Below are 43,540 nucleotides of genomic sequence, written 5' to 3'. Positions count from 1 at the left end.
ACTTCTCGCCACTCTCCAACAAGCCTTCAAAAAGCGATGGCCTGCGACACGGGCGCGTCATAAAAAAACAACGCAATCGTTCTGCCTGAAGGCAAAGTACAGCGGTAGGGCCGCTTTGGGTCTATCTTGGCGCCCGTGGCATTGTGCCAGTCTTTCTCGTCTATCTTGCGGTAGCGTTTGGCCTGGTAGGGGGAGAGGATCGTGAACTTGATACCATGCTCAGCCAGCACTTCCAGCGTGGTCGTGTTTGCAGCGGTTTCCCCCAGCCACATGCCTTCCGGGTCGCGACCAAATCGCTTCCTGAAATCATAGATTCCCCAGATCACCTGTGTATGCTGGTCCCGCTCGTTGGCCAGCGGCATGATCATGTGGTTGTATACCTGCCCCAGCGCTGCCCCGTGCCCAGAAAAGCGCTTCTGACTTTCCTTGTCGGCCTCGAGTATGGACTGGTAAATATCCGGCGCTTTTTTCTCCATCCACTCCAGAAGGGTCGGACCGAAGTTAAAGCTCATGCGGGCGTAGTTGTTCATGATGTCCACGATCTGCCCCTTACCGTTCTGGATACGCGAAGCCGAGTTGCGGGCATAGCATTCGGCGGTGATGCGCTCGTTCCAGTCGTGAAATGGGTGCGCCGACTCCTGTAACTCCACCTCGTTAAGCCAGGGTTCTCGCGCGGCGGCTGATAGAAGTGTCCGTGAATGCAGATATACTTATTCATAACTTATAGGACAAAGGACTGTTGAATAAAGAAAAATAGACCGGCAGGTATAGAGGGCACTGTGCAGGGACAGATTCGATCTGTTTGAAGGCTATACCTGAAATGAGCCAGTTCCTTTTCATAGAATGATGTTGCTTTGGAATACGGTGACGGAAGCTGCTGGCAGTTCTATTTCCTGTCCTGCGCTGAGTTCACGTAACAAGTCTTTACCTGCTCCCCCATACCTGCCTTCATCAGAGCCCAGCACCAGTTTCCACGAAGCCCCCACTTCTTTTACTATGCTAGTTTTTTGTGGTTGATTACTTATGTTAAATAAAGCATACAGGTATGGACTCTCTCCGGAGTGGATAAGGTGTAGCACCTGGGTATGGCTGTCGGCTGAAACATGCAGTCTGGTTTTGTCAGGGCGGGCAAGGGCAGGGGCAGACTTACGGAGCTGAATAAGCGCCTTGTAGAAGTCTCGCAGCTGCCGGTGCTTTTCGCTGTACTCGTAGCTACGCTGCAGTTTCGATTGATTAAAGGTTTCTTCTGACTGCGGATCCGGTGCTTCGCCTTGCCAGGCAAAAGAAGAGAATTCCTCTTTACGGCCTTTGCGCACGGCCTCTACCAGGTCTTTATCGGAGTGACTCACAAAGTACAGGAAAGGATTTTCCTCACCATATTCTTCACCCATGAATAGCATGGGGGTGAAAGGGGAGAGCAGCACCAAGCCTGCTGCCACCTTAAGCATGTCGTAGGAGATCAGCTTCGTCAGACGCTCACCGAGCATGCGGTTGCCTACCTGGTCGTGGTTCTGAGAGCAGACCACGAACTGAGAGGCGGGGTTTGCTGTGGCGTCGCTGCCAAAAGTCCGCTTGCGGTGTTCAGAGTAGAGTCCGTCATACACGAAACCATGTTGCAAAACTTTCTGCAACTGCTCCAGCTTTCCGAAATCGCTGTAGTAACCAGAGTCTTCTCCCGTGAGCAAAGCATGCACGGCATGGTGAAAATCATCGCTCCACTGCGCCGCTAGTCCAAAGCCGCCTTTTTCTCTCGGGTTGATGAGGCGCACGTCGTTCAGGTCGCTTTCCGCAATCAGGATGAAGTGCCGGTTAAGTTGCTTTTCCAGGTGCTCTACCTGCTCCTGCAAATCCTGCAATAAGTGCTTCGCGCCTGTATCCAGGATGGCGTGCACGGCATCGAGGCGCAGGGCATCGATATGATAATCACGCAGCCACAGCAGGGCGTTCTGCATAAAGAAGTTGCGCACATGGTCGCTGTGCGCATCATCGAAATTGAGCGCCTTGCCCCAGGGCGTGTTATACTTGTCAGTGAAGTATGGGCCGAACTCATTGAGGTAATTACCTTCCGGACCAAGGTGATTGTACACCACATCCAACACCACAGCTATACCTGCAGCATGGCAGGCGTCTACCAGTTTTTTCAGGCCTTCCGGTCCGCCATAGCTCTCCTGCACCGCCGAAGGGTATACACCATCGTAGCCCCAGTTCCGACCTCCCGGAAAAGCCGCCACAGGCATGATTTCAATCGCCGTTATACCTAAGTCCACCAACTCAGGCAGCTTGTCGATCACCCCCTGAAAAGTCCCTTCTTCGGAGAAGGTACCGACGTGCAGTTCGTACACAATGTACTGCTCCAGCGGCAGCGGTTTCCAGTTCTTGTCAGTCCACGCAAAGGAAGTGTGGTCCACCACGGCTGAGGTTCGTGCACGCCGTCAGGCTGAAAATGTGAGGCAGGGTCGGTCGCTCCACCTCTTCGTCAAGCTGGAAGGTATAGCGTGCGCCGGGACCGGTCTCTTCGCTCAGGGCGGTCCAGTAACCGAAGGCTTCGCGCTGCAGTGGTATTATGTTATCGTTATCTTTTAACACCACATCCACCTGCGCGGCGGCCGGGGCCCAAACTGTAAACAAGGTACCCTTGCCTGGGGTATAATGTGCTCCAATCTCTCGTGTTATGCTCATATATTATCCTTTTACGCCTGATTTCTAACTGGCATATACGGCATTAGGTTGTTCTTTTTTGGGCAATTGAATCTTTTATGATTCCAAAGTTGTCCTCTGCACCGCTTAACATAGGCTACAGGTGCTCTGCTGCAGACTCACCCGAAACCTATTGCGCGCGCATGCAGTACCTATTAGCTATTCTACATCAAATCAGGAAAAAAGCATACATGGAAGCATTGGAAGGAACCAAAAGGGTTGTCATCGAGAACGTGAAACCGCAGGTAAACTGTGGGCAGTATCCAATCAAGCGCACTGTGGGAGAAGAGGTCGAAGTGACGGCAGATGTGTTTGGAGACGGCCATGACGAGGTAAAAGCTGTATTGCTCTACCGGCATTCCAAAAAGAAAAAGTGGAACGAGGTGCCGATGCAGTTCCTGGGCAACGACCGCTGGCAAGTGACTTTCACCCCCGACAGCATGGGCACTTTTGAGTATACGCTACAGGCTGGGTGGACCACTTCTATACCTGGCAGAAGGGCTCAAAAAGAAATTTGAAGCGAACCAGGATATCACGGTGGAGTTGCAGATCGGGGCGCAATTGCTCCAGGAATCTGCCGCTACCGCCAAGCCCGGTCAGCAGAAGCGACTCTACAAATGGGCCGAGCAACTCAACAAACCTGGCTCCATAGCCGATGCCGTGACACTAGCCACCGGCGAAGACGTGTCGGACCTGATGCACGCCTGCTGCGATCGCCAGAATGTAACGACTTACCACAAAATACTGACCGTGGAAGTAGAGCGGCAGAAGGCGCTTTTCAGCACCTGGTACGAATTCTTCCCCCGTTCCGCAGCACAAGAGGCAGGCCGCCACGGCACCTTCCAGGACTGCGAGCGCCTGCTGCCCCGCATCGCCGAAATGGGCTTCGACACGATCTATCTTCCGCCGATCCACCCGATCGGCAATGCTTTCCGCAAGGGCAAAAACAACTCAGTGACCTCTGAGCCTGGAGAGCCTGGTTCTCCCTGGGCGATAGGTGCTGAGTCAGGTGGGCACAAGTCCATCCTGCCGGAGCTGGGCAGCCTGGATGAGTTCAGAAGTTTTGTGCAAGCTGCACGGGAGCACGGCATTGAAGTGGCGCTGGACTTTGCTATTCAGTGCTCACCGGATCATCCTTATGTAAAGGAGCATCCGCAATGGTTTAAATGGCGACCGGATGGCACGGTGCAGTACGCCGAGAACCCACCAAAAAAATACCAGGACGTGCTGCCCGTTAATTTCGAAACCGAAGACTGGCAGAACCTGTGGCGCGAACTCAAAAGTATCGTCATCCATTGGATAGAGCAGGGAGTTTACGTTTTCCGCGTAGACAACCCGCACACCAAACCTTTCGCGTTTTGGGAATGGATGATCCGGGAAGTGCGCCAGCAGTACCCGCAGGTGATCTTCCTGGCCGAGGCCTTCACCCGTCCGCGGGTGATGGAGCGTCTCGGTAAGATCGGTTTCACGCAGTCCTATACCTACTTCACTTGGCGCAACACAGCTGCCGAGATAAAAGAGTACATGCGCGAGCTCACCCAAACCGAGATGCGCGACTTCTACCGTCCAAACTTCTGGCCCAACACCCCGGACATCCTGCCACATGAACTGCAGTCGGGCGGTGAGCCTGCGCACATTACCCGTGTGGTGCTGGCGGCTACCCTGTCCTCAAACTATGGAATGTACGGACCAGTTTATGAGTTCGGCATCAACACGCCGGTGCAGGGCAAGGAAGAGTACTGGGACTCCGAGAAGTACGAGATCATGCACTGGGACTGGGGCCGCCTGACCAAGATCAGGGAGGTCATCACCAAAATAAACAAGATACGCCAGGTCAACCCGGCACTGCAAACCACCTGGAACATTGCCTTCGGCGATACCGACAATCCGCAGATCCTTTGCTATGCCAAGTGGGACAGCAGCTACCGCAACAAAATGCTGATGGTCGTGAACCTGGACCCGCACCATACGCAGGCCGGTTGGGTGCAGGTGCCGCTGCACGTACTAAAAATGGACAGCAACCAGCAATACATGGTGCACGACCTGATGACCGAACACAAATATACCTGGAACAGCGAGTGGAATTATGTGGAGCTCCGTCCGCACGAAATGCCTGTGCACGTCTTCCGCATCGAATCCGCTACCCCGGGCATGGGCCACGACAGTCTGGATGATACCTGGCTGCCCGACGACCACAGCAAACACGAATAAAACCGAAAAAACTATATGGCAGAAGACAACACCCTTCTCGACGACAACATTCACTGGTACAAAGACGCCATCATCTACGAGCTGCACATCAAGGCCTTCATGGATGGGAACGGCGACGGCATTGGCGACTTTAAGGGGCTCATGCAGAAGCTCGACTATTTGGAAGAGCTGGGCGTAACCGCTATCTGGCTATTGCCTTTCTACCCATCGCCGCTCAAAGACGACGGCTACGACATTGCCGACTACTTCAGCATCAATCCGAGCTACGGCACCATGCAGGATTTCAAGCTGTTTGTGAAGGAAGCGCACCGTCGGGGGCTCAAGGTCATCACCGAGCTGGTCATCAACCACACTTCCGACCAGCACCCCTGGTTCCAGCGGGCACGCCGCGCCAAGAAGGGCTCCAAACACCGCGACTTCTATGTGTGGACCGATGACCCGACCCAGTACAAGGATGTGCGCATCATCTTCACCGACTACGAACCGAGCAACTGGACCTGGGACCCGGTGGCGGGCCAATACTACTGGCACCGCTTTTTCCATCACCAGCCCGACCTGAACTACGACAATCCGGAGGTGCAGAAAGAGGTGTTCAAGACCCTGGACTACTGGTTCGACATGGGTGTGGATGGCTTCCGTCTGGATGCCGTACCCTACCTGTTTGAGCGCGACGGCACCAACTGCGAAAACCTGCCAGAGACACATGAGTTTCTGAAAAAGCTCCGGGCGCATGTCGACAAAAAATACGAAGGCAAGCTCTTGCTGGCCGAGGCGAACATGTGGCCCGAGGATTCGGCCTCTTACTTCGGCGACGGCGACGAATGCCACATGAACTACCACTTCCCGATCATGCCGCGCCTGTTCATGTCCGTGAAGATGGAAGACCGTTACCCGATCATCGACATTTTTGACCAGACGCCGGCTATACCGGAGACCTGCCAGTGGGCCATGTTCCTGCGCAACCACGACGAACTCACGCTCGAGATGGTGACCGATGAGGAACGGGACTACATGTACAAGGTATACACCCGCGATCCGCTCGCCAAGATCAACCTGGGTATACGCCACCGCCTGGCTCCTCTGCTAGGCAACGACCGCGCCAAGATAGAGCTGATGAATGTGCTGCTCTTCTCCATGAAGGGAACGCCAGTAGTATACTATGGCGACGAGATCGGTATGGGCGATAACTACTACCTGGGTGACCGCGACGGCGTTCGCACCCCGATGCAGTGGAACGATAACCGCAATGCCGGCTTCTCAACGGCTAATCCGCAGAAGCTATACCTGCCTGTGATCATTGACCCGGAGTATAAGTACGAATCCGTGAACGTGGACACGCAGCAGCACAACGCTAACTCACTGCTCTGGTGGATGCGCCGCATCATCAACATGCGCAAGCGTTACAAAGCTTTCGGCCGTGGGGAGATTCGCTTTCTGAATCCGTCCAACGCCAAAGTACTGGCTTTTGTGCGCTCTTACCAGGACGAGAACATCCTGGTGATTGCCAATCTGTCGCGCTTCCCGGAGGCGGTGGAACTGGACCTGCCGGAGTTCAGAGGCTACGTGCCAGTGGAGGTGTTCAGCAAAAACAAATTCCCGCAGATAAAAGAGGATAGCTATGTGCTCACGATGGGCGCGCATGGCTATTACTGGTTCGAGCTGCAGCCACAGGAAGTGAGCGGTCGCGAAGGCCTCGACATGAAGAAGCCTGCCATGCAGCTGCCAACACTCAGCCAGCCTATACCTGCGCGGGCGCTTAAAACACTTGAGAACAAAGTACTGCCGCCTTATGTGATGAACCGCCGCTGGTTCGGTGGCAAGGCCCGCACGATACAGCGCATGCAGGTGGTGAACAACATGCCGATGACGGCAGGTCGCTTTGCAGCGTCACTGCTGTTTATAGAAGTGAGCTACAACGAAGGTTTGCCGGAACTGTACCAGCTACCGATCGCCTTTACAAGCGGTGAGCAGGAAGAAGAACTCATTGCCAGTCAGCCGAACAGTGTGATTGCCCGCGTGACCATGGATGGAAAAGAAGGCATCCTCTACGACGCTGTTTACTCCGAGGACTACCGCCAACTCTTGCTCAACCTGATGGCCAAACGCAAGAGCATCAAAGTGGACAGTGCTGAGTTAGTGGGTACGGGTAGCCGTTCTATCGCCGCCAAGATCAAAGAAATCGGGCATCCGCTTTCTTCCAAGATACTTGGGGCCGAGCAAAGCAATACTTCGGTGCTGTATGACAACCAGTTCTTTCTGAAAGTATACCGCAAACTCGACCGCACCCTGAATCCGGATGTGGAGATCGTGCAGGCGCTCACGGACAAGAATTTCCCGAACGTGCCGATGTACCTGGGCTCAGTGGAGCATGAAGAGGACGGCAAACCGCCGATGGTGCTCGTGATGCTGCAGGAGCTGGTGCCGAACCAGGGCGATGCCTGGGTATACATGGAGGATTCGCTCAAGCGATTCTTTGAGAGACTGCAGACGCACAAGGAGCATATTGAGCAGATTGACACCACGGGCACATTGGCACGTCCGGTGCCGTTCTCGGAAGCGCCGGAGCACATGCAGTTGCAACTTGGCGGTGCCTCAGTAGAGCGCATCGAGTTGCTCGGTCAGCGCACAGCCGAGATGCACCTGGCGTTGGCCGACATGGTTACCTCGAAGGACTTTGCACCTGAGGACTTCTCCCTGCACTATCAGCGATCGCTTTACTCGTCGCTTACCTCACTGGTGCGCAGCAATTTTGACAGCTTGCGCAAGCACCTGCCTAACCTGCCGGACGCTGTGCGGGCTGAAGCCGAAGAAGTGCTGCAAATGCGTCAGGAGGTGCTCGAGCGACTCAAAATGATCTTCCGCCGCAAGATCGACACGATGAAGATCCGCACCCATGGCGACTACCACCTCGGACAGGTGCTGTTCACAGGCCGCGACTTCATCATCATCGACTTCGAAGGGGAGCCAGCCCGTTCGTTCAGCGAACGCAGGCTGAAGCGCTCTCCGCTGCGTGATGTGGCCGGTATGATCCGCTCTTTCCACTATGCCGCTTACAATGCGTTGTTCCAGCAGGACAGCTTCCGCAAAGAAGATGGCGACTACCTCGAGACTTGGGCTGAGCAATGGTACCACTATGCCAGCGGCTTCTTCATGCATACCTACCTGGGTATAACCCAAGGGACAGGCGTGGTGCCGCAAAACGAGGAAGACGTAGAAGTGCTGATGGAGACCTTCCTGTTGGAGAAGGCGATTTATGAATTGGGATATGAACTGAACAACCGTCCGGATTGGGTGCTCATCCCAATCAGGGGCATAAAGTACATCATGAGGAAATATCAGAATGGCTAAGAAAAAGGAACAGGAGAACACACAGCAGAACCCGCTGGCGGGAACAGGTATGGAAACCGGAACCAGCGCAGCCATGAGCGATGGCACGGCCACAAAAAAATCCGGAGGCAGGAAGAAAAGCAAGCAGGAGGAAGGGATAGCCACTGTGGAAGTGCAGTCAGGAGCGGCTGCGGCTCCTGCCAAAAGGGGAAGACCGCGTAAATCGGATACCGCTGAGATGGGAGAGGCGGCGCAGGAGGTAATGGTGAAGCCAAAGCGGGGACGTGCAGCTGCAGCCAAGGCTACCACAACAGAGGCGACGGCTGCAACTACTGAAACAAAACCAAAACGAGGCAGGTCCGCCAAATCGGTGACGCAGCAACAGGAGGCGGAGGCACAGGAGACAGGCTTGTCTACTACGCCTGCACCTGTGATGGAGCAGCCACAGCAGGAACAGACCGGGCCGGTATATTACGACATCAGCCGCCTGTCAGAGTTTGATATCTACCTGTTCCGCGAAGGCCGTCACTTCAACCTATACGAGAAGCTGGGCTCGCACCTGATGGAGCGACAGGGTACCAAGGGCGCTTACTTTGCGGTATGGGCCCCGAATGCTGAGCAGGTTTCGGTGATGGGCGACTTCAACTCATGGAACCGCGAAAGCCACCAGCTACAGGCAAGGGCTGATGGCTCGGGCATATGGGAAGGCTTTGTGCCGGATGTGCAGGCAGGGATGCTGTACAAGTACCATATCCGGTCGCGCTATCACATGTACCATGTTGAGAAGAGCGACCCCTTTGCGCTGCGCCGTGAAAAACCGCCGCAAACGGCTTCGGTCGTGCACGAGTTGCACCACAGCTGGCAGGACGACAGTTGGCTGGAGCAGCGCATGTCGCGCCATGGCCAGCCGCAGCCGTATTCGGTTTACGAACTGCACGTGGGTTCCTGGCGTCGCAAGCCCGAAGACAACAACCGTCCGCTGACCTACCGCGAGCTGGCTGAGGAACTGCCGGCTTATGTCAAGAATCTGGGTTTTACGCATGTAGAGTTCATGCCCGTGATGTACCATCCGTTCAGTGGATCCTGGGGTTACCAGATTACAGGTTACTTTGCAGCGGCCAGTATCTACGGTTCACCGGAAGACCTCATGTGCCTGATCGATGCGCTACACCGCGAAGGCATTGGCGTGATTATGGACTGGGTGCCCTCGCACTTCCCGTCTGACGAGCACGGCCTGGCCTATTTCGACGGTACGCACCTGTTTGAGCACGCCGATCCACGCAAAGGCTATCATCCGGACTGGAACAGCTACATTTTCAACTACGGTCGCAACGAGGTGCGTTCTTTCCTGATCAGCAACGCGCTATTCTGGCTCGACAAGTACCATGTGGATGGTTTACGAGTAGATGCCGTGGCATCGATGCTATACCTGGACTACAGCCGCAAGCATGATGAATGGATCCCGAACGAATTTGGCGGGCGTGAAAACCTGGAAGCGATTTCTTTCCTGAAAGACTTTAACCATGCCGTGCATGAGCAGTTCCCGGATACCTTGACCATTGCCGAAGAATCCACGGCCTGGCCGCAGGTGACAGGCAAAGTAGAGGATGGCGGACTGGGCTTCGATATGAAGTGGATGATGGGTTGGATGCACGACACGCTCACGTATTTTTCCAAGGATCCGATCTACCGCAGACACCACCAGGGGGATATCACCTTCAGTATCATCTACGCTTTCAGCGAACGATTCATGCTGCCACTATCCCACGATGAGGTGGTACACGGCAAAGGCTCCCTGATCCGGAAGATGCCGGGCGATGAATGGCAGGCATTCGCTAACCTGCGGGCGCTCTATACCTACATGTACGCGCATCCGGGTGCCAAACTGCTGTTTATGGGTGGTGAAATCGCCCAGAGCAGTGAGTGGAATCACGACAGCAGTCTGGACTGGCACTTGCTGGAGTATAAATACCATGCAGGTATACAGGAGCTTATCCGCGCCCTGAACCATACCTACCGTGAGCAGCCAGCCCTCTATAGCAAAGCCTTTGATCCGTCAGGTTTTGAGTGGATCGACTTTAACGATGCGCATAACAGTGTGATGAGTTTCCTGCGAAAAGGGGAGCGACCTGAAGACCAGCTGCTGGTGGTTTGTAACTTAACACCGGGTGTGCACGAGCATTACCGTTTAGGGGTACCGACCGGAGGCAACTGGGTGGAGGTGTTCAATAGCGACGACGGCCATTTTGGTGGCAGTAATTTCCACAACCATGGTACACTGCAGGCTATACCTGATTCTTTCCATGGGCATGATTACTCTGTCGTGCTGAAGTTGCCGCCGATGGCCGTGGTGTATTTTAAGTATCAGCCAGGGGCGTAATTTAAAAGTATATTTTGTAGAAGAGAGCATCTGTTCAGATTGGACAGATGCTCTCTTTTTGTAGCTAGTGCTTCCGTTGCAACTGGATGTTGCAGGTATAGCAACTATTGCTGTTCTGGGGCAGGGGAGCCAACCGGGCACTCAAACGCTAACTAATCCTGCAAACTCTGACTCTACTTCCCCTTCCGCAGCGGCAAAAACTTCTTGTAGTTTCTTTTGCGCTCGCCTTCTTCCTCCGGCATACCCGTTTCGGACACCGAGCGCACGTCTTCAATTGAGTAGAAGGCATTCGGGTTATAATCCCGGATAATGTCGATGACCTCCTGAAGCTTCTTGCGCTTGACGATCATGAAGAGCAGATTCACTTTACCGCGGGTGCTTTGGCGTCGAGGGCGGTGAGGCGGTAGCCACGGCCGGCCAGGCGGTCGATCAGCTGATCGCCTGAGTCGACGGTGATGACGCGCACCACCACTTGGCCCAAAGCCAGTTTCTGCTCAATACGGAGACCCAGGAAGTTGCCGGTGGCAAAGCCTGCGGCCCAGGCAAAGTAGGATGCGAAGTTGCTCAGGTTTTGCATCACCTGTGTAATGGCTACCAGCCAGATGAGCACTTCAACGAACCCCAGCAAAGGGGCAATCACTTTGTCGCCTTTCGAGATGAAAACGATGCGCAGGGTGCCCAGCGTCACGTCCATAATACGGGCTAGAAATATAAGTACAGGTATAATGACCCAATTGACAAGATCAGGGTCAATTCCTTTAAAGTAATCCATGTTTTGGTTTATCCTTTGGCAAATGTGTAAGCTGTTACTGTGTTCGGTCAGAAATGGTTTCCTGATCAAGGGAGGCCCGGATTTTAGGCAGTGCTTCCGGGTGGTGCTCCTGTATAAAGGTAATAAGTTTTTCGCGGATATGGCACCTTAAATCCCAGGCCGCCCCCGAACTTGGGGCGCTCACCATCACCCGCAGCTCCAGGGTACGTTCTTTGGCATCGGTTACCTGCAGGTTCTGCACCTGGCGGTCCCACAGCGGCGTATTTTCGAGAATGTGAGCCAGCTCGGCCCGTATCTTCTCGATCGGAGCCCGGTAGTCCAGGTATAGGTGTACCGTGGCCAGGATGTCGGAGCTGCTGCGGGTCCAGTTCTGGAAGGGCTTCTCGATAAAGTAGTTAAGCGGCAGCACCATGCGGCGGTTGTCCCAGATGCGCAGGACCACATAGGTCAGCGTGATTTCCTCCACCCGGCCAAACTCACCCTCCAGCACTAGCACATCGTCAATGCGGATAGGCTGCGAAAAGGCGATCTGCAAACCGGCAAGCAGGTTAGACAAGGAGCGCTGGGCCGCAAAACCCACGATGATGCCTGCTATACCTGCCGAAGTCAGCATACCGGTGCCCAGCTTGCGAACCGGCTCAAAGGAGAGCAGCATGAGCGAAATCGTAATGAAGCTGATCAGCACCATGGACAGCTTTTTGATAAACTGCAGCTGTGTGATCAGGCGCCGCTCCCGTATGTTGTCTTCTTTGGTGATATTGTACCTGAGCCGCACCATATCCTGCACTACAAACACCAAATGCAGCAGAATCCAGCCAAAACCGGCAATGTTCAGCAGTTCGATCAGGCGTCTGAAAAAATAGTACTGATCAGGCGTGAAAGGTGTGGAGCTGAGCACAAAAGCGGCAAAGAGCAGCGGTATAAAAAAGGTGAGAGGCCGGTCAAGATGGCGCGTAACCGAGGCCATTAGCTGTGGGCTGGTCTTGCGGTTGTAGAGGTTCAGCAGCCAGAAGAGCAGCACTTTCACCAGCAGTCCTACCAATATGGCAACACCCATGATCAGCAGTCCGAGTGCAAGATGATCCAGTTCAGCCAGAAATTGAGATAATCGTTGCATAAGCTATAAACAGTCAGGTTTAACGTCCTGTGAACGCCTCTCACATACGCTTATTCAGCAAGATGGGTATTTCCTGCCAGGTAAATGCTTCTGTGTCAGGAGGGGATTTTATTTAATAGAAAAATGACTATATAGTTAAAACGTGCATGCAACTATATCCGTATGATATAAAGACTGCCTGTACCACAAATAGGCAGAGAATTTTTTTGAATCCGGACACTGAATGCTGTTGGACCACACCCTAGGCCAGCAGCTGCAGAAGCCTGACATAAGGTATAATCACATGGCAAAATTGATTATTGTATCAAACCGACTCCCTGTAAAGCTACAGGAAAGCGAAGGTCGGCTTGATTTTAAACCGAGTGAGGGAGGCCTCGCAACGGGGTTAGGCTCTATCTACAAAAAGAAGAACAACCTTTGGATTGGCTGGCCTGGCATGGTAGTCGAAGATGAATCGCAACAGCAGCAAATTATCGACAACCTGAACGGGCAGAACATGCACCCGGTCTTTCTTTCAGACAAAGAGATAAAAGAGTTTTACGAGGGCTTCAGCAACGAAACGCTGTGGCCTACTTTCCACTACTTCAGTCAGTACGCCATCTACGAGCAGCAGCTTTGGGAAACCTATGTAGAGGTAAACCAGAAGTACTGCGACGAGCTGGTGAAAGTGGCCGAGCCAGACGACACCATCTGGGTACATGACTATCAGTTGCTGTTGCTGCCTTCTATGCTGCGCGAGAAACTACCGGGTAGCACCATTGGCTTCTTTCAGCACATTCCTTTTCCATCGTATGAGGTATTCCGCCTCCTGCCCTGGCGCAAAGAACTGCTGGAAGGCATGCTGGGCTCCGACCTGATCGGCTTCCATACCTACGACGACATGCGCCACTTCCTGAGCTCCGTCAACCGACTGGTAGGCCACGGCAGTACGCATGGCTGGATCAACACCGGCAATCGATCCCTGCTTGTCGACTCTTTCCCAATGGGGATAGACTATGAAAAGTATGAGCAGACGGCTGAAAGTGATGAGGTTAAAAAGCGGGAAAAGATTTACCGTAATAACCTGCACTCTAAAAAGATAATACTTTCCATCGACCGCCTGGACTACTCCAAAGGTATACCGCAGCGCCTACTAGCATTTGAGCTGTTTTTGGAGCGCTACCCGGAATTTCACGAGAAGGTGACGCTGGTGATGCTGGTGGTGCCATCACGCGATGCCGTGGAGAAGTATAAAGAGCTGAAAGAGGAGGTGGATGAACTGGTAGGCCGTATAAATGGCAATTACAGCCACATGAACTGGAACCCGATCCAGTATTTCTACCGCTCTTACCCACTGGAGACGCTTTCTGCCTTCTATCGCATGGCCGATGTGGCGCTGGTAACACCCATGCGCGACGGTATGAACCTGGTGTGCAAGGAGTATGTGGCCAGTAAGCTCGACCAGAAAGGAGTGCTGATCCTGAGTGAAATGGCGGGTGCTTCGAAGGAGCTTTCAGAGGCCTTACTCATTAACCCGAACGATATCAACCAGATGGTAGAGACGCTGCATACGGCCCTGACCATGCCGGAAGATGTGCAGCAGCAGCACATGCGACACATGCAGGAGTCGCTGCGCAGGTATAATATCCACCATTGGGTGAGCATGTTCATGGACCGCCTGTCTTATGTGAAGATCAAGCAGCTGTCCATGGCTACGACCTACCTCGACGAGGCGACTTACCAGGAGCTCAGCAATTCCTACGAAGAGGCAAGCTCCCGCCTGTTCTTCCTGGAGTACGACGGGGCCCTGGTAGACTACCATAACCGTCCGCTCATGGCCGCCCCTGACGAAGACCTGCTGGAGCTGTTGCAGGTGCTGAGCAGCAACTCTAAAAACAGGGTAGTGGTAATCAGCAGTCGCGAGAAAGACAACATGCAGCGCTGGTTGGGTCATCTCAACATCGACCTGATAGCCGAGCATGGCGTCTGGATAAAACAGCGCGGCACCGGCTGGCAAACCATGACCAGCCTGATCGATGACTGGAAGAGTGATATCCGCCTGATCCTGGACCTGTACGTGGACCGCACGCCTGGCTCGTTTATCGAAGAGAAGGAATACTCGCTGGTATGGCACTACCGCCGCGTAGAGACTGGTCTGGGAGAGTTGCGTGCCCGTGAACTCGTGAGTCACCTCAACTTCCTGGCCACCAACAGCAACCTGCAGGTGCTCGACGGACAAATGGCCGTGGAAATCAAGGCGCAGGAGGTCAGCAAAGGCAAAGCGACCAGTTACTGGCTCAATATGTACCCCCACGACTTCGTGCTGGCCATTGGCGACGACTGGGGTGATGAGGATATCTTTAAGGCTATGCCGCGAGAGGCCTATACCGTCAAGATCGGGAATACGCACTCCGTTGCAAAGTATCACCTCGACAGCTGCGAAGAAGCCCGCAAACTCCTGTCACGGCTGATCGGGCTGAAGCAGAAAAAGCTTCCGAAAGAATTGTTGTAAATTGGTTATAGTGAAACAAGTAAGCCCCGGCTGTTTTAGAACAGTCCGGGGCTTTTTGTATCTGATAGAGGTATAGGCTACTTCTGCGACTGGTTATCCGTTTTTCGACTATACCTGCGATAGCTGATAACCAGTGAAATCAGTACCAGTATATTGGCCACCAATCGCATATATACATGCTGGTTGGGTACAGAGCTCAGCGAATCCGTAAAGTCAATGTTCGTCACATTGTAAACGATCAAGCCTATCAGCAGGATGATCAGCACGAGGGCAAATTTCTTCATGGGCTGGTTGGCTATACCTACTGAAACAAAGTACCACTGCCTGCACTTCCTTTCTCAGACTTCGAAGCCGGCTCTTCGCAGTTCTCCTCATTGAACACCTGGTTAATTGCGTTTTCGGCATTGCGCAGCTTGTCTTTGCAGAATTTGATCAGTAGGGAAGAGCGCTGCACCTTTTGGGTAAGTTCGTCCACATCCACAGAGTCGCTTTCAATGGCCCGCAGAATCTCCTCCAGTTCCTGGGTGGCCTCGCGGTAAGTCATTTTGTTTATGTCCTTGTTATTCATTTTCGTCTTTGTTTACAACCAAACTATGCACCTTGCCGTCCTGCAGGCGGGTCTCGATCACATCTCCCTCTTTCACCTGCCCCATGTACTTAATGATCTTGCCGTTGATCAGCGTCAGGGTATAGCCACGCAACAGCAGTTTTTCCGGATCATTGGCCTGAATGCGCATCTCCAGCATATCTAGCCGGTGGCTGTCGGAGCTGAGTTTTTTCTGGGCGCTGTACTGCAGGCGGTCGCTGCATTTTACAAAGCTGAGCTGACTCCGCTTATGCTTGTCCTTGGCCTCCGTTTCGATGCAGTGCACGAGCTTGTTCAGGTCCTGTTCCTTCATATGCAGCCAGCGCTGACCTATGCCTTCCACACAAACCGTGAGGTCGCTTAGTTCCTTTCCGCGCAGGTGCAGCAGGTCTTTCGTATAAGCCTGCAGCAACCTCTCCGAGTTCAGCAGCTGGTGCTTTTGGTTTTCAAGGAAGCTCTTTGGCTTGAGCAGCAGACTCTTAGAGAAATGCTCCAGCTGCTCCCGGTTTTCCTGCAGAAAGCCATTGGTAAGGTTCGATATCTTTAGGCTCTGCCGTTCCAATTTGTCAGCAGTGAGGCGTATTTGCTGGCTGGCGAACATATAAATGCTGTCAAACAGCCCTCCATTTCCGATTCGAAAGAATGTGCTTTGTCTATCAGGTAATTGGCCACAGCCGTCGGTGTTTTCTGGCGGGTATGGGCTACTAAGTCTGCAATGCTCTCGTCGCGCTCGTGGCCTATACCTGTTATCACGGGCAGGGGGGAATTGCCAATGGCAGCGGCTACCTTATAATCATCAAAACAGCCCAGGTCAGTCTGCGAGCCGCCCCACGAATGATCACGATAGCATCGAACAAGTGGCTATATCTGGCGATCAGGTCCATGGCCTTGGTGATGGAGGCCGGAGCCTCGTTGCCTTGGACTGTCGCCGGAAAAAGCCGCGTGTCGAAGGTATAGCCGTAGCTGTTGTTTTCGAGTTGATGGATAAAATCCTGATAGCCGGCCGCAGTCGCCGACGACACAATGGCCAGTCGCTGTGGCACCAATGGCATTTCCAGCTCCTTGTTAGCCGTGAGTAGTCCCTCAGCCTCCAGTCGCTTCAGGGTTTCCTGCCGCTGCCTGGCTAAGTCGCCGATGGTATAGTTGGCGTCGATGTTGATGATGTCGAGGCTCAGCCCGTAGAGCTCGTGAAAGCGTACCTGTGCCTGAAAAAGAATTTTAAGTCCGGCTTTAAGCGGCTGCCCCGTTTTCTCCTCAAAATACCGCCCCAGCATCTGAAAACGGCTGCTCCAGATCGTAGCCCTGGCCTGCGCTTGTATGGCGCCACGCGGGTTATCGCCTTTATCGACGAGGTTGAGGTAGCAGTGCCCCTTGCGCCGGTCCGGCGTTACCTGCGAGATCTCCGCCACTACCCAGTAACTGTCCGGAAATGCCAGCTCCAGTTCCTCCCGTATCTGCTGGTGCAGTTCAAAGAGCGAAAGCGGAGCGTTGAACTCCTGTGTAACCGAAGTCTGGCTGAAATAAAACTGGGCCATGGGTAGGGTGTAGGATCTAAACCCGAAGATAGGAGTTTTACCTGAAAGCCGGTAGGTCTGCTTGTGATTTCTTCAGAAGGATAAAGCCAGAATGTCTGCTTACCCTTTCAACTTGTCCAGCGTCTCCATCACCTTCTCCTGCCACAGCTGCTTCTCAAGTATCACAGGTGGCGCGGCGCGTTCCAGGCAGTCGGTCGCAGGACAACGTTCACAGGTTTCGTTTACGTAGCGGTGCAGAATGGCCGGGTCGTCCAGGAAGCGGACTTTGCGGCGCAGGTTTTCGTTGAGCAGCAGTCCAATGCTGATCGTGCCGGTCAGGCTTTCAGTTGGTTGAGCAAGTGCCAGTACCAGGTATTCGTTTGTAGAATTGATGTAAGAGGAGCGCTGTATACCTACCAGTGGCTGATCAAGCTGGCCGGTTAACTTCTGCTGTTCCATTTCCTCAAACAAGGTGAGTGAGATCCAGCGGCGGCAGTAATGCTCGTTCAGAAAAGAGGCATGTGGATTGTGCAGCCCGGAAAGATGCAGCTCTTTTGTGAGCGAGTAACGATCAGAGGCCGCATGGTGATGGAAGCGCAGGAAAAAGAGCTGCTTGATGTTGAAAAAGCGGGGCAGGAGCGAGGTCAGGCGGTGCAGCAGCGTTTCGGGGGAGGTACTGTAGTTCTCCATCAGCTGAAGCATTAACTGAGGCTGCCAAACCGGCTCTGCGAAAAAGTTCTCCATATCCTGTACCAAACGGTCGCGGTTGAGCAGGAGGGCAACTGCAAAGTAGGAAGCTTTGAAGTTGTTCAGAACTTCCTCAAAAGAACCTACCCGCACCCAGGTGGCGGTGTACGGACGTGGTTGCAACTGCAATACTTGGAAGCCAATCTCACGGGCTATCGCAAAAGCACGTTGCTGTTCTGTCAGATTTGGGTTAAGGGACAACCGAGGTATAGCACCCGGTACAAAGACTGATCGTAGCGGGGCAAGCTCCGGATGGTCTTGCACTGTCTCTGTTTCAATTTTTATGTTAAATACAGATTCCAGTATACCTGCCAGTTGCTCGAAAGACGGGGTTTGCTCTGGGCTTATACCCTGCTCCTCCATAAAGCGCTCTGCTTCCAGTTCTAGGTCTTCAAAGTAATTATCATGTAACTCCTGGTAGGAGCGGAGGGCAGAGAAGTAGAATTGCTCTACCCGCAGGTCAAAGGCGCGCGAAATCTCCAGCAATGTGTTGACGAAGGCACTAAGCTTGGTAGGTGCAGTCGCAAACAGGTCCAGCAGTCGACTGATGTCCAGACCGAAGTGCTCAAGTGGCAGCTCCGACAGGATATTGGATTGCAGCAGTTCACCCACGGGTTGAAGGCGCTTGCTCAACTGCAGTGACACCAGATAGTCGTAGGTTACCCCTAGTTCATCGGCTATTACGGCGATCTTGCTTGGCTTGGGGTGCTTTTTACCTTTCTCTATTTCATTGAGGTACGACACCGATATACCTGTAGTCGTGGCCAGATCGGTCAGCGAGATGCTTTTTTCTGCTCTTAACTGCTTGATCTTCAGTCCGAGTATAAGCCGGATAACATCCTCCTGTAGCCTCATGCAAAATTTTTTTGTGGTCTGTATGCTAATAAACGCCCTTTTGCGATTATTTCCTAAAAACGAATAAAATTTATTTAGCGAAAATTCGCCAAAATTAAAATGTTCGCGTATAGATGATAAAATCACAATCCATCACCTCAAGTTTATAATTATGTTAGTAGAGAGCACAGCCCAAGTAAAAGGATTGCCTGTTAAAGGGATAGAACAAGTTTTGACTCCTGAAGCCGTGGACTTTCTGATCATGTTGCACGAGCGCTTTGAAATCAGAAGAGCCGAGCTCCTGAAAGCGAGAGCGGAGCGGCAAGAGCGCATCGATGCCGGTGAGCGTCCTGATTTTCTGCAGGAAACCAAGGCGGTTCGGGAAGGGGACTGGAAAATAGGGGCTATACCTGCCGACCTGCAGATGCGCCGCGTGGAAATTACTGGACCGGTGGACCGCAAAATGGTGATCAATGCGCTGAACTCCGGGGCCGATGTGTTCATGGCTGACTTTGAGGACGCGAACTCGCCTACTTGGGAAAATGTGGTGCAGGGACAGCTCAATCTCTATGATGCGGTACGTCGCACTATCACTTACCAAAACGGTAAGGTATACCAACTGAAAGATTCAGTGGCTTTGCTGAAGGTGCGCCCAAGAGGCTGGCATCTGACTGAAAAGCACTTGGTAATCGGCGACAAACCGATCTCAGCCGCCCTGTTTGACTTCGGACTTTTCTTCTTCCATAATGCCAAAGAGCTGATTACCCGCGGTACCGGCCCATACTTCTACCTTCCTAAGCTAGAGAGTCACTTAGAGGCCCGCCTGTGGAATGATGTTTTCGTAGCGGCGCAGGAGGCTTTGGATATACCTGTCGGTACCATCAAAGCGACTGTGCTGATCGAGACCATACTGGCCGCTTTTGAGATGGACGAGATCCTGTACGAACTGCGTGAGCATATCGTCGGCCTCAACGCCGGTCGCTGGGACTATATCTTTAGCGCCATCAAGAAATTCCGCAACCAGCCCGATGTGATTTTTCCGGATCGTACGGCCATCACCATGCAGGTGCCCTTTATGAAAGCTATACCGATCTGCTTGTGCAGACCTGTCACAAGCGGGGGGCGCATGCCATGGGCGGTATGGCGGCTTTCATCCCGAATCGACACGACCCGACTGTGAACAAAATGGCCTTCGAGAAAGTGAAAGCCGATAAGGATTTCGAAGCCCGGAACGGTTTTGACGGTACGTGGGTAGCCCATCCGGATTTGATTCCGGTGGCGCGGGAGGCTTTCGACAAGGTGATCGGAGAGAAGCCGCACCAGAAAGAAGTGCTGCGCGAAGAGGTGAAAGTAAAAGCCGATGACCTGCTCAACTTCAGGATAGAAGGGAGCAAGATTACAGAGGCGGGCCTGCGACTGAACATCAATGTGGGCATCCTATACCTGGGCAACTGGCTCTGCGGCACCGGCGCAGCTGCCATCCACAACCTGATGGAAGACGCCGCTACTGCCGAAATCTCACGCGCACAGGTATGGCAGTGGCTGCACCACGAGGCACCTATACCGCCGAGGCGAGCCCATCACCGAAGAGCGTGTGTTGCAACTGATCAAAGAAGAGACCGAGCACATCAAAGAGGAAGTTGGCTTGGCCATGTTCAAAAACTGCCACTTTGAGCGTGCCTCGCAGCTCTTCTCCGAGCTCGTGCTCTCCACCTGCTTCGTCGACTTCCTCACTCTCCCGGCCTATAAATACTTTGATTGAAGTTTAGGAGTTGGGGAGTTTGAGAGTTGAGGAGTGAGTGATGTGAGAGTTTAGGAAATAAGAAGCAATGATGCCCAGAAGCTAATTTCTCTTCCTACCTAAACTAGCACCTAGCTCAAAACTTTAAACCCGAAACCTGAAACGCCCCAATTCCTAATCTGTTTAATTCCCACTTCTCAAACTCTTAAATTCTTAAACTCCCAAACTCCCATGAACAAGACAGAAAGAATTCAGGCTATCCAGCAAGACTGGCTCGTGAACCCACGTTGGCAGGTATAAAAAGACCGTACACCGCCGATGAAGTTGTGAAACTGCAGGGCTCCGTCAAGATCGAGTATACCCTGGCCCGCAACGGGGCTGAGAAACTGTGGCACAAGCTACACACCGAGGCCTATGTGGCCGGACTAGGTGCCATGACAGGCAATCAAGCGGTGCAGGAGGTGCAGGCTGGTCTCAACGCCATTTACCTGAGCGGCTGGCAGGTCGCCGCCGACGCCAACCTGGCTGGGCACATGTACCCTGACCAGAGTTTATACCCTGCGGACAGTGTGCCGAACGTGATCAAGAAGATCAACAACGCCCTGCTGCGCGCCGACCAGATCCAAAGTGTGACCGGTGATGGAGAGATTGACTGGATGGTGCCGATCGTGGCCGATGCCGAGGCCGGTTTTGGTGGTAACCTGAATGCCTTTGAGCTGATGAAAATGATGATCGAGGCCGGAGCTGCCGGGGTGCATTTCGAGGACCAGCTGTCCAGCGCCAAGAAGTGCGGTCACTTGGGCGGCAAGGTGCTGGTGCCGACACAGGAGGCTATCAACAAACTGGTGGCGGCAAGACTGGCTGCCGATGTGATGGGTGTGCCTACCCTGCTGGTGGCCCGAACCGACGCCGACGCCGCTAACCTGATCACCAGTGATATCGATCCACGAGACCATGAATTCATCATACCTGGCGAACGCACCAGCGAGGGCTTCTACCGCGTGAACTGTGGTATCGAACAAGGTATAGCCCGCGGCCTGGCCTATGCGCCTTACGCCGACCTGATCTGGATGGAAACCTCTACGCCAGACCTGGCTCAGGCTCGTAAGTTTGCAGAGGCCATACACACGGAATATCCGGGCAAGCTGCTGGCCTACAACTGTTCTCCGTCCTTTAACTGGGCTGCCAAACTGAGCGTGGAGGAGATGGAAACATTCCGGGAAGAATTGGCAAAGATGGGCTATAAGTTCCAGTTCATCACGCTGGCCGGCTTCCATGCACTCAACACCAGCATGTTCGAACTGGCCAAAGCCTACAAGGCACGCGGCATGGCCGGTTACTCCGAGCTGCAGGAGCGTGAATTCGGGTTGGTAAAAGAGGGCTTCAAAGCCGTGAAGCACCAGTCCTTTGTCGGTACCGCTTACTTTGATGCCATCCAGAATACCGTGACGTCAGGTACTGCCTCAACAGCGGCCTTGGTGGGTTCTACTGAAGAAGAACAGTTTCACTAAGACGTATAGATTGATTGGGTAAAACAGAAACTCCCCGCTATCAACCAGACAGCGGGGTGTTTTCCTTTTAGTATGATTCGGTATGCCCAAGACGTGATGCTTACTCTGTCTTAAACCCGATGCCTTTGGCTCTTTTCTCCCAGTTCTCGCGGGCCCATTTCTGCATGTCTTCCACGTTGTCCATCTCGTCCATGATCTCCATGCCCAACAATGTTTCAATGATGTCTTCCATGGTCACAATGCCGGCTGTACCGCCATACTCGTCGACTACCAGTGCAATGTGGTTTTGCTCTTTGAGCAATCTGCTGAACAGTTCAGGTATAGGCATATACTCGGTCACAACCTCTATGTCGCGGCGTATCGTTTTTAGAGGCAGGTGGCCCTGGTTGTCAATTAGTTTTGAGAGCACCTCGTCCTTAAGCACATAGCCGTTGATGTCGTCGAGGCTGTTCTGGTAGACCGGAATACGGGAGAAGCGCAGCGTCTTGGCTTGCTTGAAAAAGTCAACGATGGGCATCTCTTCCTGCGCACCGTAAATCACAGTACGGGGTGTCATGACGTGGCGCACCAGAACCTGGTTAAAGCGCAGGATGTTGCGCAGGATCTGGGATTCACCTCTTTTGAAAATACCTTCTTTGATACCGATCTCAGCCATAGCCGTAAAATCTGCGCGGCTAAGGACGCTCTTGTCTTTGTCGCGCTTCAGTCGCTTGGTGATAAACTGCGACAGCACGATAAGCGGGTAGAGCGGCGAGTAAATCATGATGCGCAAACTCGTAACCGTAAAGGGCGTTAGTTGTCTCCAGTAGTTCGCCCCGAGTGTTTTGGGTATGATCTCCGATAAGATCAGGATGATGATGGTCAGGATAGCTGAGATCAGAGACAGGTATTCCTCCCCCCAGATTAGTTGGGCCTGTGCACCTACACCGGCTGCTCCTATAGTGTGCGCAAAAGTGTTGACGGTGAGGATGGCTGCCAGCGGGCGGTCAATATTGTCTTTGAACTCTTGCAGGTGTTTGCCGAGCGCCGGATTTTCCTGTGCTGTAATGCTCACATGCGATGGAGTGATGCTGAGCAAAGCCGCTTCGAGCAGCGAGCATAAGAAAGAGAACAACAGCGCGATGGCCAGGTATAAGAAAAGTAAGCCCATGCGAGTGGATTATGGTGAAAAAACTTTGGTTGATTTGCAAAGGTAGTAAGTTAGTGCACCACGCGCAGTACCGGCTCCTCAAGCGGTGTGCGGGTTTCAGGGTCTACTGTGAAATACCCTACCATACTCGGCCCATAGCCCAGGTTCAGCTCTACAAACTTATTCTGGTCCGGCAGCATCGCGATCACCTCTTGTTGCAGGTCCTTGTACTTTTCAAGCAATTCTTTCAGTTTCTGCTCTTTGTCGTTCAGGGAGTTCTGCGGTTGCTGATCTGTCAGCTGTTGTTCAATGTTCTGCTCCGGGTCGAAGTCGTGCTTCATGCTCTGTAGCGAAAGCACTTCCACTTCCAGCAACCGGATATCACGTTCCACATGCAGGTACTCTTTCACTTTCTCCTCCAGCGGAACAAGTGATTCGTCCAGGTATTCTATCAGGTTTTCCATAGTCATGTCAGGTATATATGGGTGTATAGCTCCTATACGGCAATGCCTCATTTATTTGCATACGGGAAGCAACAGGGTGCGGCTACATAGCTGCTATACCTATACCTTGACCTATAACCATTTGAATAGCTTCCTGACAAAAGCAAGCCGGTTGCCGTAGGGTGGATAGCGTAGCGGAAGGTCAATCCAGGTACCGCGGTGCACGACACTCTTCTGGTTGGAGAATAGCTCAAAGCTGGCCTGCCCATGGTAACTGCCAACACCGCTTTCCCCTACACCGCCAAAAGGAAGGTTAGGGTTAATGAGGTGTGAAATAGTATCGTTGATACAGCCGCCTCCAAAGTGAAGCTCTTCCAGCACGCGTTGCTGCTGCACTTCATTGGATGAAAAGAAGTACAATGCAAGGGGCTTCTCTTTCGAATTGACCTGCCGGATCGCTTCATCCAGATGGGTATAGGTAAGCACAGGCAGGATAGGCCCGAATATTTCGTCCTGCATGACAGGATGTTGCCAGTTTACCTGATCCAGCACAGTCGGTGCGATGAAACGGCTGTCAGCATCGTGCTGTCCGCCGATGCGCACGACGCCGTCCTGCAGATAGCCGCTCAGGCGGCGGTAGTGCCGGTCGTTGATAATGCGTGCAAAGTCCGGGCTGTGACGTGGCGAGTCACCATAAAACTCCTGGATGGCGATGCGCAGCCGCTCTATCAGCTCGTCTTTCACCTGCTCATGTACCAGCAGGTAGTCGGGGGCCACGCAGGTCTGGCCAGCGTTCATAAACTTACCCCATGCGATGCGGCGTGCAGCCAGGCCCAGGTCAGCGTCTTCGGCCACGATCACAGGCTCTTGCCACCAAGCTCCAGCGTAACCGGAGTCAGGTGTTCGGCAGCAGCTTTCATGACCACACGGCCCACCTGTGTGCTGCCCGTAAAAAATATGTAGTCGAACCGCTGGGCCAATAGAAGCTGGGTAGTAGGCACGCCTCCCTGGACTACAGTGACCAGCCTCGGATCAAACGTTTTCGAAATCAGCCGGGCAATCACAGCTGAGGTGGCAGGGGTGAGTTCGGAAGGCTTGATGATAGCGCAATTGCCTGCCGCCAGCGCACCGATCAGCGGGTTGAGCACTAACTGCAAAGGGTAGTTCCAGGGGCCGATGATCAGGGCAACCCCGTAAGGCTGGGAGTAGACATAGCTGCGGGCCGGGAAATTAAGCAGGGTTTCGCCTACTGACTGCGGCTTCGCCCAGCGTACTATTTTTTTGAGCACCAGCTGGAGCTCTTTCTCCACAAAGCCTATTTCGGTCGTGTAGGTTTCAAAGGCAGGTTTCCGGAAGTCGTCATACATGGCATCGATCAGCTCCTGCTCGTGGCTGCGCACTGCCTCCAGGAGGCGCCGGAGTTGCTCTTTCCGAAAGCTGACGTCCAGGGTATGGCCTCCGGCAAAATAGGCCTTTTGTTGTTTGATGAGGTCCAGTACGGCCTGTGGGTCTGCTTCCGTGACGGTGCCGGCCCTGTTTACATAGGTGTTTGTTGAGTTCATAGCGGGTGAAAAGGTTAGGATTTGGTCGCATAGGCCGGTTTTTGGTCGGCAGCCGGTCGGCCGGTAAAGCTATTCATAGAGGTATAGACCCCAAACCAGCGGCCTGCCACCGTGTCGAACAACCGGGTGGGAAGAATGCCGCGAAGCAGGGGGAGCAGGTGCACGATAGAGGGTTTGCGAAGCAGGATTTTGTTGCGCTCCACGGCCTGCAGTATAGCCTCCGTGATCTCCTCCGGCTGCAGGATCGGGGTGAGCAGCGGTGCTTTCACGCCGGCAAACATGCCGGTGTCGATGTAGCTGGGCGTGACGGTGGTCACCTTCAGGTCCGGTCCGGTTTGCTCCAGTTCCAGCCGCAGACTTTCAGACCAGCCGAGCACTGCCCATTTGCTCCCCGCATACACACTCATGCGCGGGTTGGGGAGCAGACTCGCTGCCGAGGCTATGTTCACAATATGGCCCTTCTCTCGCGCCACCATCGCTGGCAAAAACGCCTGTGCCACGAGCATGGCGCCCAGCACATTGACATGAATGGTCCGCTCGATTTCGGCCATCGTGTGCTCCACAAATGGCTTACCTACCACAATGCCCGCATTATTCACAAGTATATCCGGCGCTCCAAAGCGGCTCTGTACATCTTCGGCTGCCTGCCGTACCTGCGCCGCATCTCCACGTTCACTTGCCAGGTATGTACTTCATAACCAGCATTGCTGAGCTCCTGGTGAGTCTGCTGCAAAGCGGTAGGGTTGATGTCCCACACCAGCACCCGACTGGCACCGCGCTGCAGGCATTTCCTGCCCATCAGCTTGCCTATGCCGGAAGCACCCCCAGTTATGAGTACTGTACTTTTCTTAATGCTGGTCATGGAGCTTTTTTTAATATTATGTGTATTTCGCAAGCATAATATAGGAGGATAAGATCATATAAAAAAATATTATCACCTCATTATCAATCAGGCAGATAGGGATGTTACAATTGAGGTACTGCTATACCCGGGCCAGCACCAGGTTGGCTTACCTGGCTGATCTGGTTTGAACGAGCTGCATCCGGCAGGCACAAATTCTCTTCTCAAATCCCAATTCAAACATAGGCTTATTGTATCTTTGACAAAACGACCTGAATCTATTTCCTATGACAGACGATACCATCAAAATAATAGAGTGTCCACGCGATGCCATGCAGGGCCTGCATGATTTTATACCTACGCAGACAAAGATCGACTACATCAATCAGCTGCTGCAGGTGGGCTTCGACACAATAGACTTCGGTAGCTTTGTGTCGCCCAAGGCTATACCGCAAATGGCGGACACAGCCGAGGTGCTGGCTGGATTGAACCTGCGCGATACCCGTTCCAAACTGCTGGCCATCATCGCCAATGTGCGGGGCGCAGAAGAGGCCGCCTCCCATGCAGCGATCGATTACCTGGCTTTCCGCTTTCCGTCTCTGAGACCTTTCAGCAGCGCAACACTAACAAGAGCATCGCCGAAGCCATGGGCCAACTGTCCCAGATCCAGGACATCTGCCAGCGCCAGAACAAAACGCTTGTTACGTATATTTCCATGGGCTTCGGCAATCCTTACAACGATCCCTGGGATGCGGCTACCGTTATTCGCTTTGTGGAGGAACTGGATAAGCTGGGCGTGAAGATCATCTCTCTTTCTGATACCATCGGGGTTTCCAATCCGGAGAATATTACCTACCTGTTCAGCGAACTGGTGCCGGCCTTTCCGCACATCGAGTTTGGGGCGCACCTGCACACGACACCCACTTCCTGGCAGGAGAAGGTGGAGGCTGCCTACCAGGCCGGCTGTCGCCGCTTCGACGGGGCCATGCGCGGGTATGGCGGTTGCCCGATGGCCAAGGATGAGCTCGTGGGGAACATGGCGACTGAAAATTTGGTCGGCTACTTCGAAAATAATAATTTAAATTTGAGGCTCGACAAAGAGGCTTTCGCTGCCGCACTGGCAGCTTCAGGCTCTGTTTTCTCCTGATTATGGCAAGAAGAACCATTGTAGATATTTTCATTCCCTGCTTCGTGGATCAGCTGCATCCAGAGACAGGCCTGAGTATGGTCAAGGTACTCGAGGGGCTGGGCTGCGAAGTGAACTATAACCCGAACCAGACCTGCTGCGGACAGCCTGCCTTCAACGCTGGCTTTTTTGACGAAGCCCGTGAGGTTGCCAATAAGTTTCTCGACGATTTCTCAAACGAGACCTCGCACTATATTGTGGCTCCTTCAGCGAGCTGCGTTGGTATGGTGCGCAATGCCTATCAGGACATTTTCGTGAAGTCATCGAAACTGGTAAAGTACCGTGCTATGCAGAAAAAGGTGTTTGAGCTGACCGAGTTTCTGACCGATGTGCTCAAGGTATCGCAGGTGCCGGGTGCCGSCCTCGACGGCAAAGCCACCTACCACGATTCCTGCAGCGCCTGCGCGAATGCCATATCAAGGAAGGTCCGCGAGCGCTGCTGCAAGGGGTGCATGGCCTCGAAATGATTGAGATGGAAGATGCCGAAACCTGCTGCGGCTTTGGCGGTACGTTTGCCGTGAAGTTCGAAGCCATATCAGTAGCCATGGCCGAGCAAAAAGTGGAGAACGCCCTGGCCACCGGCGCCGACTACATCATATCCACCGACAGCAGTTGCCTGATGCACCTCAACGGGTATATCCAGAAGAACAGGAAACCGATCAAAACCATGCACATAGCCGACGTGCTGGCCAGTGGCTGGTAAGGTATAGGGATCAACAAAAATTCAAGAGCCAGATACGGTAAGTGTCTGGCTTTTTTTATATGCGTAAAAACACGTAGCCTCGAGGCTAGTAATACTGAAATTATCTCAATAACAACTGAATAGTGCATTCATGGCTTACCTCCCTATAATGTTGCCGTATAATAGACAAAACACGGAAGGCAGTTTAGAACTTTGGTTTTAGGTTGGTTGAACCTTACGTTCCGGCTCCGGGTGAGTCTGCTGCCGATACAAACGTTGTTTTTAAAATGATCATGTGCTTAACGCTATCTGGGGTGCGTTTGGCGGTTTGCACATGTTTATTAAGGGAGCCGGTATCTGTTATTTTATTGCAGGCGGTTGGAACCGGCTCCCTTTTTTCCCCTCTTCCAGGTCCCCGATTCCTTTTTAACTCATCCTGCAGAAAATACCAGTTGTCAAGCTGTTTTTGAGAGCTTGCCTACATGTAGGTAGCAGATTGACGCCTATGTCAGCGCCTTGCGGTAATATGCGAGGCTACTACGTGCAAATCGGTATTTGTATAGGCTGTCCCTACTTATATAGTCATGCAGCGTATAAAGCGCAACAAACGCAAGTACTGTTCAAAGCTATGAAACCAAAGAAAACGCTGGTGCTGGGACTGCTGATTTTTGTGCTGAGCGCTTTTGTAATACCGGCGCAGGCGCAGGAAGAACGGGAGGAGCTTACGACAGACAGGCCGGATAAGTCACAGGTCCGGGCATTGTGTCGCGAGGTTATATTCAGTTGGAAGCGGGGTATCACTACCAGAAGCTCAATGCAGCCATCAGAACACACGCCTACCCCACAGCACTGCTGCGCATCGGCTTGCTGGAGGGAGTGGAGTTGCGTCTGCATGGTGCCGCAAAAGATTCTGTTATTGAAAATGGGTCAAAGCGCCATATCAGGGGATGGGGGCCGCTAAGCGTCGGCACGAAGGTACGGCTATGGGAAGAAAGCGGCTGGCGTCCGGAGGCTGCTTTATCAGCCATGCTGACGCTGCCCCTTGCGAGTGAAGTATTCAAACCAGATAATCCGGAGCCTCAGTTCGGGGTGGCTTTTAGTCATGGAATCTCCGAAAAAATGGACTTGACTTATAACCTGGGCTATGGCTGGGCTGAGGGTGACCCCGTGCGATCATACGGTGCCAACATCACCCGGGAACTAAGCGACAAGCTCACAATCTACCTGGAAGCATTCGGGAGCAAAGGGAAGGGGGAGACTGCCGAGCACCAGGCGGACGTTGGACTGCTCTACCTGCTGCTGCCCAATCTGCAGTTCGATGTGGCGGCAGGGCGTCGCCTGAACAAAGCAGCCCCGCACAGTTTTATCACTACAGGCCTGGTAGTAAGGCTACCCCGTTAACTGGCTGTAACAGGTATGGCAAGAGATATGAAAAAGAGACCTGTCCGGAAATCGCTGCAAGAGTACGCCCGTGGCATAGCGGGAGGACTTCTGTTCAGCTTTCCGCTCCTCTTCACCATGGAGGTATGGTGGGCCGGCTTTATCGCCACGCCCTTCCAGCTGCTGATCATGGTGGTGGTCACCTACCTGTTGCTGCTTGGCTACAATCGCTATGCAGGTATGCGTCCCGGGGCATCGTGGCGTAGCGTTTTCATCGACTCGGTGGAGGAGATGGGCTGGGATCATTCTGTCCTTTGCTGTGCTGTACGTGCTCAACCGCATACAATTCGGGGAGATGTCCACTGACGAGATTATGGGTAAGATCATCATCGAGGCCATGGCTGTTTCTATTGGCGTATCCATCGGGACCGCACAGTTGGGCAGTCCGGAAGATGAACCGGAGGAAGAAGATGAAGTACAAACAGAAGCAAAGGAGGCAGGCTGGCGCACCGGACTGCGGAGTAAGGTCAGCCTGGTGGTACTGGCGCTTTGTGGCAGCGTGATTGTGGGTGGCAATGTGGCACCTACCGAAGAAGTGGTGCTGCTGGCGGTAGGGGCAGCGCCCTTTCACATATTGCTCATGGCCTTACTGTCGCTTGCTCTCAGTGTGGTGGTGGTTTACTTCAGCGATTTCCATGGAACGGGCAGGCACCAGAATGGTAACCTGTTCTTCGCCATCACGGTAGACACCTGCCTGAGCTACCTGACGGCACTTGCCGCTTCAGCATTCCTGCTGTGGTTTTTCGGCCGGTTTGAAGGCGTAAGTTTTGAAATAGCCATAGCCCAATGCATTGTGTTGGGTGTGTTAGCCAGCCTGGGGGCCTCAGCCGGGCGACTGCTGATAAAATAACATGCTCCATGACGGGAAAACAAGAACAGGAAAATAAGCAAAGCCAGGTTGGAAGGGCTGGTGAGGACGATGACAAAAACGCACTGGAATGGACTGTGTTCGTGGTAAGCCTGCTGCTTGTACTGAGCATACTGGCCTACCTGAGCTACCAAACCTATATCGATGTGCCCTCCACCCCCGATCTGGTGGTGCGGTATTATCCCGACCCGACGGACAATGCTCCGCAGCGCTACCGGGTGGAGGTATACAATGAAGGCGGCGAGACGGCTGAGGAAGTGCAGATCGAACTTACCCTGGAGAAAGGGGGCGAAGTGCTGGAAAGTGCGCAACTCAACATCGCCTTCGCCCCCAAGAACTCGATGCGGGAGGGTTGGGTGAATTTCAAAGAAGACCCGATGCAGGCCGATACGCTGGCGGCACGGGTGATGAGCTACAAACGACCTTAATCTTTACAATCAGTTAAATAAAGAACAATGGCAAAGAAAAAAGTTTCTGAACGTCATAAGAGTCACAAGGAAGCTCCGGTCCCGAAAGGCTGCCTCCTGGCTATTGGCGGCCGGGAAGACAAGGGAGAGAAGGAACTTTCAGCGGAGCAGTCAAAGAACGTTGATTTTGAGAGCGACGAGATACTGAAGTATTTCGTGGAGAGCTTAAAGGGATCTGATCCCATGATCGCAGTAGTGCCGACAGCTTCCACCGTGCCGGATAAGATCGCACAGGACTACATCAAGGAATTTAACAAACTCGGAGTAAAAAAGGTGGAAGTGCTCGATGTCAGGAACAGGGAAGATGCCTTCAAGGATGAGTATCTGGATATGGTAGAGCGTGCTGCCGGCATCATGTTTACAGGTGGCGACCAGTTGCGCCTGACCTCCATCTTAGGCGGGACACCCGTGCTGCAACTGATGAAGGAACGCTATACCTACGATGAAAAGTTTATCATTGCGGGTACCAGCGCTGGTGCAGCGGCTATGTCTACGCCCATGATCTATGAAGGGGAAACACAAGGGGGCTACATCAAAGGAGACGTACGCATCACTACCGGGCTGGAATTTTTGAAGAATGTGGCCATCGATACGCACTTTATACAGCGGGGGCGCATAATCCGTGTTTCGCAGTGCATTGTCACCAATCCGGGCTGTATTGGCGTAGGGCTGGAGGAGGATACCGCCATTTGTGTCAGGAATGGTATCGAAATAAAGGTACTTGGCTCGGGCCTGGTCACAGTAGTGGATGGCTTGGGCATTACTTCTACCAACATTTACGAAATAAACACCGGAGAGCCTTTCTCTGTGCGCGATCTGAAGGTGCACTTGCTTTCACCCGGTGACACCTATGTTCTTCCAACCTACGACCAGCTACATATCTGATGCATTTAATTTAACTGATCTTTCAGAAACCGGGGGAAAAACTCAATTGAGCTTTACCTCCGGTTTCTTCCATGTAAACTTAAACAATTGAAGCCATGAGAAGCGTAAGCCTGATCGCCAAACTGCAGGGTATCTACTGGACGCTAACAGGTATATGGCCGCTCCTGCACATGCCCAGTTTCCTGTGGGTGACGGGGCCTAAAACAGACCTGTGGCTGGTGCGCACGGTTGGTATTCTGATTGCGGTAGTAGGACTGGTGCTGTTGGTGGCAGGGTTCCGGCAGCGGGTGACTTCTGAGATCAAGTGGCTGGGTATTGGGGGTGCTGCAGGGCTTGGGTTCGTGAGCGCCTACTACCCTCTCCGCAACGTAATCTGGGATATCTACCTGCTCGACGCTGCGGCAGAGCTGATCATCATCCTGCTCTGGCTCTGGGCAGGGCAGCGGGGAATGGCAAAGATTGACGCACGGGATTGATTATAAAMCCTGGTGCAGCAGACCATCATATCAATTTTATAAACGCTATACCTATGAGCAACGAAGCCGCACGTCCGATCAGGAGAAGACACTACCGCTTGATAGAAGAACTCTCAAGCGAGTCACAACAGGACCTGCCGGAGTCGGGGATGCAGCGGCGGGCCATTGCCATGACCATGCTGCAACAGTATAGTCAGATGCCCCAGCAGCCTAGTCTGGTGCCAGGCGCCGACGGGTCCCTGGAAGCGATGGTCTTCACGGTACCGTCCTATGTGCTCAGGCACGACGATAATCCACTCTGGAAGGTATACCAGGACCTCTTCCGAAAATTGCCGGACTATACGGAATTTCACTTGCTGGTGCCCGAAAGTGGCGATACCAAAGAGCAACTGATGAATTGGTTCTCTGCCCATGACATGCTCAATCGGGTCCGCTTTCATGAAGTGCCCGGCCACATCAAGCTGCTGGTATGGGCCGAGGATGACTACGAAGTGGTGGAGGATAAGCGTGATGGCAGTTATTACATCGTACAACCCCACTCGCACCGCCGGGCCGCCGACGACTATACTGGTTATATCCTGAGCAAATCGCTTGGACTGAACAGGGTGAAGACGCCGCTTTATTTTGAAGGGGGCAACCTGCTGGTCGGTGACGATTTTTTCCTGATGGGTGCCGACTACATCGTGGACTCCATGCTTGACCTGCGGGGAGTGCTGCTACCTGAGGAAAGTAACCTGGCAACAGAGCAGCTGGCACAGCTCTTCAGCCGCTACCTCGATCACAAGCGCAGGTTTGTGACAGTGGGCAGTTTGCTGTACGTGCCGCAGGAAGAAGAGCAGGAGTTTAAGCTGAATGGCGAGAAGTGGACGGAAACGCTACACACCCAAAATGTGGAAGGCACAGTACAGCCGGTCTTTCACATCGACATGTTTGTGACGCTGGCAGGGCGCAATAAAGAAGGCAGGTATCAGGTGCTAGTCGGTGACACCCGCATGGCCTGTGAAGTGCTGGGCGAGGAGCTGTCAGCCTACGCTATACCTGATGTGTTTGATGACGTAGCCGCCCTGCTCGAGCGACAAGACTTCGAGGTGATCCGAAACCCACTGCCGCTGACCTATGTGGACACCCCGGAGGAGAAGAAACGAAGCTGGTACTACGCTACCGCCAACAATGCCCTGGTAGAAATTAAAAGTGAAGATGAAAAGACAGTCTGGCTACCCACTTATGGACATGGTAGCTGGGAGTACCTCCGCAAGACCGATGAAGCGAATAAGCAGGTATGGGAGAAGCTCGGTTTTAAAGTAATCCAGCTAGAGGATTTCAACCCTTTCGCCGAAAAGTCAGGAGCGCTGCATTGTATTAAGAAGTATTTGAGGAGGGGGGATCAGGATTCTCAGGATTAAGATAGATTTTCAGGATTGATCATGTCGGAGTGCACAATTGTCATTTTAAGGTAAATAGTAGACACGAGCGTGGACGCCCCAAATCTGGTTCGGGATCTGCGACTCGCGCCATAAAAAAGCTCCGCCGGCAAGGCGAAGCTATTAACCAAATTACTCCTTAAAGTAAACTGAATACGCCTGTAGAGTATCCCGCGTCAGTTCCTGCGCCTTCAGCTATCCGTTTCCGCTTCTTCTTTTAAACCCAGCTTATTCCTGGCAGCGCCACGGCCATACAGGGCATCATAGAGAAAGTCTTTGTCGTCAGCGGCAGGTATAACGGCGTTGTAATCCTCCAAAGCCTGCTCGTACTTGCCCAATTCCAGACGCATTTCGGCACGGTGGTACAGAAAGCCGAGATCATCCGGGTATTCTTCCAGAGCTTCGTTTAGGGCTCTTTCAGCTTGGGCAAAATTCTTGTCGTAGCGGTAACTCCAGTACAGGAGGTCGTAGGTTTTGCGGTCACCATCGCCCTGCTCAATTAACGAATTCAGGTAGTAACTGGCCTCTTTAAAGGCATTTTTGTTGCCCAAAATGCCTTCCTCCAGCTTCGCTTCAGCAGTCTTCTGTATCTTTTTGGTATCAGTAAAAAAATAAGGGTCCGACAGGATGATGACCACAAAAATGATAGCGCCTAGCGTTAAAACAATGGTGACGATGCGGGAGATGTTCATACCTCGGTTTTTGGTCTATGCGAATATAACAAATTGCTGGATAGTTTGCGTTGCAAAATGGTGGTGCTACAAGACCAGATCCCGATGCAGTTTATCCAAAGTCTCCTGTGGATTGAGGCATCTCCCCGGATGCACGGCTGAAGTCTGCACGATGGTACTGCGGTTTGCCGTGAGCCAGCGGAAGCGGGAGGCCGTGCCCAGCTGACCGATCGGACCGCCTTCGCGACGCCCGGCGCATACCTTTTCGAAAGCCTGCAGACGAGCCCGCAACTCTTCCATGTCCAGGTCACCGAATGCGGCTCTCAGGCGTTCCTCATTCAAGGTATAGCGTATCTGCAGGAAGCCTTGTGAACTGCAGAGCAGGATGACACCCACATTCAGAAACTCCTCACGCTCTACCCGCGGCACTACCCGTATGACGGCGTACTCAAATAAGTGTCTCTCTTGCATGCTGGGCGGCTTTCACAAAAATGTCAGAATGGGCTAATCGTATTTCGAAGAAGCGGGCATAGGCCTGGCGGTGTTCCCCGGCCGTTTCAAAAGGTGATTCTACACCGGTCAGCCATTCATCCGGTATAAGCGCCAGGATCTCGTTTATGCGGGCTGGCGTCAGGACCTCTTTACCAGCTTTATCAGTGGCTTCCAGTGCAGTCGCCTTTGGCAGGAGCACATGGTCTTTGATCATGGCGAAGGGGCGCTTGGCCTGCTCTTCCCAGTTGTCCCAGGAGTGGTGGAAGAAGAGGGAAGCACCATGGTCGATCAGCCAGAGCTCTTTCTTCCACATCAGCATATTGGTGTTGCGGGCCGTGCGGTCTACATTGGTCACGAGGGAGTCGAGCCAGACAATGCGCGAGGCTAGTTCCGAGTCGATGGTCGTCACTACCGGGTCAAAAGTTATGGCGCCTTGCAGATAGTGTGAGCCCAGGTTAAGGCCCTCGCTGGCACGCAACAGGTCCTGTATCTCTTCGTCGGGTTCAGTGCGGCCAAAGGCTTCGTCGAGGTGCATGAAGACGATCTCGGGTATCTGAAAGCCGAGCGCCCGGGCCATCTCGCCCACGATCAGCTCGGCAATAAGCACTTTTATACCTTGTCCGGCACCCCGGAACTTGAGCACATACAGGAAATCGTCGTCGGCCTCCACAATGGCAGGCAGCGAGCCGCCCTCCCGCAGAGGCGTGACGTAGCGGACCACGTTGACGGTCCGGATCTCTGGTGATCTGTGATTCATAGCTGCAACTTACGAAAAATGTGTTGAGTGGGCTGGGCCTATGCTCTAAAAACTGACTACCTGCTTTGTTATTCCGGCTCTTCGTCCAGGGCCATACCTTGTAGCATGTGGGCCAGAATGGGTTCGCACTTCTCGCGGCAGGCGGGGTAGAAGTGACCGTGTTTCCAATAGGCCGATTTAGGCGACAAGCCCCACCAGAACTCTGCCATCGCCAAAGGTTTCATGTCGTTCTGAAAGGCATATTGCAGCAGTTTGGGGGCAGCGCACTCACCGGCGCCAGCGGGTGGGTTGCTGTTGGCTCTCTGCCTGAAAATGTCGCGCAGGCTTTTCGCTTCACCGGCCTGGTTGAGGAAATGGTATTGGTCAAAGAGCATCGCCTGCAGCGCGACAGAGTTCTCTCTGCGTAGCTTCTGCAGCGCATCTACCCGGGTCTTGCTTTCGGTGGTGGCTTGTTTCTGAAGCATGTTTATTTCCTGGTTGATGCGGGTGAGTTCGCGCATACCGCTATTCAGGAAGCTACCTTCTGTGAGTGAATCGAATATGGGTGGCACAAAGGCAGGGTGGTGAAAACCGCCAGCCAGTTTCCCCGAAAAGGCTGCCAAATAGCCCAGTTCACCCTGTGCCGTCCTGACAACCAGCACGCCAAACATTTTCCCGACAACGGCCCCTTTCTGTCCCGGTTCTAAGCCAAAGTTGTGCTCCCAATCCTGCTGCTGTGCAAGATGTTGCTGCAACCTCTCAGCTGCCAGTAAGGCAAGTGCGTGTGGTGTGTACCGTAAGGGATTGCCAAACTTTTCGGGCAGGGCGTAGGCCGCTGCAACTTCACCAAAAGGTATAAGCAGGGGCTCGGCAAGGAATGTTGACAAAAGAACTGTGCTAATATGAAAGTGACAAAGGTAAGCATATCCCGGGTATCAGCAACACAGCTCTCTCAATCCGAAACATATACGGGTGCAGCGCGTTTTTTTTAGTATCCTCCATAATCCAGACGCATGAAAACAAACCACTACAACTTACAAACCGACCGACGCAAATTTCTCAAAGGCTTTACATTCACCTTGGGGGGCACGCTGTTGGGTATGCCGCTTCTCTCACATAGCATGGATCAGCACATTGGTAATTTGGCCTATGAAGCGGGAACATCTCAAACAGGATCGCAGCAAAAAAAGAAAATGGGCATCGCGCTGGTGGGGCTAGGCCAGTATAGCACCAATGAACTGGCGCCTGCCCTGCAGGAAACGCAGCATTGCTACCTGGCAGGCGTCGTAACAGGCACACCCTCCAAAGCAGAAGCCTGGAAGAAGAAGTACAACATCCCCGACAAGAACATCTACTCTTACGATACCTTCGACCAGATAGCCAACAACAAAGACATCGACATTGTGTATGTGGTGCTGCCAAATGCCATGCATGCGGAGTATACCATCCGTGCGGCCAGAGCCAAAAAGCATGTGATCTGTGAGAAACCCATGGCCACTACTCTGGAAGATGCGCAGCGCATGCTCGATGCCTGCCGCGAGAACGGGGTACAGTTGGCCATTGGCTACCGCCTTCACTTCGAGCCTTTTCACCAGCGGGTGATGGAGCTCGGACAGAAGCAGGTATACGGCAAAGTAAAGCAGATCGAAGCCCGCAACAGCTCCGACATGACTGACGGCAGCCTGGATGTATGGCGACTGAACAAACAGCTGGCAGGCGGCGGCTCTTTAATGGATCTCGGCATTTACTGTGTGCAGGGGGCAATCTATACGATGGGCAAGCCACCGGTAGCGGTTACCGCCAGGTATGGGGAGGTGACAAAGCCCAACTACTTTCACAGTGTGGAGCAGTCCATCAATTGGCAGATGGAGTTTGCGGATGGAGTAAAAGCGGAGTGCAACACCAGTTATGCCGATGAAGAGAATCTGCTAAGTGCCAAGGCCGAGAAAGGGTGGTGGCGTCTGAGTCCGGCCTATGCCTACGAAGGAAAGAAAGGGGAGACCCACGAAGGCAAAATAGACCTGCCCAACATTTATGAGCAGGTACGGCAAATGGACGGACAGGCGCATAGCTTCATGAAGAATCAGCCTTCCATTGTACCTGGCGAAATGGGTCTGCGCGATATGCGCGTGCTCATGGCGATTTACGAATCTGCCAATGCAGGAGGCAAGCGGGTGGAGATCAGGTATGGAGGGTAGGGAAGGAGGTATTGTGTAGCGGCTTGGTGTAGCCGAAGCCAAAAGAATAGCAAGAATTACGGCTGAACAGGGTTAGGCTTCTATTAAGTTTCTTGCATTATGCGGATTTTAAAACAATCTTATCTGCCTGATTTGGGTTGGTGCTTTAGTTGCAAGCCGTGTAGGAAGTTGCGCAGAATCTGGTCTTGAAGTGGGCGGTAATGCTGGTGGTCGGGTTTGCGGAAAAAGGCACTGAGTTCGTGCTTGCTTAAACGGAAATTTGCCAGTTTCAGAATATCCAGGATGTCTTCGTCTATCAGGTTCAGGGCAATTTTGAGCTTACGAAGTATTATGTTGTTATTCAGTTTGTTTTCGGCCTTAGGTTGATCACCTTCCTTTTTGCCACGTTTCTCGTTTATGAAACCATTGAGAAAAGCAGCTAGGTGCAGGTCGCTCATTTCCTTAAACCCAGGCTCATCTTCTTTTTTCATCAACTCGGTGATTTCTACGCGGGTTACCTGCTCTCCCCCAGACTTAAAAAGCTCTATGAGCTTAGCTTCATTAAAATCAAATGTATAGCGGAGCCGGCGTAAAATATCGTTGTTGTTCATGTTTATAATTTGAATATTTTTTTTATAAATGCCGATTTAACGGGTTGTCCAGCCGAAGCCGCAGCTTAGCGGGGGGTTAGGGCTGCACTGGGTTAGGCTGCGTTTTTCTCAAATCGTTTTATGGATTCCAATTCCTGCTGCTTGTTAGCCTTCTCTTCTTCCAAATCGTAATCATCTTGCAAACCAAGCCAGAACTTAGGGGAATTGCCAAAGTAGTAGCTTAGCCTTAAAGCCGTGTCGGCTGTAATGCGTCTGTTTCCTTTCAAAATTTCAGACACTCTGGTTTGAGGTATACCAATGTCCTTTGAAAGTCTGTAGGCTGTGATGTTAAGCGGAACAAGAAACTCTTCTTGCAGTATTTCTCCTGGATGAATATTGGGTAGTCGTTCCATTTCTTTCTTCTTAGTGGTAATCTATAATTTCTACTTCAGATGCTTGCCCGTTATTCCATTGGAAGCTGATTCTCCATTGGCTGTTTATCCTGATACTGTAGAACTCTTTCAGGTTTCCCGACAACTTCTCTAATCTGTTGGAGGGAGGAATGCGAAGGTCAGCAATATCCTGAGAGTTATGGAGCATTCTTAATTTACGTCTGCCAATCGTCTGAATCTCCATAGGCAGCTTCGCAACCCTTTCTCCATTCCAGATTTTTTCAGTTTCCTTGGACCCAAAAGATATAATCATACTTACTTTTAGCGTTACTAACGTCAAAAGTAAGCACTAAGTTTAATACTAAAAAAGTTTTGTGGATTTTTAATTCTTTGAAATACAGCCTAACGGTTTATGCAGCCGAAGCCCTAAGCATAGCAAGGGTTAAGTCTGCACCGGGTTACCCATTGTGGTTCTTTTAAGCAACTTTCACCTGTCTGTTGAGCAACTCAACTTTGAAGTTAACCTTTGCCTCAAGTGCGTTGAATACTTTCAAAATGGTATCTATTGTCACGTTAGTAGCGTTATTTTCAAGTCGGGATATTTGGGCTTTTTTCACTCCAACGAGCTGCCCAAGTTGCTCCTGCGTCAGGTTTCTTTCTTTTCTTGCTGCTTGAATCATGTCTCCAATCAGCTCCAGCTTGAGTTCGAACTCGTAATTGTCACGCGCTGGTGTTCCTTTTATACCGATAAGCTTATCCTCGGCTTCACTCAATGAATATCTTTTCATGGTTATTTCTCTTTAAAATAGATTTCCCGAATACGCTCGGCTTTGTCAATTTCCTTTTTGTCAACCTTGCTGGTTTTCTTGACGAATCCATGGGTGGCGAGTACTAGTGTTTCCTTCTTGTCTGTTTTATCCCAGAAGGCAAGAAGTCTGTACTGAAGGCCAGCATATAGAGTCCTGAACTCCCAGATTTCGTTCGTTAGCTTTTTGAATAGCTTAGGGTCGGTGTGGAACTGCGCTCTTCGGATATTCTGCAGTATTTTCTCCCGGTGCTTCAGTTCAAGCGATTCCAAATACTTGAAAGCCTCCTCCAGCAAGTCAACTTCAAATTTTTGTTGCATTTAGTACTTATCTTTAGATACTTCCAAAGATAAAGAAAAGTTTCCTTATATGTAAACTTTTAATAACTCCTATTGTGGGTAACGTGCTGGGCTATGGTGCTTTTATGCACTATAGCTGGTGTTGTGCTTTCGAGCTTCTCCCTTATTCTCCAGCACTTCCATTAATCGCTGGTTTAGGTAAAGTTTTTCCTTTCCTACCTTCGTCGCTTTTAAAAAGCCTTCGTTCTCAAGTGCGATCAAGTAATTCCCCACAGTCTTTGGTGTCCCCATGTTTGCGTCGATCAGAAACTGGCGTTTCGTATACGGTAGCCTGAACAAAATCTCAATCAACTCCTTTGAGTGCACCTTTGGAAGTTTTTCTTTTATTTCCTCTGAGGTGGCCTCCATAACGCCCATAATCTCCTCCAGTTTTTGGAGTCCGCTGGTGGCTGTTTTTTCAATCATGTCTAGCATGTAGAGTATCCAGCCCTCCCAGTCTCCTGCTTCCGTTACTGCTCTTAGCTTCTGGTAATAAGCCGCTTTATGGTGGATGATATACTCACTTAAGTACAGAGCAGGCACATCCAACAGTTTCTCCATCTTCAGGTAGAGCAAAAGTAAAATCCTTCCTGTGCGTCCGTTACCGTCAATGAACGGGTGTATGGCCTCGAACTGGTAGTGCATGACGGCCATTTTGATGAGCGGGTCCAGCGAGTTCTCCTCGTTAATGAAGCGCTCCAGGTTTGCCATTTTCTCGCGTATTACTGTTTCCCCTGCCGGCGGCGTGTAGATCACTTCGCCCTGCGTGTTGGATAAGGTCGTGCCCGGAGTAGCCCTGATGCCCGATGTGTTTTGCTTGATACATCGCATGATATCCACACAGAGGTTTGTTGTGATAAATGGCCGCTCTTTGAGCTTTTCCAAGCCGTACCACAACGCCTCCTTGTAGCTTATAACCTCTTTTGCTGCCGTGGGTTCATACCTCTTTTCAGCCACGACTGATTTATAAAGATCGTCATTCGTAGTGATGATGTTCTCTATTTCAGAACTTGCCTTGGCTTCCTGTAGATGGATTGTGTCTAAAAAGAGGCTTGGGTTAGGCAGGTTGATGATGGCTCCGTTCAGTTGTGCCAAAGCCCTGCTTGCCTTTACAGTCTTTCGCATAACTTCCTTCGTCTCAAGATCTACATCCGGAGGAAGCAAGGGTAAGTCATTGTAGGGTTCTTCTCTGTGAAATGGGGCCATAATCAACGAGGGTAACAATTACTCTTATTTTAAACACAAAGGTAAAAATAGCAATTTATTACACTTGTTGTTTGTTCGGAGGTAATTATTACTCCTGTAGGTTCTTTTCATACATTGCATGAAGCACAACGTACTTGGCCATAAGGCGGCGAAGCTGGCTTATGGGTGTGGTGTGCGCCCAGTATGGGCACCTGATACTAAAGGTATCATATTATTCCAGAGGGTGCAAGTCCCTTACAGGCGAGTTGGTGAAGCCTGTTATCAACCGCAAGCTGGCTGGCCGTGAGGCGGCAGTGAAGAAAGCGGGACTGCAAAATCCGGTACTGACGGACAGAAACTGCATAAGAGGCAGGAAGTCGTGGGTAAACAAGCACCTCTTTGCAACGCCCCTGACCAACAAACGACCTTGTGTAGATGCAGCAGGAATCGGAGGAAGGAAGGTGCTCTTACCTGGGGAGGTCTCCCGGTGTCGTGAACATAGGGAGAAGTCAGCAGCGGTCGTAGTAGGTAGCGGCAACGAGCCGGGAAGAACCCGGAGGCCTCACAGGCTACTCAAGGACCAAACGTTAGGTTTTCCCAAATTCGGCAGGGAGGTTTTAGCCAGCCCTGCCTTAAGCGGGAGAAGAGATTATAAGTACTGTAGTACAAGCAGAGATGATAGAGAAGATACTCCACCGGGGCAACATGCTTAAAGCATACACACACGTTGTGGCCAACAAAGGTTCGGCGGGCGTGGACGGTATGCCCGTGGAGCAGCTGGCTGCGCACCTGAAACAAAACAGGGACGCCATCGCCACTGATATTTGCAACGGCAGGTACCTGCCTTCTCCTATCCTAGGAGTGGAAATACCCAAGGGCAACGGTAAGATTCGCCTGCTGGGCGTTCCCACCGTCACCGACCGGGTACTGCAACAAGCCGTGAATCAGGTGCTCACTCCGCTCTTTGAACTGGAGTTCAAAGAGCGCAGCTACGGCTTCCGCCCTAACCGCAGCGCCCACCAGGCCCTGCAGCAGGCGCACGGCTACATCCACGAAGGCTATCAGCACATCGTGGACATCGACCTTGCCAACTTCTTTGACGAGGTGGACCACTGCCTCTTGCTGCAACTGCTCTACCGGAAGGTAAAGTGCCCGCTGACCCTGCGCCTGATCCGCAAGTGGCTCCGGGCTCCCATTCTTATCAAAGGGAGACTGGTCAAGCGCCGGAAGGGCGTGCCGCAGGGAAGCCCGCTCTCGCCACTGCTCTCCAACATCACGCTCCACGAGCTGGACAAGGAGCTGGAGCGGCAACAGCTGCGCTACGTGCGCTATGCCGATGACTTCAGCGTCTACACCGAAAGTGAAGACACTGCCCGAAAGGTAGGCAACGCCGTGTTCCTGTTCCTGCGGGACAGGCTCAGGCTGCCTATCAACATGGAGAAGTCGGGTATCCGCAGGCCTGTGGATTTCCAAATGCTGGGCCACGGCTTTGTGCCCACCTACAGGAAAGGCGACAAGGGCCGCTACCAGCTGGTGGTGGCAAAGAAAGGGTGGGACAGGCTCAAGCAGAAGCTGAAGGCCATCACCCGCAAAACCACGCCTTGCTCTTTTGAGGAGCGTATCCGGGAACTGAAGGAGGCCCAAAGAGGCTGGGTCCACTACTTCCGCATGGCCAGTATCCAGGGCAAGCTCAAAGAAGTGGACAGCTGGATACGAAATCGGCTCCGGCACTGCATCTGGCACGACTGGAAAAAGCCCGAACGGAAAAGGAAGAACCTAATTCGGCTGGGTGTCCCGAAGGGTCAGGCTTATGCCTGGAGCAGAACCAGGAAAGGAGGCTGGGCGGTGGCTCAAAGCCCGATGCTGATCACAACGGTAACGGTGAAAAGGCTGGCTAAGAGAGGGTATGAATCATTGCTCGACTACTACAGGAAAGTAGCTCCACAACTTAACGAACCGCTGTATGCGAGACCCGCTTGTACAGTGGTGTGAGAGGCGCACCCCGTCAATTAATACTGGCGGGGCCGTCTACTCGATTAGCACTTGTTATTTCTTTTAAACTTTGATGGCGCTTGAAGATTTGAGTTTTTTGCTAGTTAATACAAGAGCTATTAGCGCAACAAGGAGAAGCAAGTCAATGACGATAAGGGTTTTATGAGCAAACGTTTCCCTTTCATATTGCTCAATATCATCAAGGGCTATTTTAGCTAAAGAACCATCTTCAATAGTATTGTCGTTTATTAAGTCATGATAAGGTTTTACTCGAGGGCTATTGTAAGCCTTAAAATAAACTAAAAGATTATCAGTGTTGACTGCAATAGTCCAAAAAGCTACACATCCGTCTATTTCAAGTACAGTTGTGCTGCTTTCATTAGGCTTTAAAGTAGCTCCCTTAGACACAAACCTGCTTCTCCCATCATAGACAGGGTGGTCATAAACAGTAATATGATACACTTTTAGTCCTTCAGTATAGTTATTACTAGTTTTGACCCATACTGGGGAGGACTCCATACCTACAAAGCTGAATAGCAGAAGTAATAGGAAGTAAGCAGTACTGAGAACTAATACTACAACGCTAACAATCCTGTATTTGCCAGTAGACTTCAATCTTGCAAAAACTTCTAAGGCAATAGAAATGATTAATAGAAATAAAATCGCAATCAGTACTCCTGTCATTATTTCCTATTGAAGATGGAAGACGATTTTTAATATTAACTTGTGCTAACAATCATTGGAAGGAGACGTCCTGTTGGTTTTGTAGGGATTGATGTCTTCTTCGGGTAGTTATCCGTGCTTGTTTTTCCTTTTTTGTAGTTACTGTGTGA

The 43,540-nt window shown here is 52.2% G+C and carries 39 protein-coding genes and 7 pseudogenes; 20 read left to right on the top strand and 26 right to left on the bottom strand.

Annotated elements, in window-relative coordinates; translation table 11 throughout:
- Positions 1–26: 26 nt before the first annotated feature.
- The 3 genes from O71_RS09915 to O71_RS25570 form a co-directional block, all read right to left on the bottom strand.
- Positions 27–650 carry a glycoside hydrolase gene (locus tag O71_RS09915; RefSeq protein WP_007656124.1) on the bottom strand — a complete coding sequence of 208 codons (624 nt, stop codon included), beginning with the start codon at positions 648–650 and terminating at the stop codon, positions 27–29.
- A 186-nt stretch (positions 651–836) separates the two neighbouring features.
- Complete coding sequence (gene treZ / locus O71_RS09910) at positions 837–2,411, bottom strand: malto-oligosyltrehalose trehalohydrolase (RefSeq protein ID WP_237717797.1); 1,575 nt, start codon at positions 2,409–2,411, stop codon at positions 837–839.
- Positions 2,380–2,679, bottom strand: coding sequence for a malto-oligosyltrehalose trehalohydrolase (locus O71_RS25570; RefSeq protein WP_007656120.1), 300 nt, complete (start codon positions 2,677–2,679; stop codon positions 2,380–2,382). The genes treZ and O71_RS25570 overlap by 32 nt, the downstream gene beginning before the upstream one ends.
- 209 nt (positions 2,680–2,888) lie before the next feature.
- Between O71_RS25570 and O71_RS27230 the strand changes: the two genes are divergently transcribed.
- From O71_RS27230 to glgB, 4 genes are read left to right on the top strand one after another with little or no spacing between them, the layout of a single operon-like run.
- Positions 2,889–3,215, top strand: a complete 327-nt coding sequence (locus O71_RS27230) for a maltotransferase domain-containing protein (protein ID WP_007656118.1) — start codon at positions 2,889–2,891, stop codon at positions 3,213–3,215.
- Positions 3,148–4,908 carry a maltotransferase domain-containing protein gene (locus O71_RS09905; RefSeq protein ID WP_369750905.1) on the top strand — a complete coding sequence of 587 codons (1,761 nt, stop codon included), beginning with the start codon at positions 3,148–3,150 and terminating at the stop codon, positions 4,906–4,908. The genes O71_RS27230 and O71_RS09905 overlap by 68 nt, the downstream gene beginning before the upstream one ends.
- Positions 4,909–4,923: 15 nt before the next feature.
- A complete protein-coding gene (treS, locus tag O71_RS09900) occupies positions 4,924–8,256 on the top strand; it encodes a maltose alpha-D-glucosyltransferase (protein ID WP_007656115.1) in 3,333 nt (1,110 codons plus the stop codon).
- Complete coding sequence (gene glgB, locus O71_RS09895; RefSeq protein ID WP_007656113.1) at positions 8,249–10,615, top strand: 1,4-alpha-glucan branching protein GlgB; 2,367 nt, start codon at positions 8,249–8,251, stop codon at positions 10,613–10,615. The genes treS and glgB overlap by 8 nt, the downstream gene beginning before the upstream one ends.
- A 173-nt stretch (positions 10,616–10,788) precedes the next feature.
- Here glgB and O71_RS24595 read toward each other — a convergent pair whose 3' ends face one another.
- The 3 genes from O71_RS24595 to O71_RS09885 are packed head-to-tail and all read right to left on the bottom strand — an operon-like array spanning position 10,789 to position 12,504.
- Positions 10,789–10,980 (bottom strand): DUF2179 domain-containing protein, encoded by a 192-nt coding sequence (locus tag O71_RS24595; protein WP_007656112.1) that lies wholly within the window; start codon positions 10,978–10,980, stop codon positions 10,789–10,791.
- Complete coding sequence (locus O71_RS09890) at positions 10,977–11,387, bottom strand: DUF2179 domain-containing protein (RefSeq protein ID WP_007656106.1); 411 nt, start codon at positions 11,385–11,387, stop codon at positions 10,977–10,979. Before O71_RS09890 ends, O71_RS24595 begins: the two co-directional genes overlap by 4 nt.
- Positions 11,388–11,421: 34 nt before the next feature.
- Entirely contained in the window at positions 11,422–12,504 is a 1,083-nt protein-coding gene (locus O71_RS09885; protein ID WP_007656104.1) for a mechanosensitive ion channel family protein, read from the bottom strand.
- A 283-nt stretch (positions 12,505–12,787) separates the two neighbouring features.
- On the opposite strand from O71_RS09885, the gene O71_RS09880 reads away from it, so the two are divergent.
- Positions 12,788–14,995: a bifunctional alpha,alpha-trehalose-phosphate synthase (UDP-forming)/trehalose-phosphatase gene (locus O71_RS09880; protein ID WP_040574098.1), complete on the top strand. Its 2,208-nt coding sequence runs from the start codon at positions 12,788–12,790 to the stop codon at positions 14,993–14,995.
- A 77-nt stretch (positions 14,996–15,072) separates the two neighbouring features.
- Here the strand turns inward: O71_RS09880 and O71_RS09875 are convergent, their stop codons facing one another.
- The 5 genes and pseudogenes from O71_RS09875 to O71_RS09855 form a co-directional block, all read right to left on the bottom strand.
- Positions 15,073–15,279: a hypothetical protein gene (locus O71_RS09875; protein ID WP_007656100.1), complete on the bottom strand. Its 207-nt coding sequence runs from the start codon at positions 15,277–15,279 to the stop codon at positions 15,073–15,075.
- Between the two features lie 17 nt (positions 15,280–15,296).
- Complete coding sequence (gene xseB, locus O71_RS09870) at positions 15,297–15,563, bottom strand: exodeoxyribonuclease VII small subunit (protein ID WP_007656098.1); 267 nt, start codon at positions 15,561–15,563, stop codon at positions 15,297–15,299.
- Entirely contained in the window at positions 15,556–16,143 is a 588-nt protein-coding gene (locus O71_RS26485; protein WP_040574095.1) for an exodeoxyribonuclease VII large subunit, read from the bottom strand. The genes xseB and O71_RS26485 overlap by 8 nt, the downstream gene beginning before the upstream one ends.
- A pseudogene (xseA, locus tag O71_RS26480) lies at positions 16,125–17,116 on the bottom strand (exodeoxyribonuclease VII large subunit). Before xseA ends, O71_RS26485 begins: the two are co-directional and overlap by 19 nt.
- Before the next feature lie 99 nt (positions 17,117–17,215).
- Positions 17,216–18,697: a helix-turn-helix domain-containing protein gene (locus O71_RS09855; protein ID WP_007656086.1), complete on the bottom strand. Its 1,482-nt coding sequence runs from the start codon at positions 18,695–18,697 to the stop codon at positions 17,216–17,218.
- Positions 18,698–18,848: 151 nt separating this feature from the next.
- Between O71_RS09855 and aceB the strand changes: the two are divergent.
- From aceB to aceA, 4 genes and pseudogenes are all read left to right on the top strand, one after another.
- Positions 18,849–19,990, top strand: a pseudogene (gene aceB / locus O71_RS25560) (malate synthase A); the annotation flags it as partial.
- On the top strand, positions 19,976–20,350 hold the full coding sequence (locus O71_RS25555) for a hypothetical protein (protein ID WP_369750906.1): 375 nt from the start codon (positions 19,976–19,978) through the stop codon (positions 20,348–20,350). The pseudogene aceB and the gene O71_RS25555, both read left to right, overlap by 15 nt.
- Entirely contained in the window at positions 20,271–20,438 is a 168-nt protein-coding gene (locus O71_RS26475; RefSeq protein WP_255345377.1) for a hypothetical protein, read from the top strand. Before O71_RS25555 ends, O71_RS26475 begins: the two co-directional genes overlap by 80 nt.
- A 210-nt stretch (positions 20,439–20,648) precedes the next feature.
- Positions 20,649–21,928: pseudogene (gene aceA, locus O71_RS09845) on the top strand (isocitrate lyase).
- Positions 21,929–22,028: 100 nt separating this feature from the next.
- On the opposite strand, the gene O71_RS09840 reads toward aceA, so the two are convergent.
- From O71_RS09840 to O71_RS09825, 4 genes and pseudogenes are all read right to left on the bottom strand, one after another.
- Positions 22,029–23,078 (bottom strand): CNNM domain-containing protein, encoded by a 1,050-nt coding sequence (locus tag O71_RS09840; protein WP_007656074.1) that lies wholly within the window; start codon positions 23,076–23,078, stop codon positions 22,029–22,031.
- Between the two features lie 50 nt (positions 23,079–23,128).
- On the bottom strand, positions 23,129–23,521 hold the full coding sequence (locus O71_RS09835) for a hypothetical protein (RefSeq protein WP_007656072.1): 393 nt from the start codon (positions 23,519–23,521) through the stop codon (positions 23,129–23,131).
- A 111-nt stretch (positions 23,522–23,632) separates the two neighbouring features.
- A pseudogene (locus tag O71_RS09830) lies at positions 23,633–25,062 on the bottom strand (aldehyde dehydrogenase).
- Positions 25,063–25,076: 14 nt separating this feature from the next.
- Positions 25,077–25,861 (bottom strand): annotated as a pseudogene (locus O71_RS09825) (SDR family NAD(P)-dependent oxidoreductase).
- Between the two features lie 344 nt (positions 25,862–26,205).
- Here O71_RS09825 and O71_RS09820 point away from each other — a divergent pair.
- From O71_RS09820 to O71_RS09785, 9 genes and pseudogenes are all read left to right on the top strand, one after another.
- A pseudogene (locus O71_RS09820) lies at positions 26,206–27,050 on the top strand (hydroxymethylglutaryl-CoA lyase).
- A 2-nt stretch (positions 27,051–27,052) separates the two neighbouring features.
- The gene (locus tag O71_RS09815) at positions 27,053–27,556 is read left to right on the top strand and encodes a (Fe-S)-binding protein (RefSeq protein WP_237717796.1); all 504 of its coding nucleotides are present in this window, start codon (positions 27,053–27,055) and stop codon (positions 27,554–27,556) included.
- Positions 27,553–27,792, top strand: a complete 240-nt coding sequence (locus O71_RS25550) for a heterodisulfide reductase-related iron-sulfur binding cluster (protein ID WP_237717795.1) — start codon at positions 27,553–27,555, stop codon at positions 27,790–27,792. The genes O71_RS09815 and O71_RS25550 overlap by 4 nt, the downstream gene beginning before the upstream one ends.
- A 741-nt stretch (positions 27,793–28,533) precedes the next feature.
- Positions 28,534–29,172 carry a transporter gene (locus tag O71_RS09810; protein WP_007656063.1) on the top strand — a complete coding sequence of 213 codons (639 nt, stop codon included), beginning with the start codon at positions 28,534–28,536 and terminating at the stop codon, positions 29,170–29,172.
- 15 nt (positions 29,173–29,187) lie between these two features.
- A pseudogene (locus O71_RS09805) lies at positions 29,188–30,061 on the top strand (TIGR02587 family membrane protein).
- Between the two features lie 8 nt (positions 30,062–30,069).
- Positions 30,070–30,507 (top strand): hypothetical protein, encoded by a 438-nt coding sequence (locus O71_RS09800; protein WP_007656060.1) that lies wholly within the window; start codon positions 30,070–30,072, stop codon positions 30,505–30,507.
- Positions 30,508–30,534: 27 nt separating this feature from the next.
- A complete protein-coding gene (locus tag O71_RS09795; RefSeq protein WP_007656059.1) occupies positions 30,535–31,431 on the top strand; it encodes a cyanophycinase in 897 nt (298 codons plus the stop codon).
- 95 nt (positions 31,432–31,526) lie between these two features.
- The gene (locus tag O71_RS09790; protein ID WP_007656058.1) at positions 31,527–31,907 is read left to right on the top strand and encodes a hypothetical protein; all 381 of its coding nucleotides are present in this window, start codon (positions 31,527–31,529) and stop codon (positions 31,905–31,907) included.
- A gap of 53 nt (positions 31,908–31,960) precedes the next feature.
- On the top strand, positions 31,961–33,310 hold the full coding sequence (locus tag O71_RS09785) for a hypothetical protein (RefSeq protein WP_007656056.1): 1,350 nt from the start codon (positions 31,961–31,963) through the stop codon (positions 33,308–33,310).
- A gap of 209 nt (positions 33,311–33,519) precedes the next feature.
- Here O71_RS09785 and O71_RS09780 read toward each other — a convergent pair whose 3' ends face one another.
- From O71_RS09780 to O71_RS09765, 4 genes are all read right to left on the bottom strand, one after another.
- Positions 33,520–34,020 carry a tol-pal system YbgF family protein gene (locus tag O71_RS09780; protein ID WP_007656053.1) on the bottom strand — a complete coding sequence of 167 codons (501 nt, stop codon included), beginning with the start codon at positions 34,018–34,020 and terminating at the stop codon, positions 33,520–33,522.
- A gap of 66 nt (positions 34,021–34,086) precedes the next feature.
- Complete coding sequence (locus O71_RS09775) at positions 34,087–34,470, bottom strand: DUF3037 domain-containing protein (RefSeq protein WP_007656052.1); 384 nt, start codon at positions 34,468–34,470, stop codon at positions 34,087–34,089.
- A complete protein-coding gene (locus O71_RS09770; protein ID WP_007656050.1) occupies positions 34,448–35,248 on the bottom strand; it encodes a HipA family kinase in 801 nt (266 codons plus the stop codon). The genes O71_RS09775 and O71_RS09770 overlap by 23 nt, the downstream gene beginning before the upstream one ends.
- Positions 35,249–35,316: 68 nt before the next feature.
- The gene (locus tag O71_RS09765) at positions 35,317–36,114 is read right to left on the bottom strand and encodes a hypothetical protein (RefSeq protein ID WP_007656049.1); all 798 of its coding nucleotides are present in this window, start codon (positions 36,112–36,114) and stop codon (positions 35,317–35,319) included.
- A gap of 126 nt (positions 36,115–36,240) precedes the next feature.
- On the opposite strand from O71_RS09765, the gene O71_RS09760 reads away from it, so the two are divergent.
- Complete coding sequence (locus O71_RS09760; RefSeq protein WP_007656047.1) at positions 36,241–37,425, top strand: Gfo/Idh/MocA family protein; 1,185 nt, start codon at positions 36,241–36,243, stop codon at positions 37,423–37,425.
- Positions 37,426–37,544: 119 nt separating this feature from the next.
- On the opposite strand, the gene O71_RS09755 is transcribed toward O71_RS09760, so the two are convergent.
- From O71_RS09755 to O71_RS09730, 6 genes are all read right to left on the bottom strand, one after another.
- Positions 37,545–38,015: a DUF1456 family protein gene (locus O71_RS09755; protein WP_007656045.1), complete on the bottom strand. Its 471-nt coding sequence runs from the start codon at positions 38,013–38,015 to the stop codon at positions 37,545–37,547.
- A 92-nt stretch (positions 38,016–38,107) separates the two neighbouring features.
- Entirely contained in the window at positions 38,108–38,407 is a 300-nt protein-coding gene (locus O71_RS09750; protein WP_007656043.1) for a HigA family addiction module antitoxin, read from the bottom strand.
- 10 nt (positions 38,408–38,417) lie between these two features.
- A complete protein-coding gene (locus O71_RS09745; protein WP_007656040.1) occupies positions 38,418–38,699 on the bottom strand; it encodes a type II toxin-antitoxin system RelE/ParE family toxin in 282 nt (93 codons plus the stop codon).
- A gap of 163 nt (positions 38,700–38,862) precedes the next feature.
- Positions 38,863–39,174 carry a helix-turn-helix domain-containing protein gene (locus O71_RS09740; RefSeq protein ID WP_007656039.1) on the bottom strand — a complete coding sequence of 104 codons (312 nt, stop codon included), beginning with the start codon at positions 39,172–39,174 and terminating at the stop codon, positions 38,863–38,865.
- A gap of 2 nt (positions 39,175–39,176) precedes the next feature.
- Positions 39,177–39,512, bottom strand: a complete 336-nt coding sequence (locus tag O71_RS09735) for a type II toxin-antitoxin system RelE/ParE family toxin (protein ID WP_007656037.1) — start codon at positions 39,510–39,512, stop codon at positions 39,177–39,179.
- Between the two features lie 102 nt (positions 39,513–39,614).
- Positions 39,615–40,655: a Fic family protein gene (locus O71_RS09730; protein WP_237717793.1), complete on the bottom strand. Its 1,041-nt coding sequence runs from the start codon at positions 40,653–40,655 to the stop codon at positions 39,615–39,617.
- A gap of 765 nt (positions 40,656–41,420) precedes the next feature.
- Here O71_RS09730 and ltrA point away from each other — a divergent pair.
- Positions 41,421–42,707 carry a group II intron reverse transcriptase/maturase gene (gene ltrA / locus O71_RS09720; RefSeq protein WP_007656026.1) on the top strand — a complete coding sequence of 429 codons (1,287 nt, stop codon included), beginning with the start codon at positions 41,421–41,423 and terminating at the stop codon, positions 42,705–42,707.
- 63 nt (positions 42,708–42,770) lie between these two features.
- Here ltrA and O71_RS09715 read toward each other — a convergent pair whose 3' ends face one another.
- Positions 42,771–43,391, bottom strand: coding sequence for a hypothetical protein (locus O71_RS09715; protein WP_007656025.1), 621 nt, complete (start codon positions 43,389–43,391; stop codon positions 42,771–42,773).
- Positions 43,392–43,540 lie beyond the last annotated feature (149 nt).

Origin of the sequence: Pontibacter sp. BAB1700, from assembly GCF_000277005.1 — a bacterium.
GTDB classification, from domain to species: domain Bacteria; phylum Bacteroidota; class Bacteroidia; order Cytophagales; family Hymenobacteraceae; genus Pontibacter; species Pontibacter lucknowensis.
This window is presented reverse-complemented; position numbering and strand designations above follow the sequence as displayed.

Coding starts and splice junctions, on each gene's coding strand:
- O71_RS25570 (WP_007656120.1), bottom strand. CDS start 2,679: ATGAGCATAACACGAGAGATTGGAGCACATTATACCCCAGGCAAGGGT.
- O71_RS27230 (WP_007656118.1), top strand. CDS start 2,889: ATGGAAGCATTGGAAGGAACCAAAAGGGTTGTCATCGAGAACGTGAAA.
- treS (WP_007656115.1), top strand. CDS start 4,924: ATGGCAGAAGACAACACCCTTCTCGACGACAACATTCACTGGTACAAA.
- glgB (WP_007656113.1), top strand. CDS start 8,249: ATGGCTAAGAAAAAGGAACAGGAGAACACACAGCAGAACCCGCTGGCG.
- O71_RS09890 (WP_007656106.1), bottom strand. CDS start 11,387: ATGGATTACTTTAAAGGAATTGACCCTGATCTTGTCAATTGGGTCATT.
- O71_RS09885 (WP_007656104.1), bottom strand. CDS start 12,504: ATGCAACGATTATCTCAATTTCTGGCTGAACTGGATCATCTTGCACTC.
- O71_RS09880 (WP_040574098.1), top strand. CDS start 12,788: ATGGCAAAATTGATTATTGTATCAAACCGACTCCCTGTAAAGCTACAG.
- O71_RS09875 (WP_007656100.1), bottom strand. CDS start 15,279: ATGAAGAAATTTGCCCTCGTGCTGATCATCCTGCTGATAGGCTTGATC.
- xseB (WP_007656098.1), bottom strand. CDS start 15,563: ATGAATAACAAGGACATAAACAAAATGACTTACCGCGAGGCCACCCAG.
- O71_RS09855 (WP_007656086.1), bottom strand. CDS start 18,697: ATGAGGCTACAGGAGGATGTTATCCGGCTTATACTCGGACTGAAGATC.
- O71_RS09840 (WP_007656074.1), bottom strand. CDS start 23,078: ATGGGCTTACTTTTCTTATACCTGGCCATCGCGCTGTTGTTCTCTTTC.
- O71_RS09835 (WP_007656072.1), bottom strand. CDS start 23,521: ATGGAAAACCTGATAGAATACCTGGACGAATCACTTGTTCCGCTGGAG.
- O71_RS25550 (WP_237717795.1), top strand. CDS start 27,553: ATGATTGAGATGGAAGATGCCGAAACCTGCTGCGGCTTTGGCGGTACG.
- O71_RS09800 (WP_007656060.1), top strand. CDS start 30,070: ATGACGGGAAAACAAGAACAGGAAAATAAGCAAAGCCAGGTTGGAAGG.
- O71_RS09795 (WP_007656059.1), top strand. CDS start 30,535: ATGGCAAAGAAAAAAGTTTCTGAACGTCATAAGAGTCACAAGGAAGCT.
- O71_RS09790 (WP_007656058.1), top strand. CDS start 31,527: ATGAGAAGCGTAAGCCTGATCGCCAAACTGCAGGGTATCTACTGGACG.
- O71_RS09785 (WP_007656056.1), top strand. CDS start 31,961: ATGAGCAACGAAGCCGCACGTCCGATCAGGAGAAGACACTACCGCTTG.
- O71_RS09780 (WP_007656053.1), bottom strand. CDS start 34,020: ATGAACATCTCCCGCATCGTCACCATTGTTTTAACGCTAGGCGCTATC.
- O71_RS09775 (WP_007656052.1), bottom strand. CDS start 34,470: ATGCAAGAGAGACACTTATTTGAGTACGCCGTCATACGGGTAGTGCCG.
- O71_RS09770 (WP_007656050.1), bottom strand. CDS start 35,248: ATGAATCACAGATCACCAGAGATCCGGACCGTCAACGTGGTCCGCTAC.
- O71_RS09760 (WP_007656047.1), top strand. CDS start 36,241: ATGAAAACAAACCACTACAACTTACAAACCGACCGACGCAAATTTCTC.
- O71_RS09755 (WP_007656045.1), bottom strand. CDS start 38,015: ATGAACAACAACGATATTTTACGCCGGCTCCGCTATACATTTGATTTT.
- O71_RS09750 (WP_007656043.1), bottom strand. CDS start 38,407: ATGGAACGACTACCCAATATTCATCCAGGAGAAATACTGCAAGAAGAG.
- O71_RS09745 (WP_007656040.1), bottom strand. CDS start 38,699: ATGATTATATCTTTTGGGTCCAAGGAAACTGAAAAAATCTGGAATGGA.
- O71_RS09740 (WP_007656039.1), bottom strand. CDS start 39,174: ATGAAAAGATATTCATTGAGTGAAGCCGAGGATAAGCTTATCGGTATA.
- O71_RS09735 (WP_007656037.1), bottom strand. CDS start 39,512: ATGCAACAAAAATTTGAAGTTGACTTGCTGGAGGAGGCTTTCAAGTAT.
- O71_RS09730 (WP_237717793.1), bottom strand. CDS start 40,655: ATGCGAAAGACTGTAAAGGCAAGCAGGGCTTTGGCACAACTGAACGGA.
- ltrA (WP_007656026.1), top strand. CDS start 41,421: ATGCTTAAAGCATACACACACGTTGTGGCCAACAAAGGTTCGGCGGGC.
- O71_RS09715 (WP_007656025.1), bottom strand. CDS start 43,391: ATGACAGGAGTACTGATTGCGATTTTATTTCTATTAATCATTTCTATT.